The following is a 57,671-nucleotide window of genomic DNA, read 5'->3' as shown; positions in this document are numbered from 1 at the left end:
TGCCGGCCAGAAACTTCTCTTTCTCGGTGCCACGAATCTGGTGTTCGAGTTCGTAGCTGATGTCGAAGTGGTCTTCCAGTGCGCGCTTGCCCCGGCCGGTGACGATGGCCATGTGTTGCAGGCCGGCGTCCCGTGCTTCTTCAACGGCGTATTCGATCAACGGTTTGTTGACGATCGGCAGCATTTCCTTGGGCATGGCTTTGGTGGCCGGCAAGAAACGCGTGCCATAACCGGCAGCGGGGAACAAACATTTACGGATCATAAAAGTTTCCTGGTCATTCATGGCGCACTGCCATCGTTTATTGCAATAACGAAAGGTTGCAAGTTATTGAAGCTGTACTTTAATACCTGACTCGGGAGATGAGTGGCAAATAGCAATGAGTGTAAAACACGACAATGTTATGAGATGTCGGTTTTGCAGTTGTTGGTTATTTTTAGTCGGCATCCGTTGATAGTGATGAATGCGCGGGAGTGCTAATAAGTACCAGGCAATACAGTTTGGCTTGTAAAAATATTTATAGCCAGTGATTGAACTGTTTTTGTTTCTGGTTGTTGTCGCGCTGTTTGTGTGAATCAAGACACACATTAAACAAACAGCGCTTGACACGCGAGTTGGCACTTTTCCCACTATGGACCGCGCTATGAAGATTCTGGTAACGGGTGGCGCCGGCTATATCGGCTCGCACACCACACTTGCACTACTTGAAGCAGGTTATGAAGTTGTAGTTCTGGATAATCTTTGCAACAGCAGCGACGCCGCCTTGCACGCGGTGGAAGCCATTTGCGGCAAAAGTGCGCTGATGATTCGCGGGGATGTCTGTGACCGGGCCCTGCTGGACCGGATTTTCCAGCAGCACGCCATCGATGCCGTGCTGCATTTCGCCGGGCTCAAGGCTGTCGGTGAGAGCGTGCGCAAGCCGCTCGAATACTACGAAACCAACGTCAGCGGCAGCATCACGCTGTGCCAGGCGATGGCAGCGGCGGGGGTGTTCCGGCTGGTGTTCAGCTCGTCCGCCACGGTCTACGGCGAGCCGGCGCAGATGCCAATCCGCGAGGACTTCCCGACCGGCACTCCGACCAATCCCTACGGCCAGTCCAAGCTGATCGTCGAGAACGTGCTGCGCGACCTGTGCCAGTCCGAACCGCGCTGGAGCATCGCGCTGCTGCGCTACTTCAACCCGATCGGCGCGCATCACAGCGGCCAGATGGGCGAAGACCCCAACGGCATTCCGAACAATCTGGTGCCTTACATCAGCCAGGTGGCGGTCGGCAGCCTCAAGGAGTTGTCGATCTTCGGCGACGATTACCCGACGGTCGACGGCACCGGCGTACGTGATTACATCCACGTCGTCGACCTGGCGGACGGGCACCTGAAAGCCCTGCAAGCCATCGCCGACCGTACCGGCATTCATACCTGGAACCTCGGCACCGGCGACGGCTACAGCGTGTTGCAGGTACTGCGGGCTTTCGAACAGGCCTGTGGGCAGCCGGTGCCTTACCGGGTGATGCCACGGCGTTCCGGGGATATTGCCGAGAGCTGGGCCGACGCCTCCAAGGCGGCGAAGGAGCTCGGCTGGAAAGCCACGCGCAACTTGCAGGACATGGTCACCGACACCTGGCGCTGGCAATCGAATCATCCCCGGGGTTATCAGGGATGATGGCGTTTTAGTGCAATGTTAGTTTCAGTCAGGTTGTTAGATATCGTCGGGAAATTAGACTGGCAATGCCTTTTGCAAGTCCGTAGATATAAACCTGCCGTTCGACTTTTATCAGTTGCGTAAGACTGTGAAAGAACAACGGATCTTGCTCGCGCTTTTTGCGACTTGAACTCTACCACCTCTAACCAACACCCGATGTTCAGGTGCGATGTTAGAAAGGAGTTGATATGAAGAAAGTGATGGCGATCGCCCTGTTGACGATGTTGAGCAACTGGGCCTCCGCAGCTGAAGCGCCGCTTACAGCAGTGACCAATGTATCTGGCAGTGTCGCGGCTTCTACAGCGCCTGCTGCCAGTACTGCCATGGTCGCCAGTGCTGTCGCGGCGTCCAACAGTGGTGGAAGTGCCAACGGCGGTACAACGGGTACCACCGGTACCACGGGTACAACCGGCACGCACAACTAACTGAAGTATCTGTTGGTGCAGTACAGGGTCGCCCGACGAAAGTCGGGTGACTTTGTTTTTGGATTCGCCCTTGAATAGCGTAGTGCCATTATGACCCGTCGTTTTTCTCTTTTATTGTTGGCAAGTATCGCTTTGCAAGGTTGCATGTTCTCCCCCGGCCAGTACCTGAGCACCAGTAGCATCACGCGCCAGGGCGCCAGCGAAAGCAGCCGGGTCGAGCTCATTCCGATCACCCCCAAGCTCATCGCCATGAACCGCGCCACGTACAAGCGTGAGTCGGTGCCGGCGGAGTTGTTGGCGACCCCGGCCGAATACCGCATCGGCAGCAACGATGTGCTGTACATCACGGTCTGGGATCATCCCGAGCTGACCGCCCCTTCGGGTGCGCAGCAGCAGATCGACGCCAACGGTCGTCTGGTGCGTTCCGACGGCACCTTGTACTACCCGTACATCAAGGAAGTCCAGGCCGCCGGCAAAACCATCCAGCAACTGCGCTCGGACATCGAGCAACGCCTCTCGGCGTTCATTGCCGAGCCACAAGTGGATGTCGCGGTGCTGCGTTTCGCCAGCCAGAAAGTCGTGGTCTCGGGCGCCGTCACCAAGGCCGGCCCCCAGGCGATTTCGACCAACCCGCTGAGCGTGGTCGAAGCCCTCGGCTCGGCCGGTGTCGATACCAACAATGCCGACTTGTCCGGGCTGATGCTGACGCGCAACGGGCGGGTCTATCCGCTCAATCTCGATGCGCTCAATCAGCAGGATTCCGAATTGCAGAACGTCTACCTCAAGGGAGGCGATCAGCTGTATCTGCCGTACAACGACAACAAGCGCATCTACGTGATGGGCGAGGTCAACCAGCCCCGTGCGCTGAGCTTCAAGACTGCCACCATGAACCTGTCCGACGTACTCGGCTCGGTCGGCGGCTTGAGCCAGACCACCTCCAACGGCAACGCCGTGTACGTGATTCGCGGGGTGGAAAACCTCGATGTCGAGCCGGCGAAAATCTACCAGCTGGAAGCCGAATCGCCGACCGCCATGGCGCTCGCTTCGCACTTCGAAGTGCGGCCCCAGGACGTGGTCTACGTCGGGCCTGCCAACGTGACTCGCTGGAATCGCCTGATCAGCCAGTTGGTGCCGTCGGCATCGATTGTCGGGACGGGGGCTTCCGCTGCGAAGAACTGGAGCGAATACAGTAACAACAGCAAATAAGGCCGCCGACTGTGAAAACGTTGAAAGTGGGCGTGTGCCTGATGGCGGCCGTGTTGCTCAGTGGCTGCAATCCGCTGATGAGCGCTTCGTTGAACAACCTCAAATCCGCCGTCATCGGGCCGGATGAACTGGACGTGTCGGCGGAGCAGGTCGCGGGGGTCAAGTATCCCCAACTCAAACTGACCACGCCGTCCGGCTCCGGGGTGTTGGCGCTGGTGCGCGAGCGCGAGGACCTGCAGTTCTGGGTCGCCTCCGGCAAGCAGGTGCTGCTGATGCGCGACGGCCTGGCCATGCGCACTGTGGGCCTCGGCGTGGAGGGCGATCTGGACGGCACGCGTCTGTCCGATGACTCGCCGTTCAAACAGGGCCTGCATCGCATCACCGACGGCTACACCAGCCGCCGCTGGATCGACCTCTACAAGGGCCAGGAAGTCGGGATCATCGTCAACAGCCGCTTCTCCCGAAAGTCCCTGGAAACCCTCGACATTCTCGACAAGGAATACTCCGTGCTGCGCGTCGATGAGCAGATTGACGCGCCGGCCATCGGTCTGCGCGCGACCAACCGTTACTGGGTCGATCCGGTGGACGGTTTCATTGTGCAGAGTGAACAGCAACTGACCTCGCAGTTGCGGGTCAGGATCGTGCAACTGACCCCTGACCGCAGGCATGTCCCGTGAAGCGGCTCAGAGCGCTCTCGGCGTGCCTGATGTTGCTTGCCGGTGCCAGCGAGGCAGCGGTCATCGTCAGTGGTGATGTTGCCAACCCAGGCCCGATCGAATTGCCGGCGGGCGGGCGTTTGCGCGATGTGATCGGCGAGGCCGTGCCGAATGCCGAAGGCTACTGGCTGGCGGGTGTGCTGTTGCGTCAGTCGCTGCTGGAAGAACAGACGCGGCTCAAGGTCGGCGTGCTGTTCGATCTGGATGTGCTGCAGCGCATGGCCATGCTGTTCGACAAGCCTAGTCGGGCGGCGCTGGCCCAGCGCCTGGCCGAGCAGGTCCGGCAGATGCCGGTGACCGGGCGGCAGATCGCCGATCTCGATCCGGTGGCGGTGGAAGTCGGCTTTGCCCGCAACATCCGTCTCGACGATGGTGATCAACTGATCTACCCGAAACGGGTCGACGAAGTCGAAGTGCTGGGCGCGGTCGCCGAGCCGTGCCGCCTGCCTTATCAGCCGTTGCAGGAGGCCCGCGAATACCTGCAGGGCTGCACGTTGCTGGAGGCCGACGCCGATGCCGATTATCTGTGGCTGATCCAGCCCAACGGCGAATCGCGGCGGGTCGGCATCGCCCACTGGAACCGCGAGAGCGGGCAGATGCCCGTGGCCGGCAGCAAGATTCTGGTGCCGGTGAAAAACGATGATCTGGATCCGCCTGTCCCTGAACTGAATCAGCAGTTGGCCGAATTGATTGCCACGCAGTTGGCTGAGGTGGTTCGTTGAATTTGCGTTTTGCAGCTGTGTTGTTATTGCCGTGTGGCCTGGTGCATGCCGAGCCACGGATTACCCAGAATGACTTCGGCGGCGTCGGTCTGTTGCAGACCCCGACCGCGCGCATGTCGCCCGCCGGTGAGTTGAGCGTCAACGCCAACCGCACCGAACCGTACAGCCGATACAGCGTTTCGTTGCAGCCGCTCGACTGGCTGGAAGGTTCGTTTCGCTACACCGCCATCACCAACCGTCCGTACGGTTCCGAAGCGCTGAGCGGCAGCCAGAGCTATAAGGACAAGGCGGTCGACGCCAAGGTCCGGCTGTGGCAGGAAAGCCACTGGGCGCCGGAAGTGGCGCTGGGCTTTCGAGACATCGGCGGTACCGGTTTGTTTGCCAGTGAATTCTTCGTGGCCAACAAGCGTTATGACAACTTTGATTTCAGTGCCGGCATCGCCTGGGGTTACATCGGTAATCGCGGCGATGTCGACAACCCGTTGGGTTCGATCAGTGACCGCTTCAACACTCGCCCTGACCTGGAAGGCACCGGTGACGTCAACGCCGGGTCGTACTTTCGCGGCAAGCCGTCGTTTTTCGGCGGCGTGAGTTACCAGACGCCCTGGGACCGCCTCAGCCTGAAACTCGAATACGAAGGCAACGACTACAAGCACGAGCCCAAGGACAATATCATCAAGCAGGACTCGCCGATCAACCTCGGTGCGGTGTTCAAGGTGACCGATTCCGTCGATCTGAGCGCAGCCTGGGAGCGCGGCAACACGGCGATGTTCGGCATCACGTTCCACACCAATTTCGTCAGCCGCAAGGCCCCGGCCAAGACCTTCGACCCACCGGCCGAACCGCTGCCGGCCAAGGCGCCAACCGCGACCATGGAAGAGGTCAACTGGGCCGACGTATCGCGCCGTTTGCAGCAGAACGCCGGCTACAAGGTCGAGCGCATCACTCAGCGCGATTCCGAACTGATCGTGTACGGCGAGCAGCAGCGCTACTTCCATTCGCCCAAGGCCGTCGGCCGCGCGAGCCGGATTCTCGACAACAGCGTCAACGACGACATCGACTGGTTCACCGTGGTCAACAAGCGCTACGACCTGCCGCTGGAAGAAACCAGCGTGCCCCGGCAGACCTTCCGCGAAGTGATCAACAACGAGGAGCCGTTGGAGTCGCTGCACCGCACCACCGAGATCAACCCGGCAATGCCGCGCAACGAGGAAACCCTCTACACCGAAGCGCCGCAGCACTTCAATTACGGCGTCGGCCTGGGCTTCAAACAGAACGTCGGCGGCCCCGATGGCTTGCTCTATCAGTTCACGGCGGATCTGGACGCCGAGTACCGCTTCAACCGCAACACCTGGTGGAACGGTCTGCTGAGTCAGAACCTGATCAACAACTTCGACAAGTTCACCTACGACGCGCCCAGCGGCCTGCCGCGTGTGCGCACCGACTTGCGTCAGTACCTGACCACGTCGGACACCACCATGCCGCTGTTCCAGGTCAGTCATGCCGAGCAACTGGACAAGGATTTGTACGGCATGGTCTACGGCGGTTATCTGGAGTCGATGTTCGCCGGGGTCGGGGGCGAGGTGCTGTTTCGTCCGACCGGCAAGCGCTGGTCGATTGGTGCGGACCTGAACTACGTGCGTCAGCGTGAATTCGACCAGGGTTTCGGCCTGCAGGATTACTCGGTCTGGACCGGTCACATCACCGGCTACACCGACCTGCCGTTCGACACGCTGGCCGCGGTCAGCGTCGGCCGTTACTTGGCGGGCGACTTTGGCGGCACGGTGGATATCTCTCGCGAGTTCTTCAACGGCGTACGCTTTGGCGCCTGGGCGACCATCACCACCGCCGGCAGCGCCGAGTATGGCGAGGGTAGTTTCGACAAGGGGCTGTACCTGTCGATTCCGTTCGACGAAATGATGAGCATGTCGACCATGCGCCGCGCCAACCTGGTGTGGGCACCGCTGACCCGTGACGGTGGCGCGCGGCTCAACCGCAGCTTCCAGCTGCATTCGATGACGGACAGTCGGGAAGGGGACATGTTTTACCGCAACTTCGGGAAGATTACCGAGTAGGTTCGGGGGAAGGGCAGTTAAAGCGGGAGCCTGATGGCTCCCGTTTTGGTTTGTGGTGAAGGGTGATCTTGATGCAGCCGTGATTGCTGTGGGAGTCGGTGTGTTCCAGGTTCAAACCTGATGTTGAATGATCCGGCGCCTTCGCGGGCAAGCCCGCTCCCACAAGTTTCGAGGAGTGGCGAAGATTACGGCATCACCTAAAAACCTGTGGGAGCGGGCTTGCCCGCGAAGGCGTCCGCTCAGTCGACATCAAATCATCAGACTTTCCTCGGCCGCAGAGCCCTCCGTCAACCCCCAAATCCCGCCCACAAAAAAGGGGACTTTCGTCCCCTTGCGGTGTTGCCTTCTCAAGCGCTGCGTCTCAGTAAATATCCTTCGACAACAGGGTGAACGGCGTCTTCACCAGGATCTTCACATCCAGCCACAGCGACCAGTTGTTGATGTACTTCAGGTCGATCTCGACACGCTTTTCCATCTTGTCGAGGGTGTCTGTCTCGCCCCGGCAACCGCTGATCTGTGCCAGGCCAGTGATGCCCGGTTTGATTCGGTGACGGGCCATGTAGGCGAGGATCTTGCCCGAGTAGTAGTTGTTGTGCGCCACGGCGTGCGGACGTGGGCCGACCAGCGCCATGTGGCCTTGCAGCACGTTGAACAGTTGCGGCAGCTCGTCCAGCGAAGTGCGACGGATGAAGCGACCGACTGGCGTGATGCGCGAATCGTTGCGGCTGGCCTGTTTGACCTCACGGTCATCGTGCACGCGCATCGAGCGGAATTTCCAGACCTTGATCACCTTGCCGTTCCAGCCGTGGCGATCCTGCTTGAAGAACACCGGACCCGGCGAGGTGAGCTTCACCGCCAGCGCCACGGCCAGCAGCACCGGGCTCAACAGGATGATGGCCAACAGGGCGACGGCTTTTTCCACCAGACTCTTGCTTAGCGCGGCGGTCGGGCGGCTGGTCAGCGGGCTTTCGTTGAGGTAGATCGCCGGCAGACCGTCCACGACTTTCACCGAGTGGTTGAGCAGCGTCAGGCTGTTCAGGTCCGGCACCCAGACCACGTCAACGTTGGCATCCAGCAGATCGACGTACATGGCTTCGATCTTGGCGGCTTCCGACAGCGGCAGCGTGATGTACAGGCGGCGGATGTCGTGGGTCTGGATCAGCTCAAGCAGTTCGTCCTGAGCGCCGACAACGCGCGGAGCGTCCGCTTCCAGCGACGGGGTATCGCCGTTGCTGACCAGGCCGACCAGCGGCAGGTTTTCGTGCTGGCTCAACTTCTTCGCCAGGCCCAGTGCCAGTTCGCCGGTGCCGACGATCAGGGTCTTGTGTTCGCTTTTGCGCGAACGCTGGTAGAACTTCGAGAACGCATGCAGCGGTGCGTACAACAGCGCCTGACCGAGGAAGCCGTACACCGCCCACTCAAGGATGACCTGGCGGGAGAACAGCGCATCGGCCTTGCAGATGAAGGCGATGAACGCCAGCCCGGCCATGGTCATGAACCAGCCCACGAACAGTCGACCCAGCCCGGTCAGGTAATTGTCTCGCTTTCGGTACGCGCCGCTGAAGGTATAAGCCGGCACTGAGGCCAGTACCGCAAGGATCGTGCACATCCGATAGTAGAACTCGACGGTGCCGGTGTGCTGTTCGGCCAGTATGAACAACAGTGAAACAATGAAAGTCTGTGCCAGCGCCCATTGGCCCCAAAAGGTCAGTCCCTTGAGGCCGGTGTTTCGATTGATACGAAGAGAAAGATCCATACGATATCCCCAAAAGACGTCCATTCAGGTTTCGACAGTAGAAAACCGAGTTGTTAAGCAGACTTGTTATTGTTGTTTGAGCCAGTGTCCTGAGGTAACAACGCCGGAATGCGGAACTGTCGTCAGTCAATAGACTAAGTTATTGCCGGGGATGCTGTCTGACGAGTTCTAACAAGATGGCACAATGCCAACTTATTTGAATTTCCAATATTCAAACGTTAGAAAAGGTCGAAAGGCAGGGGGTGAATAATCAATATTGTGTTTGCTATCGTAGGTGGGGTCAGGAGGCGGGTATAACCAGGGAGGGGTGAAACCAAACAGAGTGCTTTTTTATTTTTGTAATCGCACTTGTATCTGTTTGTCTTGTAGTGGGGGATGCTGTTTAGGCAACAACTTCCTGGATCAGGCAATAACCGCGATTGCGCACGGCACGAAACAATCGTTCACCGTTGCTGGCGTTCTTGAATTTGTCTTGAAGACGGCTCAGGCACATTTCCAGTCCCCGGTATTGCTCCGGCTCGCGGCCGATGCTGAGGATCAGATCGTCCCGACTGACAACACGCTCTTCATGGTGAAGCATTTTGCGCACCAGGGCGGTTTCGAGCCCGGTGAGACTGATCTCGACACCCTCTTTCGTCAATGCACCCTGATCATTGTCCAGATGCCAGGCTTCAGTGCAGGGCGCGTCGGACTCGATCGTTCGGGAAGTGTCAGTGGGGTCTTCGGACATGGCCGTGGAGTTGTGGAATGAATGCGCCGATTGTGCTGCCAGCCATTCCGATTCGAGGGTGGCCAATATGCGCTGGGTATCATGTTCAATGCTGGGTGCGACATGCTTCCTTGTGCCGCGTGGGTAAGTGAACTCCATCAGCATCGGAGTGGAAGAGGGCGAAGCAACACCTTCAATAAACATTTGTGCCTGAGACGTGCCAAACGAATTGAAACGCTCACTGGAGAGAATGCTCTCGAGTTCGCGCTGCGACGCTGAGCTGTTAGTCACGACAACAAAGTATTTTCTTGGGAGGGTCGTGCTGGTTTCCATGTCTCTCTCCTAAAGTACACACCAAATTTGGCGAAAAAATAATGGCAGGCGAGCAATGTTTTCCTCGGAATTAATCGATCAGGCAGGGTCTGGGCCCAAAGATGGCCTCGATAAGTTCCACTCGGTCTGCGTTAGAGTAATGGTTTATTGTTATGTTTAAGTGTTGCAGCGCTCATGCAATTGACAGCTTTTTATTAGATATGTGACGCGGTTAAAACTATGAGAAAGCGGATGTTTGAAGCGTTGCATCAGACGTTCCCTCGTATGCTGCAAAAGAGTGTTTTCCCTGAATCAAGGAGTTGAGATCAACCCCCTCATCAGACGATAGCCATACCCGCGAATGCTCTGTATGGCGTTCGTACCGTACACGTCCTTGATTTTCCCACGCAAGCGGCTGATGGATTTTTCCAGCGCCCGAGGGTCGTAGAATTGGGTGTTCAGCCCCATGATGCTGGCGATTTCATCGTGGCTGAGAATGTGATTGCCGGTCTGCGCAAAGGCTTGCAGGATCTTCATTTCGGCAAAGGAGATATCGAGTTTCTTGCTGGTGTCCGAGAGGCAGATGCGGGTGGAGTCCAGCACCAGGCTGATATCCCGCTGCCATTCTTCGCTGTCGAAGAACTCACCCAGCAGTTCCGCGCTTTCATCGGACAAGGTATTGAGTTTGATACAGAAGTCGGCACCGGCCAGAAAGTACTTGATCTTGTTGTGGGCGCCGCGACCTGTGATCACTGCACAAATAATCGGCTTCAAGTTGTCGTTGCGCAGGTTTTCCACCAGCGCAAGGTTATCTTCGAGTGCCTGAGGGCTGTCGATGATAATGAAGATCGCCCGATACAGGCCGTGATATTCGTTGTGCTGATATGAACTAATGTAGGCGTCGGCTTCAACAGCCACACCGCTCTGCACATGCTTCGTGATTAGCGCGCTAAAGTGTTCAGCCACGCCACGGGTACGACCCAGGGTGAGAACACCTGGTTCGTCGCTTGTGCGGCGCGGGCTTCTAGTCGCTAAGTTACCTGTGAGCATCATGCATTGACTCGAAAAGGTGCTGACATCGGGATGTTAAAGCACCGGTTCTCATCTGTGACTGACAATTGGTAACATTTGGACGAATTTTAGACGTGGCTCCCGAGTTTTCTAACAATAATTAAGCGATTCAAGCTTTTAGTTGATTTTTTCGGGGCTGTGAACTAACGGAATTGAGGTCGTTAGATGGTGGCAATATGGAATGGTGCCACTATTTTGTAATTATCGCGAGCTGTTTTTATGTCCCTTGGCCATCACTCAATTGCATACGTATCAGAACAGTGTGAGGTGGGTCACATTTTATGGGGAGGCCTGTCTTTTGGCTATAACGTCGACAAGTTCACATACGGACGTTTATTAACATGCCTTGAGTGTGGCTTTTGATAAGACATATTCTCCGTCCCCGAGTCGGGCAATGGGTGCGCATCTGCCAATTGTTTTACTTCAGATACTCAATGCCTGAATGCATTTAACAGGGCGCCCGCAAAGAGCGCTCTGACGGAGGATTAATGGATTTACTGACCTTGTTCAAGGTGCTGATTCTTGGGGCGGTAGAAGGCCTGACCGAGTTCCTGCCCATTTCCAGTACGGGCCACCAGATTATTGTTGCCGACTTGCTGGAGTTCGGCGGTGAACGCGCCATGGCGTTCAATATCATCATTCAACTGGGCGCCATTCTGGCGGTGGTCTGGGAGTTTCGCCCGAAAATCTTCGAGATCGTCAAAGGCCTGCCGACCCAGAGCAATGCACAGCGTTTTACCCGTAATCTACTGATCGCTTTTTTCCCGGCGGTGATTCTCGGCGTGTTATTCGCCGACACGATTCATGAATACCTGTTCAACCCGATCACCGTTGCCGTTGCATTGGTCGTGGGCGGCATCGTGATGTTGTGGGCCGAGCAGCGCGATCATGTAGTGAGTGTCGACCATGTGGACGACATGAAGTGGGCCGACGCGCTGAAGATCGGTTGCGTACAGTGCCTGGCGATGATTCCGGGCACGTCGCGCTCCGGTTCCACCATTATCGGCGGTCTGCTGTTCGGCCTGTCACGCAAGGCCGCCACGGAGTTCTCGTTCTTCCTGGCAATGCCGACCATGGTCGGTGCTGCGGTGTATTCCGGCTACAAGTACCGCGAACTGTTCCAGAGCAGCGACCTGCCGGTCTTCGCCCTGGGCTTCGTCGTAGCGTTCATCTTCGCGATGATCGCCGTGCGCGGCCTTCTGAAGTTCATTGCAAACCACAGCTACGCCACTTTCGCCTGGTACCGGATCGCCTTCGGCCTGCTGATCCTTGCCACCTGGCAATTTGGCTGGGTGAACTGGACGGCGGCGGCAGCCGCTTGATCATTGACTGCTGATCAGTGCAGCGACGGCGAGGTCATTCAATTCAGAGTCGGGCGAATCCTGACGAAACCGCTGCAACGCCGAGGTGAAATATGCGGCTTGCAGCATGCCGTCACTGGCGAGGAAATAACGTGCCGCTTCTATTTCCTCTACCGAATACACACGTTTTTTCAGTCCGGAAATGTCCGACATCCCGTCGACTGTGACCATCGTCGTCGTGAAAACCAGAAAACCAGACATCTGGGTAGATTGAAAAGGGCCATCTCCCCCCTCACCGCAGCCCTTCAAAAAATCACAGGATGCATAGGCGCTTGCAGAGAGAGTCGAGAGTAAAGCGAGGAGGGTGAAACGCTTGAATAAAACACAGCTGAACGCGGGCATAACCAAAAGACATCCTGTCAGTACAACAAAACTCCGGGCAACGCTCATTCGTTGCCCACACGCTCAACGCGTCGATCAACGCCCGGCCAGCAACTCCGCTGCCTGATCCAGCAACGCCAGCGGATCCTTGGCCTTGTGGATATCCACCGACAACAACTGACGAAACTTGCGCGCCCCCGGGAACCCGGTGCCCAGGCCCAGCACATGCCGGGTGATGTGATGCATCGCACCGCCGGCAAGCAAATGCTCGGCTATATAAGGCCGCAACTGCGCCAGCGCCTCGGCCCGGCTGATCACCGGCGCGGCACTGCCGAACAACTGCTGATCCACCTCGGCCAGCAGATACGGATTGTGATACGCCTCGCGCCCCAGCATCACCCCGTCAAAGGTCTGCAAATGCTCGTGGCAGGCCTCCATCGTCTTGATCCCGCCGTTCAGAATGAACTCCAGCTCCGGAAAATCCGCCTTCAACCGCGCCGCCACGTCATAACGCAACGGCGGAATGTCACGGTTCTCCTTCGGCGAAAGCCCCTCCAGAATCGCAATCCGCGCATGCACCGTAAAACTGGTGCACCCGGCATCCCGCACCGTGCCGACGAAATCGCACAGCTCCTCATAACTGTCCCGCCCATTGATCCCGATCCGATGCTTCACCGTCACCGGAATCGACACCGCATCCCGCATCGCCTTCACACAATCCGCCACCAACTGCGGATGCCCCATCAGGCACGCACCGATCATATTGTTCTGCACCCGATCACTCGGGCAGCCAACGTTCAGATTCACCTCGTCGTAACCGTGCTCCTGCGCCATACGCGCACAAGCGGCCAGGTCCAGCGGAACACTACCGCCCAACTGCAACGCCAACGGGTGCTCGGCTTCGTTGTGACGGAGGAAACGCTCGTGATCGCCGTTGAGCAGAGCGCCGGTGGTGACCATTTCGGTGTAGAGCAGGGCGTTTTTCGACAGGATGCGTAGGAAGTACCGGCAGTGACGGTCAGTCCAATCCATCATGGGCGCGACGGAGAAACGGCGGGAGAGTGGGGCGGGTGTGGCGGTGATTGGGGGCATTGGGGGTACGGAATCGGTGTGGCTGGGAGGTGGGGGAGTTTATCAGGAATGAGGAGGAGGGGCTTGGGGGAGGACCTGAATGCTGTGCTGAGGGGGCTTGGAGCTTGTAGAGGGGGACTGATAAATAAATTGATAAATAAATCAGTCCCCTTTTTTAATCGTCCCCTTTTTTCCTTTTTCGAAGCGGAGCTTAATAAATCGCGGTAGATGTTTATGTCCGGAAAAAGTTGAATAAGATGCAGGCCTGCGAGCAAAAAAGGGGGAGGATGTTTAGTTAGTAAATAAAGTCGTCCAATTTACCATCGGTTGATTTGATTCAACCGATGGTTGATTTACGCTTCGAATTAGGGTTTGGACTGTGGGAGGGCAGGCCGATCATCTAAAAATATTGAATATTGTCCTCCTGAGTAGTCGAGTCTCCGCCAGTCATTTAGTGATCTTCCAGAGCAAATTTCAACTGCCAATAGCGATGCCTGCTCAAGAGCTGGTTTTGCCTCGCTGTCTACGGAAAGATAATAAGTTATCCATTTCAGATAACCGCTAATCCAAAAGCTCGCTTTGAGGTGATTGTCCCAATCAGTCCAGTTGGTGGTGGATGCTAATGGCCGTTGTATTTTTGCTCTCAAGTTACGAAGCTTTTTCTCAAGAAGGATGTAAACTTCTTTCTGGTAATCTGCGTTACTATTCGCCATTAGAAATGCAGCGATATCGGTCGTCTTTGCTTGATGATCTAATTGAAATAAAGGGTTTTGATTTTTTGTCAGTTTGTTGATCAGTGAAAGAAGCTCGTTTAGCCAAACATCAGCTACGAACTCTATCTTGGTTTTCTCTTGCTCAAGCAAGGGGTTGAGGACTTCGGTTATTAACCATGGGTAGCAATAGCTAAGCTCCTTCATATGGTTTCGCAAATGTTCAAATAAATCTTTAACCTCCTCTCTGCTTGGAGTGGAAGGAAATGAGGATAAATACATTTTGATTAGCTTTTTATGTGTTCTATTATCGCTATCCGTACGAAAGGTTTTGTTAATTAGCCATCCTAAGACAAGGTTTTTTTCTCTGTCTATGACGGTCTTTATAATAGAAGAATTTCGGATGTTTCTATCTATTAGTGTTCCTATTCCTGAGTAGCCAAACCATCTCATCAAAGCGTTTGGCTGAGATATCAAAAACTGTATGTTTTCTTTTGTAATTCCGCAAGCTGAACTTAGCGAGATTTCACAAATTATCTGTGCTGCCACAGAACAAGCAATAGTTTTAGTCGGGTTTTTTGAGTCAATATTTTTATCTATGGTGTATAGGGTTTTTAGTAATTCGTTCTGGTCTTTTGTCCATAGGAATTTCACTGCGTAGTAGTCGCCCCATGTCAAGGGTTTTAGTTTTGTTGGGTTTACAAAATCTGACACTCTATAATGCAGTAGTAGATCTGACATGGAGCTCTTTAAAGTTGAAGTAATATAGGCGTCGTGCGATAGAGTAGGGTGTTCTGTAGACAGAGTTGTTGATTTTTTTATGAGTAATGTGCTGAGTTTTTTTGCTATTGATGGTGTAAGTGTTAAGTTGTTTAATGTTCTTATCGGTGTGTGAGATAGTATGTTGGCCCCTATTTCCCAATAGTCGCTGAATTCTTCGTCTTTAACACTGTGTAGAGAGTTAAGGAAAGAGGTAGGGGGGCCGAGCTTTTTGCTGTTTAGAGTGTTGTTTTCTGTGTATCCGAGTTCTTCAAGTTTGAGTTTCAGGTCTGCTGGGTTTAGGGTGGTCAGTAAAGGTATGTTCACCCAGCTTGAAATAGCTATAGGCGCAACTGGAGAATCAAGGAAAGATAAAGGTTCATAGGCTGAAATCGGTTGTGTTTGTTTCGAGTGGTCCTTTGAGTCAATGAGTAGGTCTAGCGAATTTCCTAAGGTTTTAGACTTTGATAAAAGTTGATGTGTGTATTCTTCGACCTTTGGAAGAGTGTCATTAGGTATTGGTGTTATAAGTAAAGGGTGGCTGTCTGTTGCATTTTGAAGCGAGTTTGAAAGGTGATAACCTTTGATGGGCTTTCCGCTTTTATCGGAAATAATAATGTAGCGATCGTGTAAAAAATCTTTTGGAACTCCGTATAGCTTAAAATCAATGTTGTCAGTTAAAGACGCAATCTGTTGGTATGTCTGAATAGCGTTGGCGATTCTTTGACTAGGTTGGCTAGGTTCCCAAGTGGTAATTACAATGTACTCGCTGCCAGTGCTTGCTTTAGGGAGAAGTAGGGATATGCCAACATCTTCAAAATATGGGTCAAAGATAACAATCTGGTGTTCTTGGTATGAAGCCAAGACTTTGTGTATCCATTCGACTAGCTCAATTCGCCCAATGCCCCCACTGTCTCTAAAACGCTGAAAAAATCCTGCTTCGGATTTCTCGGGAAATGCTTCTTTGACAAGTGACTTCATTTGATGATTGGAAGAAACCCATGGGTCACCCATGTCGAGTTTGAACTTTGAATAGGAAGCTTTAGAGCCGTGGTTGATGGTTTGAAGTGACTTGATTCGATCTAGTTTTGGTGAAATGTTTATAACGTCGGTTAGCCAGCTAAATTTTATTGATTTTCCGGAAATGGTTCCGATACGAGTGGAAATGGTATTTGCACGTATGTAACTTACATTGTAAGAGCAGTATAGTCTTCCGGAACTGCTTTCGTCGGAGAAAGTAAATATTTCAAATTTCAGGCTGTCGATTATTTCTGTTTTATTTTCAGGTACATCAATTGAGAATCTCAAAATTCCTTCTGTTGGGTTTTGGTTTATAGCTGTTGAATGTATAGTTTGGTTGTTGTTGATAAAATGTATGTGTAATGATGCGCTTGTTGTTTTTGGATTGCTGATTCTCGTATTTAAGTTTAATTCAACCTGGAATCTGTTTTTTTCTCTGTCCCATGATGTATGTAGGTTGTCTTGCTCTTTGTTGTTGAGTGTGGGGAATAGTAATAACTCAATTGTTCCGAGTCGGGTGCTATCTTCGAGATTGAAGAGCATCCCGGTTTCTTTATTTATTTGGGTGATGGCAAATGTTGCTATTTCTGCACTAAATATATTGTCGATGTCGAATATTTTTCCTCTGTTTGTAATTATTATTGATGCGCTAAAAGCTGAGGCAGTTCCATGAGGGCTTCTAATGTTGCCTTCTCGGGGGGCATTTCTCATGGGTAACAGAGTTGTTGGTTTGAAAATTAGTTCTTGCGTTATGGAGAAGTCTTCAGTTCTTTTTTCTATTGAGTCGCTTATTTTTATGTCTAATTCTTTGCTTATGTCCGGCAGTGATTTTCCAGATGTTAGATTATTAATCAGCTCTTTTGCTTTAGAGGGAGTGCAGTATAGACTTAAAGGTAAAAGCTGGGCTTTTATGTTTTTAATTGTTTTGAAGTGGTCCTCCTTTGGTGCGCTCCATTCATTGTTTTGATGGCTGGAAGGAAGTATCCTGGCGTAAAGTAGAGTGCTTTTCTTAAATCCATTTTGGATTGTTTGTAGAAGCCAGATTTGAACTGCGCAATTATCTCCTGTGTTGTCGTCTAATAGAAGTCGGAGATTGGTGTCTTCAATTAATGCCTCGATTTTTTCCATGCTAATCCTTGTTGATGGAGCGGTTATTTAAATTTTGAGTGAGTTGGTGTAAAGGGAAAAGGGATGGATATATTTATTTTCGATCTTCCGTATTAAGTTCGTCCCTGCTCTCATTTTCTCAGCTTCAGTTTGGCATTGTTTGCTTTTTGCCATTGGTGAAAATATAAGTGTCAGGCACCCATTCAAATTTCATTTTTTCTGTATCGGAAGCAGCCAACTTCTTGTCGGCGGCCTGAAACTGGTTGTAATCCATTGTCCCGCTATAGATGTACGTTTGACCTGGGTCAATTTGGATGTCGTTAGTGAGGCCAATTCTTTTTATAGGGTCGCCGAACATGTCGCTGAGTACTACTGTTCCCTTTACGCCAGATAGGGCCTCAGTTGTATTGTTGTGTAGAGCAATTTCAATTGAAAAATATTCACTGTATTGCTTGTTTTTATAGTCGGCGGGATTCAGTTTAAGTTTGAGAAGGGACGCTGTAAGCGTTCCGTTCATTTCTTTCAGTGCCACAAGCTGTTGCTGTTTTACTTGCTCGGCCAGGGCTTTTTGTTTTTCCGCTTCGGCAGCTTTGGCTTCGATCCAGGCCTGTTGTGTTTTCAGAGCATCACCCAGTGTTGAGTCTGCAACAACTTTGCTACCGCCAAATGTGCTGGCCACCACTTGCCGGGCAGCATAGCCACCAAACAGTTTTCTATCGTTTTCATCGAGTTTGCCGACAGCTTCCATTAGCCCTTTGTCCTCTGACCATTTACTGATATCGGCAGGCAGTTTGGTTTGCTTTGGGTCAGAACAACCGGCGAGCAGCAAGCATGCAAGAAAAGTTGCGATGGTTTTTCCCTTCATGTATCAGTCCTTAAGATAATTATGTTTTTACTTGGTTGTGTGTTTGTTTACGAGTATAGCTCAAGAAAAAAAGGGTGATGCAATCGTTCCAGTTGCGACGCTTTGTTATTAGCTTATGTTTTGATACTGCTTTTCTATTTCTGTCCAGATGTATTCGTATCTGCTCTTCAGCCATGTCACCAATAAGGCGTTGGCTTTTCTTTTGAACCAGCTGTTCTCTTTTGCTCCCAGCATTTTTTCAATGTCATCTTCCAATTCCTGCCTGTTGAAACAAAGCCATATAGTCGGAAGCGTGCTTTCAAGATTGGAATGGCAAATCGGAGCAACCTCCTCAAAGAGTATGCGCTTCACTTCATCTCGATCGAATTCTCTTGTCCTTCGTGCAATCGCAGCATAGTCGACTTCGTTATCAACAAAGGCATCCGACAACGCCCAGCGCACATCCGCTCTTTGTTGCTTTGTCATAGAACTTCCCATTTGGAAAATTCCTCCAGTTCTTCATCAAAGGTGTCGGCTACTGCGCTGCCAGCAATTCCTCCCACAATACTTCCCGCCAGAACGATTGCCACAGCGCAAGCTAGGGCGCCAGGGCCGCAAAATGCAGAGACGCCCAAGCCAGCCAACCCCCCGCCCGCAGCACCCCCGCCGATAATAATGCCTTGCCGGGCCGTTTCCTTGACTTTGTTGTCTGCGTTCATGATTTCATATACGGCGAAAGTCGCAGTGACCAATAGGCCGACCTTTCCCATTATTCTTAATTTTTGAGTTCCTTTGCTTACCGGTGCGTTGTCACGGCCCGCTGATTCCAGAATCTCGTAATAGACTTTGCTCTTTTGTTCTGGGGTCAGTTTGTTGTATTCGACGTTTGCCGTTTTCAGTGCGTACTTGTCCAGTGTGTCCTGTAACGTCGGAGGCAATCGTTTCTTCCGTTCAGCGAAGGCCACGCCTTGTGCCGAGGTGAATTTTCGATGCTCGACCAAGATTCTATTTCGCATTTCCTGGCAAAATGCTGCTCCTTCCTGCGCACTCAGCCTTCCTGCGGCGACTTCGGCTTTAGTTTCCACTGACATGCGCTTGATGTTGCTCATGTAGTTACTGCGTACTTTTGCATCTGATATGGCATCTAAAGAGAATCTTGTGGCAGCCCCCTCCATACCCGCAATCGCCATGTCCAATGGCGAATTCTCAAGCTCGTGTGCTTTTTGAACAACGTAGCTTCCCGTTACGAGCAATGGCTCAGTCATGAAACAATCCTTATTTCAATGATGCATTGAATAGCGTGTCGAAAATTGAGCCGGTCGGTGGTTCTTCTTGAGAGCCGAACTCTAGCTTTTGGCAGACTTTTCCACGGATGTTGAGAAATTTCACAGTGTTGGTGATATCGAAATTTCCGGATTGGGTAGAACCATCTTCGAAGTGAGCAACGCAGCTCATGCCTAGGTAAGACTCAGAACCGGGGATGGTGAAGCTGATCCATCCAGGATGAATGATCATCGGCGTCGGCGGCGTAAACGGCGCAGGCGTATGTGAGTCGCCGATGATCACCGTTCCCGATCCTCCGATCACAACGTCTCCATGTGAACCCACTGTGCCGACCAGCGCGGCATTTTTGCCGTTGATGAATACGGTGCTGGACACGGCGGAGGCCAGTGCGCTGCCGCAGGTGCAGGTGTCGTCTTTTCGGGCGGCGGCGAGTCCGTCGAAAAATACGTCGGGGGATCCGGAGGCAATGGCTTTGGGGCCGTGTCCGGGGATGGGGCAACTGGTGGGATCGGTGATGCGTGCAGCGGGCTTTGCCATGTTTGACTCCCTGTCAACGGATTAGCTGGCACCGACTGTATCAGAGTTGCTTTGGCAGTTGCCTGACGGCGACGTGCGCGGTGTTGGTTATCCATCTAAACAGCAAAATTTGAGTGTGTTTAAACGAAGCTCTATGACACTACTTCGGCCCTACACATCCTTGCGCCACCCCCTACACCTAAGACAGAATCCGCCGGCTTGTGCGTCTACCCCGTGGCTTTTATCGTTCTCGGGTCACTGAAAACCAGTGATCGGGTTTGGTAGCCCGTGTGTTAGATGTACAGCGTCATCGTCACCGGTCGTGCTTTCGATCGGGGTCTATGGTGGTCATGTACAGGGCGTCTCCGGGCGCGCCGGCTCCTAACACCCGGTCTACCAACCTGTTCATGGCCGCCACCCTAATGAGATGGTCAGCCCAGTACGGGAACCCCGCTAAATCTAAACTTATCGGGGTTCTCACTGACTTGCGGAGACCTCTCATGGACACCTTGAACTTGCTCGGCCTGGATATTGGGAAAAGCACCTTTCATCTTGTAGGGCACGACGTTAAAGGCAAGGAAGTGTTGCGCAAGAAATTCAATCGCAACCGCTTGCTCGAGTTCGCAGCAAGGCTGAAGCCCTGCACCATAGCGATGGAGTCTTGTGGCGGTTCACACTGGCTTGCCAGAAAGCTCTTGTCTTTCGGTCATCAAGTGAAATTGATTGCGCCGCAGCATGTAAAACCTTACGTCACCGGCAACAAGAACGACTACATCGACGCTGAGGCAATTTGCGAAGCCGCATCTCGCCCTAAAACACGTTACGTCGCCATCAAAACCGTTGAACAGCAGGTGCTATCAACCCAGCACCGCCTTCGTGAGGCGTTGGTAGGACACCGTACTCAAACGATCAATCGCATTCACGGGTTCTTGCTTGAGTTCGGGATCGAACTGCCTGCAACAAAAGCGGCTATGAATCAAGTTCATCAAATTCTGGATGACCCTGCCGCCGAGTTACCGCAACAGCTGAAGTCTTTTATTGAACATCTACTGGAAGAGATGAAGCGGCTCAACGACGAGATTAAGGCGATTGACCGGAGTATCAAGGAGCAAGTGGACACTGATGACGCGGGAACACGCCTGATGAGCATCCCCGGCATCGGCCCGATCATCGCTAGCGCGCTGCTGGCCGACGTCGGCGACGCTTCCAATTTTCACTCATCGCGAGACTTCGCCGCTTCGCTGGGACTGGTGCCAAGGCAATATTCAACAGGCGACCAAACCGTCCTTTTGAACATCAGCAAGCGTGGTGATAAATACCTTCGAAAGCTTATGATTCAAGGCTCGCGTGCAGTTCTGGTGCACATAGATAAACGTACCGATGCTTTGGGAACCTGGTGCAGAGACCTGCTGATACGAAAGCACCCGAATAAAGTCGCCTGCGCTTTGGCCAATAAATTGGCAAGGATCGTATGGGCTGTTTTAGCTCGCGGAGGTAGCTACAACGCACAATCCATGGCTTGACCGAAATTCACTACCGGCTTTTGCGACGACAAGATGATGACGATAAACAGCTCAACTCCTGCTTGAAAACCTGGCAAACGAATCAGCTTTCGAGGCTGGCACCCTTTTCAAGGACAGGCAGGAGCGACTACTCATCAAGGGCCAGGTGGCAACACTGCCGACCATGAGCCCGGATACATTAGCGCAAGCATGCTTTACCGTTCATCGCTCGTGATTGCAGGAGATGGGCTGACCATACATTCGTTTGGTAGCGAAAGGGTGAAGCCTTCACTAAAAGTGTTAGGAGTTTCATCCATGTTCAAACCAACACCCAACCCACCAGAAACCGATCCAGTCTCCCCCTACAAATTCCCCGATTCACGAACCCTGAACGAAGCCGCCGAACGCGCCCTCGATCACTACCTCACCCCACAGCAACGGATCATGGGCAGCCACACCCAACATGACCCGATGTACTTCGCCAACCCGGCCTACGACACCGAATCCCTGCTCGCCAACGCCAGCGAGTCCCTGGGATCAGCCTCCGAAATGCTCAACAACTTCGCCGCCACCCTGGAACCCGCTCACCGCAAAACTGCCATCGGCATTGCGCAGTTGGTGATGTTGGGGTCTTTGGCGGTGAATCAGGCGTTGGATAACGTCGAGCCGAAGTAGGTTCGGGCAACCCTCTGCGTTGGAGGGTTGATCGTCAGGCGTGGGTTCAACCTGAACCCCCGCTGAAAACCCCGCAAGTTTCATCTTCCCGCCCCCCACACAGGCCTACGTTCCCTCCACAAGATCCCGACCCCACCCGAGCGCCTCACACCATGAACAACCCACTCAAAGCGCTGTTGATCGTCGCCACCATCTCGGTTTTAACCGCCTGTTCCGGCTCCGGTGGCCTGACCACCACCAGTTGTTTCTCCAGCGACTGTCAGTCGCCGGAGGCGCGGAACGTGAATACGTTGAAGTTTGGCGGGAGCAATATCGGTAACAGTTTCAACCAGTACAGCTCCGGCCTGATGCATGACGATTGAGGGTTACTGAGCTGCTGGTACGGCGATCCATTCGCTCAGGACTTTCTGGTATTTGCCGGTGACTTTGCTCAGGTGCAGCCACTGGTCGACGTAGAGTTTCCAGCTGATGTCGTCGCGCGGCAGCAGGTAGGCTTTTTCGCCGTATTGCATGTACTGGCTCGGGTTGACGGCGCACAGGCCGGGTTTGAGTTTTTGTTGGTAGAGGGCTTCGGAGGCGTCGGTGATCATCACGTCGGCCTTGTTGTCGAGCAGTTGTTCGAAGATGGTCACGTTGTCGTGCAACGCCAGTTGCGCCTTGGGCAGGAAGGCGTGGACGAAGGCTTCGTTGGTGCCGCCGGCGGGTTCGACCAGGCGCACGTTTGGCTGGTTGATCTGGTCGATGGTCTGGTATTTGGACTGGTCGGCGCAACGCACCAGCGGGATCTTGCCGTCGACGTCGAGGGTGTTGCTGAAGAAGGCTTTTTTCTGGCGTTCGAGGGTCACCGAAATGCCGCCGACGCCGATGTCGCATTTGCCGGCCTGCATGTCCGGCATCAGGGTTTTCCAGGTGGTCTGCACCCATTCGACCTTGACGCCGAGGCTGTCGGCCAGGGTTTGCGCCATGGCGATGTCGATGCCTTCGAATCCGCCGTCCGGGCGTTTGAAGGTGTAGGGCTTGTAGTCGCCGGTGGTGCAGACGCGCAATTGGCCCTGTTGCTGGATGGTGTCGAGGTGCGAGGCCGGTTCTTGTGCCTGGGCGGCGCCGGCCATGGCCAGCAGGCCGCAGAAGATCATCGTGCTTTTTGGAATTGTCATTGTGATCGGGCTTGTGCAGTGGGAGTGCGGGCCAGTGTAGTGAATGGGTTTGCCGGGTGTCATCCCGGTTCCGGGCTCAACGTACCCAGCCACGCCACCAGTCCCAAGATCAACAGCGCAATCACCAGCTCCAGTGCCACGCTGCGGCGCAAGGCGTTGGCCGCCACTTGATGCTGCCCCGCGCGCAACGATTGCTCGAGCGACGGCCCAAGGTGGAAGCGGTTCAACGCGGCCAGCACCAGCATGCCCCCGAACAACACAACCTTGATCGCCAGCAGAATCCCGTAGGTGCCGAGCAGGATTTCGCCCAGTGTCGGGCCGATGATGAACAGGTAATTCGCCACGCCGGTGACCGAGAGGATGAGCACAATCGCCGCGCCGACGCCTTCGAAGCGTTTAACGGAATCCGCCAGCGAACGAATGCGCGCTTCGCTGCACAGTGCGTCGAGCCGCGACATCAAGATCAACGCGAGCATCGCGCCCAGCCACGCACCCGCCGCGAGCAGGTGCAGGATGTCGCTGAGCAGATGCCACGCGTTATCCATCGCCCCGTGTCCGCTCCAGGCCAGGGAGGCGAGGGCGACGGCGCCGGCCATCGATGCCAGCCACAATCCGGGCCAGATCATCACGGCGATCAGCGCAATCATCCGCAGCGTCCACGCCAGCCCGACGTCGGTTTCCAGCACCATCATTTGCAGGTGCGGCCACAGCGCCGCGAACTCCGTTTCGCCACTCATGGCGCGGGTCATCAGCACCAGTGCCGCCACTGACAGCAGCGCCCCGATCAACGCCATCCCGCGCAGCATCGGCCGAAACCGCAGCACCGCGTCAACGCTGTACAGCCCGAACAACGCGAGCCCGAACAACAGCAGCAAATCCACATACAGCGCCAGACGCAGGAGGATGTTGATCAGTTCAGCCATCGCTCACTTCACTTTGAACGTGACGTTGCCGGTGATCGGGTGCGTGTCCGATGACACCGCGCGCCATTCGACCTTGTACGTGCCGGCCGGCAAGGGCGTGAGCGGGGTGACGAGCATGGTTTTCGGGTCGCTGCCGGCGCTGACTTTGGCCTTCATCGGCATCGGCGAGTGGGCCATGCCGGGCATTTCGGTCATCACCAGTTTGGCGCCGGAGAATTGGGTCAGCAGATCCTCCGAAAAACGCAGTTCGATCTTGCCGGGCGCCGCGCCGTCGGCACCTTCGGCCGGGGTCGACGACAGCAGTTTCGGGTGGGCTTGGGCGAACGTGCTCAGGAGCAAACCGCTGGCGAGGACGAGGGAGATTTTCAATGTGCGCATGCAAGACCTCGGTGTTGTTTTTTGATGGGATTCAGAACCACAGCCGCACGCCGAGGACGAGTCGCGCTTCGCTGCGATCCTCGCCTTCTTCCCGTGCGTAATCGGCGGTTTGGCCGTAGGTGCGATTCCAGGTCACGCCGATGTAGGGCGCGAATTCGCGGCGGATTTCATAGCGCAGGCGCAGCCCGACTTCGGTGTTCGAAAGGCCCGAGCCGATCCCGCGTTGCGGGTCGTTTTTGCCGTAGACGTTGAGTTCGGCGGTGGGCCGCAGGATCAGGCGATTGGTCAGCAGGATGTCGTAGTCGCCCTCCAGCCGCACCGCGCTCTGGCCGTTTTCACCGAGGAACGCCGTGGCTTCGGCTTCGAAGTTGTACAGCGCCATGCCCTGCAAACCGAACGCGGCCCAGGTTTGTGGAGCGCCGGGTTTGAAGTCCTGGCGCACGCCGCTGACCACGTCCCACCACGGCGAAATCGCGTGGCCCCACAGCGCCTGGATTTCCGCGTCTTCGGTCTTGCCGTTGCTGCGTTCGCCCTCGGAGCGCAGCCACAGTCGATCGATGTCGCCGCCGATCCAGCCGGACAAATCCCAGGCCAGGGTGCTGGCGTCGTCGGCGTCCTGCCATTCGAGTTTGTCGGCGAGGAAGTAAGTGTTGATGGCGCTGTCGTGGACCTGATGCCCGGCGTGGCTGGTGAACACGGCGGCGCGGTCGGCGTCGGTCAGTGCCGGGATCGGTGTGCGGCTTTCGGTCGGCGCGGCGGGCTGCATCATGCCGTCGTCTATGCTCTGCAGATCGCCCATCTGGCTGTGATCCATGCCTTGCATATCAGCCATCCGGCTGTGATCCATGTCCTGCATGTCGCTGGCGGCGAACGCCGGGGCCATCGACAGGAGTGACAACGAAAACGCGGCAAATCGAGTCATGGTCGGCGTCCTCATTCTTCCACCCGCACTTCGCGGAACATGCCCATTTCCATGTGGTACAGGAGATGGCAGTGATAAGCCCAACGACCCAGCGCATCGGCGGTCACGCGGTAGCTGCGGCGGGTGCCGGGCGGCATGTCGATGGTGTGTTTGCGCACCTGGAAATTGCCGTTTTCGTCTTCCAGATCGCTCCACATGCCGTGCAGGTGGATGGGGTGGGTCATCATCGTGTCGTTGACCAGCACCAGGCGAATCCGCTCGCCGTACTTCAACAGCAGAGGCTCGGCGTCGGAGAACTTGATGCCGTTGAACGACCAGGCGAATTTCTCCATGTGGCCGGTGAGGTGCAGTTCGATGGTGCGGCTCGGATCGCGGCCATCCGGGTCTTCGAACGTGCTGCGCAGGTCGGCGTAGGTCAGCACGCGGCGACCGTTGTTGCGCAGGCCGAGGCCGGGGTCGTCGAGTTTCGCGGCGGTGGTCATGGCTTGCATGTCCACCAGCGGGTTGTCCTTTTCGCTGTCGGGGTGCGACTGCATCGGGCCCATGTTCATGCTCGAGTGATCCATGCTGCTCATGTCCATCGAACCATGATCCATGCCGCCCATACCCATGTCGTCCATGGTCACCAGCGGGCGCGGATCCAGCGTCGGCACCGGGGCCGACAAACCGGCGCGGGCGGCGAGGGTGCCTCGGGCGTAACCGGTGCGGTCCATGGCCTGGGCGAACAGGGTGTAGGCGTCGGCGGCGGGTTCGACGATCACGTCATAGGTTTCCGCCACGGCGATGCGCAACTCGTCGACGCTGACCGGTTTGACGTGCAGGCCGTCTGCGGCGACCACGGTCATTTTCAATCCGGGAATGCGCACGTCGAAGTAGCTCATGGCCGAACCGTTGATCAGCCGCAGCCGCAGCTTTTCGCCGGGGCGGAACAGGCCGGTCCAGTTGTCATCCGGGGCGTGGCCGTTCATCAGGAAGGTGTACGTGGCGCCGCTTACATCGGCGATGTCGGTGGGATTCATCTTCATCTGCGCCCACATCGTGCGATCGGCAACGGTGGCGCCCCAGCCTTTTTCGCCGACATCGTGGATGAAATCAGCGACGGTGCGCTTGTGAAAGTTGTAGTAGTCGGACTGTTTTTTCAGGGTCTTCATCAGGCTGGCCGGGTCTTCGTCGGTCCAGTCGCTGAGCATCACCACGTAGTCGCGGTCGTACTGGAACGGCTCTGGTTCCCGCGCATCGATCACCAGCGGCCCGTAGACCCCGGCCTGTTCCTGCAAGCCGGAATGGCTGTGATACCAGTAGGTGCCGTGCTGGCGAACCTTGAACTGGTAAACGTACACGCCACCCGGCTCGATGCCCTTGAAACTCAGGCCGGGCACGCCGTCCATGTTGGCCGGCAGCAGAATGCCGTGCCAGTGGATCGACGTGCTGTCCTTGAGCCGGTTGCGCACCCGCAGCGTCACGGTGTCGCCTTCGCGCCAACGCAACAGCGGGCCGGGCAGGCTGCCGTTGATGGTCATGGCGGTGCGGGGCCGGCCGGTGAAGTTGACTGGAGTTTCGCCGATGAACAGCTCGAAGTCTGTGCCGCTTAACTCGTTCACCTGGCCGGGGCTGTTCAAGGCCCAGACCGGTGTGCGCCACAGGCCGAGGCCGCCGAGCAGACTGCCGGCGGCGAGGCCTTTGACGAAGGTGCGTCTTGAGGTGGTGGAAGGCATGCGCTGGAAGTCCCCGTTTGACCAATGACGGGGAGGCTAACCAGCGGCAGCTTTCAGCTGGCTGAGGCGCGGATTACAGTTGTGTCAGGTTCAACCTACAGACCGAGCCCTTCCTGGACTACCAACAGCAGGTTGTTTTCCGTCAACGCAATCGCATCCAGCTGTTGCCCGGTTTCGAGCGTCTGCAACCACCAATGGCTTTCGCCGTGCTCATCGACCGTGCGCAGCAGCGATGCTTCGCGCCCCGGCAGGACGATTTGCACGCGCCCTGCGCCGTCTTCGGTGAAACGGGCGATGGGATCGAACGTCAGGCTGTGGTGGTTGGCTTCGATGATCAACTGGTCGATGGCGTAGTCGTGGGTCTCGCCATCCGGCGAAGTTTCGCAAACATGGGTAGGATTTCGCCGAATCTTCAGGCCTACCTCGGTCACCGGTTGCAACCAGCCCTCGATGCGGTGATACAAGGCGTAGACCTGAGCCGGCCAGCAATCGATCTCCAGTTCAGCGCAGGTGATTTCGTCAGCATGGGTGTGCCGGGTTTGTTTGAGTTTCGCGGCGAGTTCGTCTGCTTTACTCATGTCGGTTCCCTGTGTTGAGTTCAACAACATCGTAGTCCTTTCAAAGTAATGCAGGTTTTGCCCTGCGTCATGCGTCTGCAACACAAGCGTGACTCAATCAGCCCCTGACCACGTGACGGTCAGACCACAGAAACCACGGACGCACGCGTCCCAAGGAACGGGAACATGAAAAAGCTTTTTACAATTATGGCGCTGATTGCGCTGACGGTCGGTAGCATCGGCCTGAGTTCGGCACGCCAGTCGTCTGCCAGCAAGGCGGAATCGGTGGCGGGGGTGTTCGATTACTACCTGCTGACGTTGTCCTGGTCGCCGACCTTTTGCCTGACCCACAAGGACGACCCGCAATGCACCGGCAAGGGTTACGGTTTTGTCCTGCATGGCCTCTGGCCGCAATACGCCAAGGGCGGCTGGCCGGAGTCCTGCCCGCCGCTGACCAACCTGTCGGCCGCCGAAACGGCCAAAGGCCTGACGCTGTTCCCGACCAAAAAACTCCTCGACCACGAATGGAGCAAACACGGCACCTGCAGCGGCCTCGGCGCGATGGGCTATCTGGACGAAGCGGACAAAGCGGTGGCTGCGGTGAACATCCCGCAAGAGTTGCAACCGTTCAGTAGCTCTTATTACTTCGAAGCGCAGGAAATTGCCGACCTGTTCCGCAGGAGCAATCCGGGCATCCCGTCAGACGGCATCGCCGTGATCTGCAACGGCCCGGAACTCTCGGAAGTGCGCGTGTGCATGGGCAAGGACCTGCAATTCGGCGCCTGCGGCAAGGGCGTGAAAACCCAGTGCCGGGCGGGGGATATTCGAGTGCCGCCTTCGCGTTGACCGGAGCAGTTACCGTCCATGGAAAACAGGCGCCTCTTCAGGCGCCTGTTTTTTTGCGTGCGGGTTTGAACAACGGAAGGACTTTGTTCAAGCTGCGCGCCCCACGGATGATGACGTGATACTGCAAGGAGCCTGCTTACGCACGTATCGCGGAAAACTGCTGTTTGACTCGATCATGGAGGAATTTTCCTGATGTATAGACTGTTCGCTTGCCTGCTTTTCGTGATTTGTTCTGGTTGTGCAAAAGACCATGTATGGCCTCCGGCGAATTTGAGCTACGTGTCTGTTGAGAGAGACAGGTCTCTATATGTAATCAGGTATCAGTCGAATGTTGATGTGTTGGATCTTTTTGGTCGGGGAGAGAGGGTAGGAATGGCTTCAGGCATGCTTCATTGTGCCTTGGCTGAAGATCAGGATTTCTCGGTTGGTAAAGCCATTCGGTTTTCAGCGTTTGGATTGATATCGCCGGATAAAAGAGACGGAGCCCCGGCGGGATACTCTTATCTGACCCATGCTTTCATTTCCGAGACCTCCAGCAACCGAAGCTCGGAAAGATATTTGTCAGTGGCAGAAATCAACCAACTCCTCTCAGGCAAACAACAAATCCCCTGCAAAGTCGTCGTCACCGCTTACGGCTACAAACCCTACTACTCAAACACCATGAACCTCCCGGTCGCAGACCTGCTGCGCGAAGTCAACAAGCCCTGAGCTCAGCGCCCATCGGGGGGATCAAGCAAATCCCCCCGCATCCACCCCCAATTCACCCCGCAAAAACTCCACCAACCCCCGCTGCAATCCACTCAACACCCCCTCGCGGCTGACCAGCGCCAGCTCCGTCGGCGGCAGCGGCGGCAAGTCCGTGTACACCCGATGCTCCGGCAACACTGCCGAAGCCGGCAGCACTGAAACCCCGAGCCCTGAAGCCACCGCCGCCTGAATGCCGGTCAGGCTGTGGCTGCCGAAGGCCACGCGCCAGGGGCGTTGCGCCACGTCGAGCAGGCGGATCGCCCGTTGTCGGTACAGGCAACCCTGGGGAAACAGCGCCAGCGGCAGCACGCCTGTGGAGGCATCGAATTCCACGCCTTTGACCCACACCAGTCGCTCCGGCCAGGTCGCCCAGGCGGGGCCGCTGTCGGGTTCGCGTTTGATCAGGGCGATGTCGATTTCGCCGCTGTCGAGGCGTTGACGCAGGTCGAGGCTCATGCCGCTGACGGTTTCCAGTCGCGCTTGCGGGTGGCTGCGGGTGAAGCCGGCGAGGATCAGCGCCATGCGTCGGGCGTCGAAGTCTTCCGGCATGCCGATGCGCAGGATTTCCAGATCCAGATCGCTGGCCAGGGCTTCGCTGGCCTCGGCGGACAAGGCCAGCAGGCGGCGGGCGTAGTGGATCAGCAGTTCGCCGTGCTCGGTGACGCTGACGTTCAGCCCGGTGCGGTCGCGCAACAGCAGCGCGTGGCCGACCAGGTCTTCGAGTTTGCGTACCTGTTGGCTGACCGTGGATTGGGTGCGGTGGACCCGTTCGGCGGCGCGGGTGAAGCTGCCTTCATCAACCACGCAGACGAAGGTTTTCAGCAGTTCCAGATCCAGCATGGCGGCGGTCTCGATATTTGTTTGGCAACTGACGGTAGGCTATTTATTTAATTTCACACTATCACCCCGAGTTCATAAACTGAAGCCCTCACTTGCAGAGGAATGCCCCCATGACGTTGATCAACACACCGCGCCCGCAATGGCTGACCTTCGATTGTTACGGCACCTTGATTCAATGGGACGAAGGCCTGCGCGCCGTGGCTGAGCGGATCCTGAGCGAGAAGGGCGAACACCGGGTCGACGCCGGGCGCCTGATCGAGGTTTACGACCGCCACGAACATCGCCTGGAACAGACGCCACCGCATCGCTCGTTTCGCGAACTCAGCACACTCGGCCTGCAACTGGCCCTGGAAGAACTGGGGCTGGCGAGTGCCAGCCAGGACAGCCAGCGCCTGGCCGCCGCGATCCCGCAGATGCCGCCGTTCCCCGAAGTCGTCGAGACCCTCGCGCAGCTCAAGGCCAAGGGTTTCAAGCTGTGCATCGTCTCCAACACCGATGACGACATCATCGCCGGCAACGTCGCTCAATTGGGTGGCCACATAGACCGGGTGATCACCGCGCAGCAGGCCGGCGCCTACAAACCGGCGCCGAGGCTGTTCGACTACGCTCATGAGCAATTGGGCGTCAGCCGCGATCAGGTGGTGCACATCTGCGCCAGCCCGATGCTCGACCACACGGCGGCCCGCGACATGCATTTTCGCTGCGTATGGATTGATCGAGGGACCGGTCGTCAGTTGCTGCCGGACTATCGGCCCGACGCGATCCTCAACACGCTGGACGAAGTGCTGCCGCTGTTCGCATCCCTTGGCTGGTCATAAAGGAGGTTCGCCATGGCCCATACCCTGACCGGCAGCGCCCGACCCGCGCGTTACGCCTCGGTGAACCTCGACAGCGAAGCCATCATCACCGCTCGCCAAGAGCTGGCGGCGTGCTTTCAACTGGCGGCGCTGCACGGCTTGGAGGAGGGAATCTGCAATCACTTTTCGGCGATGTTGCCGGGGCACGATGAGCTGTTTCTGGTCAATCCGTACGGCTATGCGTTTTCCGAAGTCACGGCGCATAACTTGCTGGTCTGCGACTTCGACGGCAACGTGGTGGACGGCGAGGGTCAGCCGGAAGCGACTGCTTTCTATATTCATGCGCGCCTGCACCAGCGACTGCCCCGAGTAAAAGTCGCGTTCCACACCCATATGCCGAACGCGACGGCGTTGTGCCTGCTGGAGGGGCCGCCGCTGTTGTGGCTGAGCCAGACCGCGCTGAAGTTCTACGGGCGCACGGCGGTGGACGAGCATTACAACGGGCTGGCGCTGGATGAGCGTGAAGGCGACCGGATTGCCGAGGTGATGGGCGAGGCCGACATTCTGTTCCTGAAAAATCACGGGGTGATAGTCGCGGCGCCGACCATCGCCGAAGCCTGGGACGATCTGTATTACCTGGAGCGTGCCGCGCAAGTGCAACTGCTGGCGATGGCCACGCAACGGGTGTTGAAACCGGTGCCGCACGCGGTGGCGCAGCGGGCGTACGAGCAGATGCGCGAGGGCGATCCGGAAAGTGCGCGGGCGCATTTGCACAGTGCAATGCGGCGGTTGGCCCGTCAGGGCTGATGCGGGTAAAAACGGGCAGGCAAAAATAATTTGCGTCGCAGGTCATCCAATTGCCCTGCGCGCCGATAGCAACTGGGTCGGGATCGTAGCGAGGGCACTTGGTTGCCCCACACAACCCGGTGGGCTACGCTCACAAGAACAAGGGTTTCGGGCTTTTGCCCCTGTCGTACCTGCCCAGGACACGCTTTTGCCTATCCCCATTCACGATCCGCATCAGGCCCCCGGCGGCACCCTCAAGCGTTTGCCCCTGCGCAAGGCGGCGGTGTTGTTCATCGTTGCCGTGTGTCTGTGCCTGTCCGGTCTGCTGTATTTGCAGATCGAACAGTCGCGGCGCCAGGATCTGGCCAACGCGCAGGTGTCGTCGGCCAACCTGACCCGGGCGATGGCGCAGCAGGCTGAAGACACGTTTCTGGCGGCGGATCTGGTGATGACCAGCCTGGTCGACTGGGTTCAGGAAGATGGCTACGGTGCGGCGCAGAAGCCGCGATTGCAGCGAACCTTCGCGCGGCGAGTGCAACAACTCGAGCAGTTGCACGGCATGTTCCTGTTCGACCGCGAAGGGCAGTGGGTGATTACCTCGTTCCCGGATCTGCCGCGCGGCAATGGCGTGGCCGATCGCGAGTACTTCAAGTTTCACCAGCAGAACGTGTCGGGTGTGGCGCACATCGGCCCGGCGATCCGCAGCCGTGAGAACGGCGAGTGGATCATCCCGATCTCGAAACGGGTCAACGACCGCGCCGGCAATTTCCAGGGCGTGTTGCTGGCCGGGATCAAGATGTCGTACTTCGACAAGTTCTTCAAAAGCTTCAGCCTGGACGACAACGGCACGATGTTTCTCGGCATGACTGACGGCACGTTGCTCGCCCGTCGGCCGTTCGACGAGTCTCTGATCGGCACCTCGCTGGCCAAGGGCGAGATCTATCAGAAGCTGCTGCCCAACGCCTCCGCCGGCACCGCGATGATCGATTCGGTGGTCGACGGTGTGGCGCGTCTTTATGGTTACCGGCAGCTGGAAAGCTACCCGTTGGTGGTCGCGGCGTCTTCGTCCCGGGACACTATCCTCCAGGGCTGGTATGACCGGGCGTTTCAGTCCAGCGTGATCGTGGCGCTGGTGATGCTCGGCGTGGGGCTGTTCGGCTGGGTGTTCATTCATCAGGTACGCGATGGCGAGCGGATCGAAAAAAACCTGCGCAAGGCCCAGCAGGCGCTGGAACAGATCGCCACCCACGACAGCCTGACCGGGCTGGCCAACCGGCGTCTGTTCGAGCGCTCGCTGGAGGTGGAATTTGCCCGCGGTGCGCGGCAGTCGAGCCCGGTCAGCCTGATCATGCTCGATATCGATTTTTTCAAACGCTACAACGATGCCTACGGCCACGTGGCTGGCGACCATTGCCTGACGCAGGTCGCGCAGGTGGTGAAAAACTGCTGCCAGCGCAAGTCCGATCTGGCGGTGCGCTATGGCGGTGAAGAGTTCGCGGTGCTGCTGCCGGACACCGACATCAACGGCGCACTGGCAATTGCCGGGCAGATCCGCCGCAGCGTGATGGACAAACACATCACCCACAGCGGTTCGCCCACCGGGTATCTCACGGTGAGCCTGGGTTGCTATGCGTTTATTCCGACCGGCAACGACAGCCCGGAACTGTTCATTCAACGTGCGGATGCGGCGCTGTATCAGGCCAAGAACGCCGGCCGCAACCGCGCGGCCGTGCTGTCAATGGACGTTGGCGTTGGTGAACTGATGCGTTCGGATCGCTGACAAAATCGAATCGGTTCAGACACAGGCCATGGCCTTCACCATGACCTGCTCTTGTTCGTTCAGCCGCCCGTGCCACCGCCGGCACCGCCCGTGCCGCCACCGGCCGAACCGGTGCCACCTCCCGCTCCCGAACCGGAACCGCTGGCGCCGCCATTGGTGCCGGTGCCATTGCCTGCGCCGCTACCGCCGGACGGCGAGCCCGGCGTGTTGTCCGGTGGCATGGGCGAGCTGTTGGTGGAGCCGGATTTGGTGCCCGTGGCATCGGCGCCGTCATTGGCGGCGAACGTGACGGCCGAGCCGCTGGCCAGCAGGCCGATCAGCAACAGCGAAGTGAGTTTGCGCGTCATCATGGTCTGTCTCCGGAAAGGGGATTTACCTGATATTGGTCAGACGCGCCGAACCCTTGGTGCCGGCCGGATGACGAGCGGTCAGAAGTCCACGGTCGCCGACACCTTCAGCGTACGCGGCGTGCCCTGGGTCAGGTAACCGCCGTTGGCCGAGGCCCAATAGGCTTCGTTGGCGACGTTCTCCAGATTGGCCCGCAGGGTGATCTGCTTTTCATCCAGTTTGAAGGCATAGCGCGAGCCGAGGTCGAAGCGGTTCCACGCTGGAATGCTTTGAGTATTCGCCGCATTCAGGTACTGGCCGCCGGTACGCAACATCCGCGCGCTGAGGGCCGCGCCTTCGAGGCCCGGAATGTCCCAGTCGGCGCCGAGGTTGAACTGGAAGCGCGGCACCCCGACGGCGCGGTTGCCGTCATTCACGCCGTTGCTGCTGCCTTCCAGTTCAGTCTTCATCACGGTTGCGCCGCTGAGCAGGCGCAGGCCGTCGAGCGGTTCGCCGTACACGTTGAGTTCCACGCCTTTGTTGGTCTGCTGACCGTCGACCCGGAAGATTCCGTCCTGGGTGTAGCTCGACGGTTGCTCGATGCGATAGACGCCGAGGTTGGCGCCGTAGCTGCCCATGTCCAGGCGCACGCCGGCCTCGATCTGCTTGCTGCGCACCGGGGCGAAGGTTTCGTCGCGGTTGATCGCGGTGGTCGGCGGCGTCGGGCCCTTGGCCAGGCCTTCGATGCGGTTGGCGTAGAACGACACGTGTTCCCACGGCTTGATCACCAGGCCGTAGACGGGGGTAGTAATCGACTCTTCATAACTTGAGGTGCGGGCGCCGGTGGCGGTGCTCCAGCCGTCGACTTTCAATTCCTGGCGACGCACGCCGAGGGTCAGCAGGATGCGGTCATCGACGAAGCCGAGGGTGTCGGAAATCGCCTCGCTGCGCAGGGTGTTCTTGCCGGTGATGCGCGGGTCGCTGATGTCGCTGGCGAACGAGGTGGGCGCCGGGCGCGGCTTGTCGGTGACGTTGTACAGGTTGGTGCTGTAGCGCCCGGCGGTGCCGATGGTTTCGAACGCCGAGCGCTGCTCGCCCCAGATGCCCGCCCAGCCGAGGTTCAACTGGTGCGTGACGGGGCCGGTGTCGAAGCGGCCGTTGAGCCCGGCCATGGCACTCTGGTTGTCTTCGTCGTGGGGTGAATAGAGCATGCCGCCACGGGCGTTGCCGTTGAGGTCGGTGACGGTCAGCGACGAGTAAACCCCGTTCTCGCGGGTGTGCTTGGCGCCGCCGGACAAGTAGGCGGTCCAGTTGTCGTTGAGGTCGTACTCGGCGCGGGCCATGCCGAAGGTGTCTTCGAGTTGCGAGTAGCTCCAGCTCTGGGCGTAGCTGGCGTTGGCGTGCGGCACCTTGGGCGCTTTTGCCAAGCTCGAATCGACATAGACCACCGAGCGGCCCTGGTTGATGACCTGCTTCTGATAGCCGAAATCGGTCGAGACTCGCAGGCGATCGCCACGATAGTCCAGGCCGAGGCTGAACAGCGACGAGCGCTGGTCTTCGTCATCGACGGCAGTATCGCCTTCGCGCTGCATCAGGTTGACCCGCGCGCCGAAGCGGTTGTCCTCGCCAAAGCGCTGGCCCAGATCCAGATGGCCGCCGACCCGACCGTCGGCGCTGTAGTCGAGGGTGACGCTGCGGGTCGGCGTGTCCATGGCGCGTTTGGGTTGCAGGTTGATCCCGCCGCCGATGCCGCTGCCGCTCGGGGTCACGCCGTTGACGAATGCATTCGGGCCCTTGAACAGTTCGACCCGGTCCAGCGCTTCGACGGCAATGATCTGCCGGGGCAGCACGCCATAGAGGCCGTTATAGGAAATGTCATCGGAGGCCAGCGGCAGGCCGCGGATCATGAACATCTGCGAGAAGTTGCCGAAGCCGTTGGACTGGCGCACCGAGGCGTCGTTGAGCAACACATCGCCGACGGTCTGGGCCTGTTGGTCGGCCATGGTCTTGGCGGTGTAACTGGTGACGCTGAAGGGCAGGTCGTTGACCTCCTGGTTGCCGAGCATGCCGATCTGCGCGCGGCGCGCGACCTGTTCGCCGCCGTAGGTATCGCCGCTGTCGTCACGCAGGGCGCTGACGTTGGTGGCGCCCAGTTCCAGCGCGCCGTCCGCCGCAACTTTCGGCGCCACGGTGTAACCGTTGTGCCCGGTTCTGATCAGCTCGAAACCGCTGCCTTCCAGCAACCGGGCAAAACCGCTCTGCGTGGTGTAGCTGCCTTGCAGGCCCGGGCTCTGGCGATTGCCCAGTTGCGCCGGATCGAACGACAGCGGCACGCCGACGCTGACCGCAAATTGCGCCAGCACATGGCTGAGCAGGCCGGGGCCGATGTTGACGCTGCGGCTGGCGCTTTCACTGACGCTGTCGGCGGCTTGGGCGGCGCTCGGCAGCAGTGCGCTGAAGGCCAGGGCCAGGCTCAGGTTCAGGGCCTTGAGCGCAAACGTGGCGGGGCGGGGCGATGGCATTGCGGTCATTCGGTGTTCCTGTCGGGGGCGTGGAATCGGAAGGTCTATCCACTCACCGGACGAGTCGCGAAAAGGTATCAGCGAATATTGAAAATATTTTCCGAGGGCTCAGACACGGGGCTCCACCGACAGCCAATAGCGGGTCAGGCTGTTGATGTTCAGCGGCAACGTATCGCTGAGCAACCGCAGGCTGGCGTCGGTGTCGCGCAGGGAAAACGCCCCGGACACGCGCATCGCCGCCACGTCCGGATGGCAACGCAGGACGCCGTGACGGTAGCGGCTCAATTCGCCGAGCAATTCGTCCAGACGCATGTTGCTGGCCAGCAGCATGCCTTTGTCCCAGGCCAGGGACGCGGTGTCGAAGGTTTCGCTGCTGTCGAAGCTGTTGAGCTTGAAGCGCTGCCGTTCGCCGGCCTTTAGAATCGCGCTCTGCTTGAGCAGTTGCGGGGTGATCTGGACCTGGCCTTCGAGCACCGACACCAGGCTGCGCGAACCCTCGGTGCGCACGCAGAATCGTGTGCCCAGTGCGCGAGCCACGCCCTGCGGGGTTTCGACAATGAACGGGCGGGCGCTGGCGTCTGCGGCGGTGTTGATCAGCACTTCACCGTTGAGCAGCAGGACGCGGCGCTCTATCGGACTGAAAGTGATGTCCACGGCGCTGTCGGTGTTGAGCACCAGTTGAGTGCCGTCCGGCAGTTGCAGGTTCTTTTGTTCGCCGACGGCGGTGCGCTGGTCGGCGGTCCATTGCTGCCACGGCACATGCTGCGAAGCGATGCCCAGCGGCCCGGCCATCAACAGCAAGCCGAGGCGGGTGAGGGTCTGGCGACGGCTGAGGCCTTCTTTGCGCGAGGCGCGTTTCAAGGTCTGGATCGCGACGTTGGCCGGCACGCTGCGCAAATCCCCCAGCAGCGCTTCGGCCCGTTGCCAGGCCATGGCGTGCTCGGCGCTGCGGCTGCGCCATTGGGCGATGGCCTGATGGTCGGACGGGGTCGCGGTGCCGGAATGCAGTTGCACCAGCCAGTCGGCGGCTTCGCCGAGAATCTGCGGATTGATCATCGACGAATGCATCAGGCGACACTCAGGCAGGCAATGAACGCGGCACGCATGTGGCGTTTGACGGTGATCAGCGAAACTTTCAGGCGCGTGGCGATCTGCGCGTAGGTCAGGCCTTCGATCTGTGACAGCAGGAAGGTCTCGCGGGTCTGCTCGGGCAGTTCGCGCAGCAGCGCTTCGATGCGCCACAGGGTTTCGAGAATCAGGTAGCGGGTTTCCGGCGACGGCACCTCGGCGGCGGGCAGGTGCGCAATGGTTTCCAGATACGCGCGCTCCAGGTCCTGTCGCCGCCAGCGGTCGATCACCAGACCTTTGGCAATGTGCGTCAGCAGCGCCCGGGGCTCGTTGCCCAAGGGCTTGATCACCTGCCGGGTGAGCAGGCGCAAAAAGGTATCGTGCGCCAGATCGGCCGCATCGCAGCGATTGCCCAACTTGCGTTGAAGCCAGCCCTGCAGCCACCCGTGGTGTTCGCTGTAGAGCGTCTGGACTTGCTGATTCAACGGCTGATCGAGGGACGACATGGAGGGCAGATACTCGTTTCGGGCGTCCGTTGCCAGAGATGCAATCGAGAGTGCGATTAGGGTGCAATTAAGAATTGATCGCATTCTAGTGGCGCGCAACGAGTGATGGCAATTGTCCTTTCACACTTTCTTTTCTGACACCGACGCAGTGGCCTACCCATCTTCCGGGAGATTGGCTATTTGCCGGTCCGGGCGCCGGGACTAACGTAGCCCCACATTCACTTGCCCCGGAGATCCCCGATGAAACCTCGTATCGATTTCTACACCGCGTCCCCCGATGCCCTGAAAGCGATGATTGCCCTGGAAACCGCCGTCTCGAAACTGCCGCTGGAAAAGACCCTGATCGAACTGGTCAAGCTGCGCGCCTCGCAGATCAACGGCTGCGCGTTCTGCATCGACATGCACACCGCCGACGCGATCAAGGGCGGCGAAACCCCGCGCCGTTTGTTCGCCGTGACCGCGTGGCGTGAAGCGCCGTTTTTCACCGAACGTGAACGCGCCGCGCTGCTGTGGACCGAATCCCTGACCCAACTGAGCCTGACCCACGCCCCGGACGAAGACTACGAAGTGGTCGCTGCGCAGTTCTCGCCTCAGGAAATGGTCGACCTGACGGTCGCAATCAGCACCATCAACAGCTGGAACCGCCTGGCCGTGGGCTTCCGTAAAACTCCGCAAGCCTGATCGATCAATGTGCATCGGCACTCGGCGCGGCCGGTGGTTGCACCTTGCGCATCAAGGGCACCATCGCCGTGGCGATGCCGAAGCACACCATTATCATCAGGAACGTGTCGCCGTAGGTTTGCGTCTGCGCTTCACGGTAGGTCAGCAGCCATAGCTGACGCAGGCTGGCGGTGAGGCCGACGTCGCCGCTCTGACCCAGCGCGGCAAAGTTGCCGCCGACCTGGGCCAGCCACTGATTCACCGCTTCGTTGCTGCTGTTCAGATGCTCCGCCAACCGGGTGAAATGCAGGTTGGTGCGGTCATTGAGGATGGTCGCGCAGGCGGCAATCCCGATAGCACCGCCCAGATTGCGCATCAGGTTGAACAGGCCCGACGCATGCCTGAGCCGCGCCGGTGCCAAGCCCCCTAAAGTCAATGTCACCGCCGGCGGCACCGCCAGTTGCTGGGCAATCCCGCGCAGGGCTTGCGGCAGCAGCAATTCTCCGGCGCCCCAATCGTGGGTGATCGGACTGAATTCCCACATCGACAAGGCAAACAACGCCAGGCCCGCCATCATGATCCAGCGCAGATCGATGCGATTGGCGAGAAAGGCGTACAGCGGAATCGCCATGATCTGGAACACCCCGGTGGAGAAAACTGCCAGACCAATATCCAGCGCGCCGTAGCCGCGTACCCGGCCGAGAAACAGCGGCGTCAGGTAAATCGTCGCGAACAGGCCGATGCCGGTGACGAAGGAAAAGAAGCAGCCAAGGGCGAAGTTGCGATCCTTGAGCGCGCGCAGGTCGACGATCGGATTGGCGACGTGCAGCGTGCGGCCGACGAAGGCCAGCCCGGCCAGGCCACTGATCCACGCGGTGGTCAGGATCGTCTGGTCGCTGAACCAGTTCCAGCGCGGGCCTTCTTCGAGGGTGTATTCCAGGCAGCCGAGAAACAGCGCCAGAAACACCATGCTCAAATAGTCCGCGCCTTTGAGCAGCGACAGTTCCGGCTGGTCGATCTTCACCAGCATCGGCACCGCCACGGCGACGAAAATCCCCGGCACCAGATTGATGTAGAATAGCCAGTGCCAGGACGAAATATCGGTGATCCAGCCGCCGATCACCGGGCCCAACGTCGGTGCCAGCGAAGCCACGGCGCCGATGGTCGCGGCAGCAATCACTCGCTGCTTGCCGGTGAAGAAAAAGAACGCCGTGGTGAACACCAGCGGAATCATCGACCCACCGAGAAACCCTTGCAGCGCGCGAAAGGCGATCATGCTCTGGATGTTCCAGGCGATGCCGCAGAGCAGGCTGGCGAGGGTGAAGCCGACCGCCGAGGCGCAGAACAGCCAGCGCGTGGAAAAAACCCGCGACAGCCAACCCGACAGTGGAATCACGATGATCTCGGCGATCAGATAACTGGTCTGCACCCACGCCGTTTCATCGGTGCCGGCGGACAACCCGCCGCCGATATCGCGCAGCGAGGCCGAGACGATCTGGATGTCCAGCAACGCGATGAACATGCCGATGCACATTGTGGCGAAGGCGAACACCTTGGTCGCCGTCGCCATCTCGGCGGCATTGAATGGCTGCGCGGCGGCGGTGAGGGCGGTGCTCATGGCGCGCTGGCCACGGCAGTGGTTTCAGGTTGGGCGCGGGTGTCGACTTCAGCGGTCACCGACAGGCCGGGACGCAGATGGCCGAGCACGCCGTCCGCCGGGTCGAGCAGGATCCGCACCGGCACCCGCTGAACGATCTTGGTGAAGTTGCCGGTGGCGTTTTCCGGCGGCAGTACGCTGAATTGCGAGCCGCTGGCCGGGGCGAGACTGTCGAGGCGGCCGTGGAATTCCTGGCCGGACAACACGTCGGCACGGATGCTCACGCGCTGGCCGGGTTTCATTCGCGCCAGTTGATCTTCCTTGAAATTGGCATCGACCCACAGACCGCTGGCCGGCACTACCGATAACTGTTGCGAACCGGCCTGTGCATAGGCGCCGACCCGCGCGCGGCGGTTGCCGATCACGCCGTCGACCGGGGCGCGCAGCTCGGTATAGCCGAGGTTGAGTTGCGCCAGATCCCGTTCGGCCCGGGCTTGCTGGAGGGCGGCGCGGGCCTGTTGTTTCTGGGTTTCGATCACGGTGAGCTGGCGCTGCGCGGCCAGCAGTTCAGCCTGGGCCTTGGCGCTCAAGGCTTGTGCGGTCTTGAAGGTGGCGTCGGCCCGTTGCGCGCTTTCTACCGAGACCGCGTTGGTGGTCACCAGACGTTTATAGCGCGCGTTGTCATCTCGCGAACGTGCGGTTTCGGCGCTGGCAGCATCGATCCCGGCGCGGGCCTGACCGATCACCGCTTGCTGCAATTGTTCGGTGGCGTCGAGGTTGGCCAGCAGCGCTTCCTCGGCGGCAACCGCGCCTTCGGCCTTGGCCAGATTGGCGCGGTAGTCGCGGGCGTCGAGGCGGATCAGCACGTCGCCGGCCTTCACCTTCTGGTTGTCGCTGACCAGCACTTCTTCGATGTAACCGGCGACTTTCGGCCCGATCACCGTGACGTCGCCGCCGATGTAGGCATCGTCGGTTTCCTCGAGAAACCGCCCCGTGCCCCACCAATGCACGGCATATAGCCCGGCGAATACCAGCGCAGCCAGTCCCGCAGTCGGCAACAGCAGGCGTTTGAGCAGGGGAGGTTTGGGGGCGCTGACCGGAACGGCGAGATCGGGTTCTACGGTGGGCATGCTGGTCATGGCGTAATACCTGAAGAAGCGGAATGGCTATTACGACCGTAATATGACGTGAGTAATATTTTGTGGCAATTGATTTTTATCGCCGGTCGTCAGATGAATCTTGTTGAAAGCAAAAGCTGATCATTTGTTTAAGAAATGTAAGCGCTGTAGGAAGCGTCTTGCATTTGTGTAGGAAGGCTCTGACTATCACCGCAATTGATGGGGTGGCATTACGCCAGTTGATTGCAAGGATGTTGAGTGCCGTATTCGCTTTGCGTTGTTTCTCGTTGTCGTTCCCTGCCGCGCCCGCTGTTGTCGGCCTTGTTGTTGAGTGTGTGCGCGCCCAGCGTTCTCGCCGCCGAAACTCCAGCCCCTGGCCAGGAAGTGCTGCGTCAGCAGCAACTGCAACAGCGTGACCTGCAACAACTGCAACTCGAACAGCGCAAACGCCAACTGGAGCGCGGCGCGTTTGGCCCGACGCCGGTCAATCCGGACATTCCTGAGTCGATCAAACCTGATGAGCGCTGCTGGCCCTTGAGTGGTACGCGCATCGGCGGTGTGACGCTGATCGATAAAGACAAACTCAACGCCCGGATCAAACCGCTGTTGGCGCCGTGCATGGGCGTCGGCCAGATCAACCATTTGCTGGCGACCATCACCGCGCTGTACGTGGAGAAGGGCTATATCGCCAGCCGGCCATACCTGAGCAGCGCTCCAGCGGCGGGGCAATCGCTGGATATCCTGATCGACGAAGGCTACATCGAGTCCATCGAGCTGGCCGACCAGAGCCTGCCAGTGTCGCTCGGCGGGGCGTTCCCCGGAATGCTCGGCAAACCGCTGAACCTGCGGGATCTGGAGCAGGGGCTGGATCAGTTGAACCGTCTGCGTTCGCTCGATCTGACCGCCGACATCGCCCCCGGCGGCCAGCCCGGCGCGTCGAAAATCATCCTGCGTTCGCGGACCTCCTGGCAGTCGCGCTGGGCCCTCGGTGCCGGTTTCGACAACCTCGGCAGTGCCAGCACCGGTCGTGACCGTGACACCCTGAGCCTGACCCTCGACAGTCCGCTCGAACTCAACGACCTGCTGAGCCTCAGCGCCAGCGACACCCTCAATCAGGGGGATCGCTACAGCCGCAACGCCAGCCTCTATTACGCGATTCCCTACGGTTACTGGACGTTCAGCGCTTTCGCCAGCCACGCCGAATACCGTGCGCCGTTCAAACTCAGCGCGGCGACCCTGCACAGCACCGGCATCACCGATCAGCTCAGCCTGCGCGCCGACCGGGTGTTGTGGCGCGACCAGAGCCATCAGCTCAGCGCCAACCTGCAACTGGCGCACAAGGACGTCGACAGTTATCTGGAAAACGTCCGCCTCGGCATTCAGAGCCCGACCCTGACCGTGGCCGAAGCCGGGCTCAATCTGTTCTGGCTCGACCGCGCGGTGTGGAACCTCGACGTCAATTACGCCCAGGGTTTAAGCGGGTTCGGTGCCGACGACGATGCCGATCGCCAGGTCAAAAACCTGCCCAAGGCACAGTTTCGCAAGTACCGCGCCGGCCTCAGCCAGTGGCGCAACGGCCAGCTCGGCGCGCAAGCCTGGCAATGGCAGAGCCAACTCAATTTGCAGTACAGCCCGGATCCGTTGCCGGCCATCGAACAACTGCTCGGCACCGACGATTCCGCCGTGCGCGGTTACCGGGTCAGCAGCGCGTCCGGCGCCAGCGGCGCGATCTGGCGCAACACCTTGCGCCTGCCGCTGCGCAGCGATTTGCCGGTGCAGCTCACCCCGCGCGTCGGCCTCGACCACGGCTGGATCAAGGCCGATCACGGCGCTCCGGTTCAACGCCTGAGCGGCGCCAGCATCGGCCTCAACCTGGGCTGGAAAAACCTGCAGGTGGACGTCGATTACCAACGCAGCCTGAACACCCCGACCGGCCTGCACCGCGAACCTGAAACCTGGTTGATGCGGGTCGGATTACAGATATGAACGTCAGTGAACAACAGCCATCGGACCTGAGCGCGACAGCCGTGGCCTTCAACTTAACGCGCAACGTGATGCCGCACTACATGGAGAGTTTTTTATGCCAATGAATACCTTTGCGTTTCATCTTTCCCCACGGGGCAAACTGCGCTGGGCGATTGCCAGCCTGTTTCTGGTCGCTCACCTGCCGGGCGCCATGGCCGGCGGTGTGGTGGTCGCGCCCGGCCCCGGCGGCACCGCGCAATTGCAGACCCAGGGCGGCGTCCCGATCGTCAACATCGTCGCGCCCAACGGCTCGGGCCTGTCGCATAACCAGTTCCTCGACTACAACGTCGACCGTCAGGGCCTGGTGTTGAACAACGCCTTGCAGGCCGGCCAATCGCAGCTCGCCGGGCAACTGGCGGCCAACCCGCAATTGCAGGGCCAGGCCGCGAGCGTAATCCTCAACGAAGTGATCAGCCGCAACCCGTCGGCCATCAACGGCGCCCAGGAAATCTTCGGTCGCGCCGCCGACTACGTACTCGCCAACCCGAACGGCATTTCGGTGAACGGCGGCAGCTTCATCAACACGCCGAACGCCAATCTGCTGGTCGGCCGTCCCGAGCTGAACGACGGCAAACTGCAAGCCCTGAGCACCCGCGACGCCACCGGCCAGTTGCAGATTCAGGGCGGCGGTCTGCGTAGCGGCGAAGGTTCGATCAACCTGATCGCCCCGCGCATCGACAGCCAGGGCGCGATCACTGCACGCGATCAACTGAACCTCACCGTCGGACGCAATCAGATCGACTACGCCAGCGGCCAGGTGAAAGCCGTGGACCCGGCGGGCAACACCACCGATCAACGGATCGACGCCAGCCTGTTCGGCGCGATGCAGGCCGGGCGCATCAACATCGTCAGCACCGCAGAAGGCGCGGGCGTGAAGGTCGGCGCTGTGCAAGTCGCCGGACGCGACGGCGTACAGATTCGTTCGGCTGGCGACTTGAGCGTCAGCGGTCAGGCGATCCCGGACAGCCTCGACGTAACCCGCGCCGGCATTCGCAGCAGCCAGGGCGACGTCGGCCTGCACAGCGGCAAGGACCTGACGCTGGCCGCCACCGATGTCAGCGGTCGGGACGTGAAGGTCGAGGCCAAACGCAACCTGACCCTGACCACCGTCGAAAGCCGCAAGCTCCAGGAGCAGCGCGAGAACTGGAACAACAGCACCATCGGCATCACTTGGGAAACCTACGAACGCACCAAGACCGACAGCGATTCGCGCCAGCACGGCAGCCAGATCGTCGCCAGCCGCGACGCGCAACTGTCGTCCGGCAAAGACAGCGAACTGAAAGCCGCCAAGGTCGAGGCGAAGAATAACCTCAGCGTGCAAAGCGGCGGCGACCTGCGCCTGACCGCTGCCACTGAAAGCCACACCCAGACCGACCAGGGCAAACACCGCAAACACCTGTGGAAAGCCGATTGGGACAGCAGCAGCGAAGAGCAGCGCAGTATCACCAGCGAGCTGAAGGCCGGCAACATTGCCCTGCAAACCGCGGCACTGTTGCGCTCCGAAGGCGCTGAACTGAACAGCGCCGGCGATCTGCAACTGGCCGGCAAACAAGTGGAAATCACCACCGCGACCCGCACCAACCGCAGCAGCGACAACCGCTATTCCGGTGATCTGGTCGGCGGCGGTTTCTTCGGCAAGACCGGCGACGCCGACAAGGGCCAGACCCAGCATCAGGGCAGCAAGATCAACGCGGCCGGCAAACTGCTGGTCAAGGCTGACGACGTGCGCATCAGCGGCAGCCAGGTGCGCGGCGCCAAGGACGCGAGCGTGATCAGCGACAACGGCTCGCTGACCATCGACGGCGTGCAGGACACCTCGCACAGCAACAACCACGACAAGGACAGCAAGTTCTTCGGCATCACCAAGGACGAGTCCCGGCAGAACAGCAAGGACAGCACCACGGTGCGCAGCGAGCTGGCTTCCGACAGCAACCTCAAGCTCAAGAGCGCCAAGGACATCGAAGTCGCCGGTTCCACGGTCAAGGCCGGCGGTTCGCTGACGGCAGATGCGGCGGGTGATGTGGAGGTGCATTCGACGCAGAACACCCACGACAGCAGCAACAGCACGCAGACCCGTGGCTTCGACGCCTACGCCAAGGAGCAAACGGCGGAGCAGTATCGCGCCGGCGTGCATTACCAAGACAAGGCGCAAACCGTCACCGCCAACGACGTCACGCAGCAGGGTTCCAGCCTCAGCGGCGGCAGCGTGCAAGTGAAGGCGGGCGGCGACGTGACGCTCAAGGGCGCCGAGGTGAAATCCACCACCGGCGACACCACCCTGAGCGGCAAGAACGTCTCGCTGCTGGCCGAGCAGGACAGCCACAGCACCTCGACCGAAACCCGCAGCACCGGCGGCGGTTTCTACTACACCGGCGGCCTTGACCGCGCGGGCAGCGGTGTGGACTTCTCGCACAGCACTTCTCAAGACACCACCGCTAAAACTACTGCGCAAACCACCGGCGTGCAGAGCAGCGGCAGCCTGAACATCGACGCTGACAAACTCGCCACCGAAGGCGCGCAACTCAAGGCCGGCAACGGTCTGAACGTCGCCGCCAACGAAGTGGACAACCGTGCCGCCAGCAACACCGAAAGCAGCACTCACAAGGAAAGCAACTGGTCGGCGGACATCGGCGCCAACGTCGAGTACAAAGACATCGCCCGGCCGATTGCCGGCGCGGTGAAAGAAGTACTCGACGGCAAAGTGCCGGACAAGGACGCACTGGCCAATCTCGGTCAGCCGAACGTCGGTATTGACGTGGCAATCGGTCATGCCAGCGCCGATAAAACCGAGCAGGGCAGCAACGCGGTGGTCAGCCGGTTCGACGGCCAGACCGTGGACGTGAAGGTCGGCGGCGCGCTGCGCGACCAGGGCACCCAGTACAACGCCAGCGCCGGCAAAGTGAATATCAGCGCCGACAAACTGGTGGCCGATGCGGCGAACAACACCCACAGCAGCACCGAAAAATCGGTGGATGCCAAGGTCGATGTGCGCGTCTACACCAAGACCGGTGAAGACGTGAACGTGGCCGGCAGCGGCGCGGGTGGCAGCAGCCAGTCGAGCAAGGACAGCTCCACCGCGGTGGTCGGCGGTTACGCTGGCAACCAGGGCGTGAACATCCATGTCGGCGGCGATGCACAGTTCGAAGGCAGCCGTTTCGACGGCGGGCAGGGCGGTGTCAGCGTCAAGACCGGCGGTGATCTGGCCCTGAATCAGGCCAACGACCGGCAGAGCAGCGACAGCTCCAGCCTGCGTGGCAACGGCTCGTTGACCGTCGGCACCTTGCCGGGCACTGACGGCACCAACATCGATCTCGGCGCCGGGTTCCAGCTCGATCACAAAGGCCACCAGACCACCGACAGCCAGGCCCACGTCGCCAGCCTCAGCGGCAACGGTCCGGTGCGATTGAGCAGCGGCGGCAATCAGGTTCAGCAGGGCACGAAGATCGACAGTGCTGGCGCAATCGATCTGAAGGCTGGCGGCAAACTCGACCTGCAAGCAGCTACCGATTCGCACGTCGCCACCGGCAGCAATCTTGGCGGCGGCCTGAACGCCGGCGGCAGCAAAACCAGCAGCGAGAAGAGCCGCGATCAGGGCGGCAACCTTAGCGGCAACTTCAAGATCGGTCGGGTCAACGAAAACACCCAGACCCTCAGCGGTGGCCAGCTCAACAGCCAGAACGGCATCGCCTTGAGCGGCGATTCGGTGCACCTGCAAGGCACTCAGGTCAGCGCGCCAAACGTCAGCATCGACGCGCAGAAGGGTGGTTTCGTTCAGGAGTCCGCGCAGTCCACCGACAACCGCAACAACTGGAACGTCGCGTTGAATGCCGGTGGCAATCTGAGCAAAAGCACACCGACCGCCGCCGATGAAAAAGTCAGCAGCGATCACGGCTTCAGTGCCGGGGCCAAGGTGGGCGTGGATTACCTGCAAGGCACCACTCAGCAGAACAGCCAGATCAAGGCCGACACGGTGGTGTTGAACAGTGGCGGTGATGCGAGCCTGAACGGTGCGCGGATTGATGCGCGCAATGTCAGCGGCAAAGTGGCCGGTGATCTGTCGGTTGAGAGCCTTCAGGACTCCAGCTCTCACGCCAAGGTCGATGTGGATCTGGGCCTGACCGCCAAGAAGACCCCGGCCGACGACAAGGGCAAACTGGCTGGCACCGACTACAAGCCAACGCTGAAAGTCGATGGCGAATACGCGCACAAGGACAGTGTGAAACAGGCTTCCGGTATCAGCGGTAGCCAGGGTGTGAATCTCACGGTCGGCGGCGCTACCCAACTGACCGGCGCGCGGATTTCCGCCACCGAAGGCAAGGTCGATCTGGGTGGTTCGAAGGTCAGCAGCAGCGATCTGAGCAACCTCGACTACGGCGTAGAAGCCGGCCTCGACCTGCCACACAAAACCGAAGAAAACGCACCGAAGGTGTCCCTTGAAAACGGCAACCTGAAAGTTGGTCCGGTGACCCTGAGCGGTCATCTGGACAGTCAGCCGCTGCAAGCGGGGATCGACGAAAAAGGCTGATTCACCGTCAGTGAAACCGGCGGGAGCGAGCCTGCTCGCTCCCGTTTCTGGATGGATGCCCCGCTCAAAACGGCAGCCACTGTCGTTTCCCGTCAAGTCGATGAAAACACGCGCTCTACACTCGGGTGAAACCGGGAGGCCGCGCCATGCACGACAACGTCGAACACCTGAGAATCCAGCTGGCCTGCCTGAAGGACTCGCGGCTGCCACCGATCGAGCAGAACAGCATGCGGTTTTTCGAGCGGATGGCGATTGATGACGGCTTTGACGGCATGGGCCTTGGGGAAGAAGCGGAGCGGGGGAGCAGGCTGCTCGGTGACAAGCCGATCCTGCTGATGGGCAATCACGGCTTGTTGGTCGCGGCACCGAGCGTGGCCCAGGCGTTTGATGATCTGTATTACTTCGAGCGGGCTTGCGAGGTGTACATCACCGCACTGGCGACCGGGCGCGAGTTGCACGTGGCCAGCGATGAAGTGGCGCGCAAGACGTGTCGGCAATGGCTGGAGTATCCGGGGGTTACGGATAAGCATTTCAACGCATTGATGGAAATCCTCGACGAAGAGGAACCGGTCTACCGCCAGCTGAATTAGCGCTGAGTTCTCGGATAGCCGATCTAAAATCCGCGCGGATTCGTGCCACAGTGAAACTGAGTTTGGCTGGAAAGAACAAATTGTTATAGCGAATGGGTCTTGAATGACTGTCAGTTCTGACAGTGTGCAAAAAGCTGATAAGGGACGACGATTGGCTTGAGGCGCGTGGTTCCGATTGAACCTGCGCTGACATTGAGCCAATCAATTCAGGGAACTGAAAATGAGCAACATTACTTTTCCAGGCGCATTTAACGGTGCGATCATTTGCCGTTCTGACCCAATGAACGGCATCAAGGTAAAAATTGGACCACTTACCGGTGCGCAAATCGGTGGTGTGCTGACAATCACATTGCAGGGATACAGTGATCCAGGTGGCTCAGTACCCATCCCCGGCACTCAGACATCGCTGAATCATTTTATTACCCAGAATGACGTCGACAACGGGTTGGAAAAAACCATCGGTGACTGGCTCGCAAATATCAAACCCATTCAAAACGGCTCGGCTCGCGTTGACTACACGATCAATGGCGGTGGTGGGAACAATGCGTTGGTAGCGGTCCGGTTATTGAACTCAATTGGTCAATCGTGCGACGAAGTCTGAACGCACAGCTGAACGTTCGAGTTTCAACAGTGCCTGCCTGTGGTAGGCATTTTTTTGCCAAAAGCTTGCGCAACGTCTCGGGTGAACGGCCGCTCTTCGTTTCAAGGTGCCTTGCCCAGCGGCTGGCGCATCACCGGCGCGCTCCACGCCTGACGCCGATCCTCACTCGGCGGGCAACCAAACCGCGCGCGGTAAGTGCGGGAGAAATGCTCCAGTGAGCCAAACCCTGAACACGCCGCCACCTGGGCCACGCTCATCTGTGTCTGTTGCAACAGGTTGTGTGCCCGAATCAGGCGCATGTCGGCCAGATCCGGAAACACGCGGCGTATTTCCTCATCGACCCCAGGGTACAGATCCCGCGGCGACAGTGCATTCGGGTCGAGGTTGAAGTAGATGAAGCCGCCGAGTTCTTCGGTGCGCACTTGGGAAATGTTGAACTGTGCCAGCTCGAAATTCTTTATCCACTTGCAACGCGGCGTACCGTGCGGAACGGGTGTGGGGTTGATGGATTGCGACCAGTCGATGGGCGGAATGATCAATCGCCTGCTTCACGCGAGAGCCTTGACAGCCCTGCGATAATGAAACTTCGCCGCGATCTGCGCGGAGCATTCGATCATGATGCAGAGGAAGGTTTTCCATGGACAATCAAGCACTCAAGGCCTTGTTCGACCAGCAGTCCGCCGTCTATGACAAACAGTGGAGCGGCATGGCGCCGCTTCGTGATGCCCTGTATTTGCTGCTGGATTCGGTGTTTGCGGGCCTGCCGGAGAATGCCCGGATACTCTGCGTTGGCGTGGGCACCGGTGTGGAAATGGCCCATCTGGCGCAGCAGTTTCCCGGCTGGCGATTCACTGCAGTCGACCCTTCGGGCGCCATGCTCGACGTGTGCCGTAAGCGAGCGAAAGAGGGTGGTTTCATTGACCGCTGCCGGTTTCACGAAGGCTACCTCGATACGCTGACGGATGAATCCGGTTACGACGGCGCGACCTGTTTTCTGGTGTCGCAGTTTTTGCTCGACCCTCAGGTGCGTATCGGCTTTTTCCATGAGATTGCCCGTCGTCTGGTGCCGGGTGGAATTCTGGCTAACGCTGATCTCGCCTCGGATACCGAATCACCGGCCTATGAAGCATTGCTGCGTCACTGGATGACGCTGATGGCATCGGCCCAGGTGCCAGTGGAGATGCTCGAGCGAGCGCGTTCGGCCTATGCCCGGGATGTGGCGATTCTGCCGGCGCCGCAGGTCGCCGGTCTGATCGAGTCGGCCGGGTTCGAGACACCGATCCAGTTCTTTCAGGCGGGTTTGATGCATGGGTGGTTCTGCCCACGCAAGGCAGGGATTGCCGCGAATTAGAGCGCCGAAGGGATAGAGGAAAACAGCTTCGTCGGCACACCCGAGGAATCCATTGCTTCGCCTTAATAGGAAGCATTACTATTCACGCCCCTTTCCTCAGCACGCCGCAATGATCCCCATGCTGCCCCGCAGACCCGGCTTTCTCGAGCATTACGAAGAGTTGATCGGCACCTGGACCCGTCGCCTGCGCAATCGCTCGCAGGCCGAGGATCTGGCGCACGACACCTTTGTGCGGGTGCTCGAATCCGATTCGTCGGCGGTGCAGCAACCTCGGGCGTATTTGCACCAGACCGCGCGCAACATTGCGGTGGACGGCTATCGGCGTGAGGACCGGCGGGGCGCCATGGAGTCGGAGGCGATCGATCTCAGTGAGTCGCCGACCGGCGACCCGGAGCATTACATGCATGCGATCCAGCTGGCCGATTCCATCGAACGTGCGCTCACGGAGCTGCCGGTCAACTGCCGACGAATCTTCGTCTGGCAGAAGATCGAAGGCCTGACCCAGGCGGAAATCGCCGAACGCCTGGGCCTGTCCAGGAACATGGTGGAAAAGTATATGATCCGCACCCTGCGGCATCTGCGTGATCGCCTGGACGGGGCGCAATCATGAGCCGTGGCGTCTTTTCATCCCCAGCCAAACAGGACATTCCATGATGGATACTCGTGATTGCGCGTGCGGGCAAACAACGGTGCGCGATGACGCGGCACGCTGGTTTGTGCGTTTGCAGGAGCCGGCCGTCAGTGCCGACGAACAGCAGCGCTTCGATGCGTGGCTGAACGAACATCCCCAGCACCGTGACGAATTCCAGTTACTGCAAGGCTTGTGGTCAGCGGCGGATCTGCTGCCGGCGCCACGGCTTAAAGCTTTGTGCGAAACCCCGCCGGCGCGGCGCGAACGCCGTCCGCTGTTGCGTTATGCCGTGGCGGCCAGCGTGGTCACGGTGGCGCTCGGGCTCGGGCTGTTCAGCGGCTTGAATCATCCGCAAGGTTACAGCGCCGAATTCGCCACCGCGTTGGGCGAGCGCAAGCATGTGGCGCTGCCGGACGGCTCGATGATCGACCTCAACAGCCGCAGCCGTTTGCAGGTGCGTTTCGAAAAGGATCGGCGGCTTATCGAGCTGACCGAAGGCGAAGCGATGTTCAGCGTCGAGCACGATACGTCCCGCCCGTTCGTGGTCGAGGCCGGCAGCGGCAAGGTCACGGTCACCGGCACCCGTTTCGATGTGCGGCGCGACGTGACCCAGACCCGGGTCGCGGTGGAGCAGGGCACGGTCAAGGTGCAGGGCCGTGATGCGGCCGATGCCGATTTCATCAGCCTCACTGCCGGCCTCGGCACGCGGATCGATGCCCAAGGCAAAGTGGCGCCAGCCTACGCGGTCAACCCGGCGGAACTGACGGCCTGGCGCAGCGGCAAACTGGTGTTCAACAACGCCAGCCTCAGCGAAGTGGCCGAGGAAGTGTCGCGTTATCGCGACAAGCCGCTGAAAGTCGCCAACCCGGCCGTGGCCAATTTGCGCCTGACCAGCGTGTTCAAATCCGACAACACTGAGGCCTTGCTCAAGGCGTTGCCGAGCATCCTTCCGGTGGCCGTGCGCACCCTTGCCGACGGCAGCCAGGAAATAATTTCAAAATAAAATTCAGGTTTTTTTCGAGTTCGTCGTCTTCCTGTTCAACTGCAACTGGTTTGCATTAACAGCCGCATACTCTTGCGATCCACAGGACTCCGTTCGACGTGAAAAACTCCACCGCCAAAAACAAAAAATCCCCTTGGTTGCCGCTGGCGCTTGCGCTGGCGGTCAACGCCGCCGTGCCGATGGCCTTCGCCGCCGAAGCCATTCACATCCGCGCACAGCCGTTGGGCCAGGCCCTGAGCGAACTGGGCCAGCAAACGTCGTTGCAGGTGTTTTTCAGCCCGGACCTGGTTGCCGGCAAACAGGCCCCGGCGGTGGACGGCAATCTTTCTCCGGAGCAGGCCCTGCGCCAATTGCTGCAAGGCAGCGGTCTGGATTATCAGATCAATGAAGGCTCGGTGACCTTGTCCCCGGCCCCGACTTCCGCCGCCAACGGCCCGCTGGAGTTGGGCGTGACCGACATCAAGGTTGTCGGCGACTGGCTCGGCGACGCCGACGCCGCCGTGGTGCAGAACCACCCCGGCGCGCGCACGGTGATCCGTCGCGAAGCGATGGTCGAGCAGGGCGCGATGAACGTCGGCGACGTGCTGCGCCGCGTGCCGGGCGTGCAGGTGCAGGAAGCCAACGGCACCGGCGGCAGCGATATTTCGCTGAACGTCGGCGTGCGGGGTTTGACGTCGCGTCTGTCGCCACGCTCCACCGTATTGATCGACGGCGTGCCGGCCGCGTTCGCCCCGTACGGTCAGCCACAACTGTCGATGGCGCCGATTTCTTCCGGCAACCTCGACAGCATCGACGTGGTCCGTGGTGCCGGCTCCGTGCGTTACGGGCCGCAAAACGTCGGCGGCGTGATCAACTTCGTGACCCGCGCGATTCCGGAAAAAACCACCGGTGAAATCGGCACCACCCTGGAAACCTCGCAGCACGGTGGCTGGAAACACATCGACACCGCGTTCCTCGGCGGCACCGCCGACAATGGCATCGGCATGGCGCTGTTGTATTCGGGCGTCAACGGCAACGGTTACCGCGAGCGCAACAACGGCAACGACATCGACGACGTGATCCTCAAGACCCACTGGGCACCGACCGATCAGGACGATTTCAGCCTCAACTTTCACTACTACGACGCCAGTGCCGACATGCCCGGCGGCCTGACGCAGAAGCAGTACGACGACAAACCGTTCCAGTCCGACCGCGACTACGACGGCTTCAGCGGCCGCCGCAAGGACGTGTCGTTCAAGTGGATCCGGCAGATCGACGAGCGTACTCAGGCAGAAGTGCTGACCTATTACTCCGACAGCTTTCGCGGCAGCACCATCGCCGCCCGCGATCAGAAAACCCTCAGCTCGTTCCCGCGTTCCTACTACACGCTGGGCATCGAGCCGCGTGTCTCGCGTGTGTTCGACGTCGGCCCGACCACCCAAGAAGTCAGCGTCGGTTACCGTTATCTGAAAGAGGCGATGCACGAGCAATCGAGCCGTCTGGCGCTGGTCAACAATGTGCCAGTGGTCACCAAGACCTCCGATGGTCATGTGTTCCAGGACCGCACCGGTGGCACCGAGGCCAACTCGGTGTACATCGACAACAAGATCGACGTCGGCAACTGGACCGTGACTCCGGGCATTCGCTTCGAACACATCAGCACCGACTGGCATGATCGCGCCGTGCTCGACACCGCCGGCAAACGCGTGCCGGAAAAAAACCGCAGCATCGAAAGCAACGAGCCGCTGCCGGCCCTGAGCGTCATGTATCACCTGTCCGATGCGTGGAAGCTGTTCGCCAACTACGAGACATCGTTCGGCAGCCTGCAGTACTTCCAGCTCGGTCAGGGCGGCTCGGGTGACCAGACCGCCAATGGTCTGGAGCCGGAGAAAGCCAAGACCTACGAAATCGGCACGCGCTACAACGATGACGTGTGGGGCGGGGAAGTGACGCTGTTCTACATCGACTTCGATGACGAACTGCAATACATCAGCAACGACGTGGGCTGGACCAACCTCGGCGCGACCAAGCACCAGGGTATCGAAGCGTCGGTGCACTACGACATGGCGGCGCTTGACCCGCGCCTTGATGGCCTGACCGCCAACGCCGGTTTCACTTACACCCGCGCGACCTACGAAGGCGAGATCCCGGGCTTCAAGGGCCGCGACCTGCCGTTCTACTCGCGTCAGGTGGCGACCGTCGGCCTGCGTTACGACATCAACCGCTGGACCTACAACATCGACGGCTTCGCCCAGTCCAAACAGCGCTCGCCTGGCACCGGCGTGAATGCTGATGGCAGCTTCAATGGCAATTACATCACCGAAGGCACGGCGGACGGGCAGTACGGCGACATTCCGGGCTACGTGACCTGGAACTTGCGCGGCGGCTATGACTTCGGTTCGCAGCTGTCGAACCTGAAGCTCGGCGCCGGGGTGAAAAACATCTTCGACAAGCAGTACTTCACCCGCTCCAGCGACAACAACTCGGGGATCTACGTGGGCACGCCACGGACTTTCTTCGTGCAGGCCAGCGTCGGTTTCTGATTGGCAGGGCAGGCGGCTGGTGACAACCGCCTGTTTTTCATTAGGTTTGAACGAGCCAGTTGCCGGTCATCACTGACTGGGCAACGCAAAATCACTAATTGGAGAGGGATTGCCTGCCATGTCTGTGGTCTTGAGGCAGACTTTTTTCGGGCCGTCCCCCACCGAAACCTTAAAGTCCAGCAGCGGCGGCCTGACCGACTTGTAACCCTCACTGCTTTGGCAGTCGACCATTTCTGGTTCACCACTTTTGTATTGGTAGCGACTGACGTCCAGATCCGGCGTTATCCCGAGCGGTTGTACGGTGAACTCATCCTTTGCACTTTCAAATGCGCTGTAGGCAGGCGGCGTTTTGACGGGTTCTGCCAGAGCCCAGCGGTAATAGATTCTTGCATTGCGGCCGGCCCATCTTTCCCCGGGCCCTGCATTATGTTGTTGCCCGACCACACACAGGAAATACAGACCCGGTCCATCGCGCAGCGTCTGAGTCGAACTGTCTGAATCGTCTCCATGGCTCGGTTGTACCGGATCGTAACCGACGTCCGACGCACAGTCGGCCAATGTCTTTACAAGCCTTACCCGATAGAACGGTTGATCGCTGGTGAACGATTGCTTCCATTGCAAAGGGATGAATTCCCCATTCGCGCCACGGACCAACCTCATATAGACGTCACCAAATATGGGATCGAAATTTGTCGCGCGGCCCAATGGGCACTCCGGGTTTTTCGGGTTGAAATGAGTGGCTGTAAAACACTGGTTCAGCTGCGCTGCTCCGGTGGCGTAGTTGGTCTCCGGTATTTTTATCGATTCCCCTTTGTTGACTTCGCACGGGGCGTTGCGAGTGCAACGTGAGAGCCCGCTGCCTTGCGTTGTGGTGCCGACGATCGCCACGATTTCATTGCTGTACCGATTCAAGACAGGTGAACCCGAAATGCCGGGCCGTACCTCCCGGCAACGGTTGCTGAATTGTCCGGGCCATGCCCAACCCGCTTCGAAAACATCCGCGCGGTGCTCCTGAGGGCAGGCGGCGCGTTGCACATGGCCATCCATCGGTGCGCCAACCACCAGCACATCACTGTCGACAGTCAGCGGTTGCGACGCCACTTTGAGCGGCGTGATGCCATCGGTCATCAATTGGTTGAGTGTGCGATCGAGCCTGAGAATTGCAATGTCGAGACCTCGCAGGGTGCTCCACTCGATTCCAACGATCGGGTAGCGCTTTTGTTGGGACTGGGTGTCCTGGAAAAAGTTGAAGGTAACGAGACCGGACGCCGGGGCGTTTTCGACGTACCGGTTAGCGTCACCTTTTGCGCAATGTCCTGACGTCAGGACGTAGGCCGGGCCACTGCGGTCATCGTTTGAGCCTCGGGTATCGATCAGGCTGCCCGAGCAGACAGAACTGCCTTCAACCTTGACGCGAGCAATGGCTTGCCAGTGATCGTAGCGCCCGGCTGCGTTGTTCAGAATTTCGGCAGGGGAGAGGTTGACTGCGCCTTCTCCCCAATCCTGAGTGGCCGCACCGTCGAGCGTGGTGCAACCGCTCAGGGCGATGAGGAACGTCAAGGCAATGGACTGATGCGCGATAGGAGGTTTCATGGTTTCAACACCAGTAAGGGTTCCTCTCATGCTGGAATCCCAGGCTACCGGTGTCTACTGTCAGATCTGACAGTCAGTTCAGCCAACATCGGCCGCTTGATGTTTGTCGGCTCAGACCTTGAGCGCTTTGCCGCCAATCGCCACCGCCACCAGCAACGTCGCCATCAACCCGAAGGCGAAACTCAGACTGCTGGCATGGGCGACAAACCCGATCACCGCCGGCCCCGCCAGAATCCCCGCATAACCCAGCGTAGTGATTGCCGGCACGGCGATGCTTTCCGGCATCACCGTCTGCTTGCCCACCGCCGTGTACAGCACCGGCACGATGTTCGAACACCCGGCACCGACCAGTGCATAACCGACCAGTGCGGCTTCCCAGCTCGGGGCGAATGTCGCCAGAAACAAACCCGCCGCCGCCAGCAGGCCACCGAACAGAATGATCCGGGTTGCGCCCAATGCGCGAACGATCCGGTCACCGGTCAAGCGGCCCGCAGTCATCGTCAGCGCGAACGCGGCATAACCCAGCCCTGCATACGCCGTATCGATCCCGCGTTCCTGCGCCAGAAACACCGCGCTCCAGTCCAGCGCCGCGCCTTCGGTGAGGAACACGATGAAGCACATGCCGCCGATGAACAGCACGATCCCGTGGGGCACCGCGAACGCCGGCCCCGAGCTTTCACTGCCGTAAGGCAACATGTGCGGCACCGCCTTGAACAGCGCCGCGATCAACACCACGACCACCACCAGCATCGCCGCCAATGGCGACAGCCCGAGACCGAGCAGGGCGCTCACGCCCGCTGCACCGACGATCCCGCCGAGGCTGAACAGGCCGTGGAACCCCGACATCATGTTCTTGCCGCTGGCCCGCTCGACGATCACCGCTTGCAGGTTCACCGTCGAATCCACCGTACCGAGCCCGGCGCCGAACATGAACAACGTGGCAATCAACGCCGGAATCGACGACACCGTCGCCAGCAACGGCAACGCCGCGCAGATCAGCAGCGTGCCGCCGGTGGCCACCTTCCGACAGCCGAACCGGGTGGCCAGAATCCCCGCCAGCGGCATTGCCAGAATCGAACCGACGCCCAGGCACAGCAACAGCAACCCCAGCGTCCCTTCATCGAGCCCGGCGCGCGCCTTGGCGTACGGCACCAGCGGCGCCCACGCGGCGATGCCGAGCCCGGCGATGAAGAAGGCGATGCGCGTGGACATCTGTTCGAGGCGTCCGGGAACGAACGTGTCTTGAGGGGTGAGGCTGGTCATAACGATCCTTGGCAAAAAACGTTTCAGCAGCGGACATCCTTGCACAGCTCTTTCGATGGAGCGAGCCCGCTCGCGTCGGCAGGGCGTTGCGATTTACAGTGGCGTCCCTGTCGACGGGAAAAACAAGGGCGGGTTCATGACGCAGTTCTACGATGCACGGGGCAATATCTACGGGGTCGTTTCGCCGCGAGTGCTACGCGATGCCGGTATCGATTTACCGACCAGCGCGGCGCAGTGCGCGTCGTCGCGCCAGACGTGGAGTACCGCAGCCATCGCGCAGTGTTGCGATTGGCCCGACGGTCAACGTCCCGTCGGCAGCAAATCCCATCGCAGCGATGGCCTGTTGATCGGCCCGTTTCAATCCGCGCCCCCCTTCGACCTGCTGATCGTCAACACCGACGGCACGCTGGCCGAGCGCAGCGGCAACGGCCTGACGATTTTCTCCCGGGCGCTGCTTGAACA

Annotated in this window: 50 protein-coding genes and 2 pseudogenes (2 of these 52 cut by a window edge); 25 read left to right on the top strand and 27 right to left on the bottom strand. The window is 58.8% G+C overall.

All coding sequences use genetic code 11. The annotated features are described in order from the left end of the window. Positions 1 to 262 carry the beginning of a UTP--glucose-1-phosphate uridylyltransferase GalU gene (galU, locus tag QRN46_RS07260; RefSeq protein ID WP_007951629.1) on the bottom strand. It extends 572 nt beyond the left edge of the window, so the window shows 262 of its 834 coding nt (coding positions 1-262); its start codon is at positions 260 to 262; its stop codon lies off the left edge, out of view. A 379-nt stretch (positions 263 to 641) separates the two neighbouring features. Between galU and galE the strand changes: the two genes are divergently transcribed. From galE to QRN46_RS07230, 6 genes are all read left to right on the top strand, one after another. Then, positions 642 to 1,658, top strand: coding sequence for a UDP-glucose 4-epimerase GalE (galE, locus tag QRN46_RS07255; protein WP_041475373.1), 1,017 nt, complete (start codon positions 642 to 644; stop codon positions 1,656 to 1,658). A gap of 227 nt (positions 1,659 to 1,885) precedes the next feature. Continuing rightward, complete coding sequence (locus QRN46_RS07250; protein ID WP_003226528.1) at positions 1,886 to 2,122, top strand: hypothetical protein; 237 nt, start codon at positions 1,886 to 1,888, stop codon at positions 2,120 to 2,122. Between the two features lie 90 nt (positions 2,123 to 2,212). Further along, entirely contained in the window at positions 2,213 to 3,328 is a 1,116-nt protein-coding gene (locus QRN46_RS07245; RefSeq protein ID WP_172829496.1) for a polysaccharide biosynthesis/export family protein, read from the top strand. Between the two features lie 11 nt (positions 3,329 to 3,339). Beyond that, on the top strand, positions 3,340 to 4,005 hold the full coding sequence (locus tag QRN46_RS07240) for a YjbF family lipoprotein (RefSeq protein ID WP_080770671.1): 666 nt from the start codon (positions 3,340 to 3,342) through the stop codon (positions 4,003 to 4,005). Next, the gene (locus QRN46_RS07235; protein WP_041475371.1) at positions 4,002 to 4,766 is read left to right on the top strand and encodes a capsule biosynthesis GfcC family protein; all 765 of its coding nucleotides are present in this window, start codon (positions 4,002 to 4,004) and stop codon (positions 4,764 to 4,766) included. Before QRN46_RS07240 ends, QRN46_RS07235 begins: the two co-directional genes overlap by 4 nt. After that, positions 4,763 to 6,841 (top strand): YjbH domain-containing protein, encoded by a 2,079-nt coding sequence (locus QRN46_RS07230; protein ID WP_201820429.1) that lies wholly within the window; start codon positions 4,763 to 4,765, stop codon positions 6,839 to 6,841. Before QRN46_RS07235 ends, QRN46_RS07230 begins: the two co-directional genes overlap by 4 nt. 361 nt (positions 6,842 to 7,202) lie before the next feature. Here QRN46_RS07230 and QRN46_RS07225 read toward each other — a convergent pair whose 3' ends face one another. The 3 genes from QRN46_RS07225 to QRN46_RS07215 all read right to left on the bottom strand — a co-directional run bounded on the left by QRN46_RS07225 (position 7,203) and on the right by QRN46_RS07215 (position 10,671). Further along, positions 7,203 to 8,597: an undecaprenyl-phosphate glucose phosphotransferase gene (locus QRN46_RS07225; RefSeq protein ID WP_201819900.1), complete on the bottom strand. Its 1,395-nt coding sequence runs from the start codon at positions 8,595 to 8,597 to the stop codon at positions 7,203 to 7,205. Between the two features lie 382 nt (positions 8,598 to 8,979). Beyond that, positions 8,980 to 9,639, bottom strand: a complete 660-nt coding sequence (locus tag QRN46_RS07220; protein ID WP_201819903.1) for a winged helix-turn-helix domain-containing protein — start codon at positions 9,637 to 9,639, stop codon at positions 8,980 to 8,982. A gap of 291 nt (positions 9,640 to 9,930) precedes the next feature. Further along, positions 9,931 to 10,671 (bottom strand): winged helix-turn-helix domain-containing protein, encoded by a 741-nt coding sequence (locus QRN46_RS07215; protein WP_285354454.1) that lies wholly within the window; start codon positions 10,669 to 10,671, stop codon positions 9,931 to 9,933. A 506-nt stretch (positions 10,672 to 11,177) separates the two neighbouring features. Between QRN46_RS07215 and QRN46_RS07210 the strand changes: the two genes are divergently transcribed. After that, the gene (locus QRN46_RS07210; protein ID WP_007951638.1) at positions 11,178 to 12,011 is read left to right on the top strand and encodes an undecaprenyl-diphosphate phosphatase; all 834 of its coding nucleotides are present in this window, start codon (positions 11,178 to 11,180) and stop codon (positions 12,009 to 12,011) included. Here QRN46_RS07210 and QRN46_RS07205 read toward each other — a convergent pair whose 3' ends face one another. From QRN46_RS07205 to QRN46_RS07175, 7 genes are all read right to left on the bottom strand, one after another. Further along, a complete protein-coding gene (locus tag QRN46_RS07205) occupies positions 12,012 to 12,392 on the bottom strand; it encodes a DUF2388 domain-containing protein (protein ID WP_285354453.1) in 381 nt (126 codons plus the stop codon). Positions 12,393 to 12,467: 75 nt separating this feature from the next. Further along, on the bottom strand, positions 12,468 to 13,463 hold the full coding sequence (dusA, locus tag QRN46_RS07200; protein WP_285354452.1) for a tRNA dihydrouridine(20/20a) synthase DusA: 996 nt from the start codon (positions 13,461 to 13,463) through the stop codon (positions 12,468 to 12,470). 344 nt (positions 13,464 to 13,807) lie between these two features. After that, the gene (locus QRN46_RS07195) at positions 13,808 to 17,059 is read right to left on the bottom strand and encodes a VPA1262 family protein (protein ID WP_285354451.1); all 3,252 of its coding nucleotides are present in this window, start codon (positions 17,057 to 17,059) and stop codon (positions 13,808 to 13,810) included. A gap of 124 nt (positions 17,060 to 17,183) precedes the next feature. Continuing rightward, positions 17,184 to 17,903, bottom strand: coding sequence for a putative periplasmic lipoprotein (locus QRN46_RS07190; RefSeq protein ID WP_011335150.1), 720 nt, complete (start codon positions 17,901 to 17,903; stop codon positions 17,184 to 17,186). Between the two features lie 108 nt (positions 17,904 to 18,011). Continuing rightward, entirely contained in the window at positions 18,012 to 18,368 is a 357-nt protein-coding gene (locus QRN46_RS07185) for a DUF7079 family protein (protein ID WP_011335149.1), read from the bottom strand. Next, positions 18,365 to 19,147 (bottom strand): hypothetical protein, encoded by a 783-nt coding sequence (locus QRN46_RS07180; protein WP_011335148.1) that lies wholly within the window; start codon positions 19,145 to 19,147, stop codon positions 18,365 to 18,367. The genes QRN46_RS07185 and QRN46_RS07180 overlap by 4 nt, the downstream gene beginning before the upstream one ends. 10 nt (positions 19,148 to 19,157) lie before the next feature. Further along, the gene (locus tag QRN46_RS07175; protein ID WP_011335147.1) at positions 19,158 to 19,703 is read right to left on the bottom strand and encodes a PAAR domain-containing protein; all 546 of its coding nucleotides are present in this window, start codon (positions 19,701 to 19,703) and stop codon (positions 19,158 to 19,160) included. A 479-nt stretch (positions 19,704 to 20,182) separates the two neighbouring features. Here QRN46_RS07175 and QRN46_RS07170 point away from each other — a divergent pair, with 479 nt between their 5' ends. From QRN46_RS07170 to QRN46_RS07160, 3 genes are all read left to right on the top strand, one after another. Continuing rightward, positions 20,183 to 21,205, top strand: coding sequence for an IS110-like element ISPfl1 family transposase (locus QRN46_RS07170; protein ID WP_011335146.1), 1,023 nt, complete (start codon positions 20,183 to 20,185; stop codon positions 21,203 to 21,205). Between the two features lie 294 nt (positions 21,206 to 21,499). Further along, positions 21,500 to 21,859, top strand: a complete 360-nt coding sequence (locus QRN46_RS07165) for a DUF6124 family protein (RefSeq protein ID WP_007955862.1) — start codon at positions 21,500 to 21,502, stop codon at positions 21,857 to 21,859. 152 nt (positions 21,860 to 22,011) lie between these two features. Next, complete coding sequence (locus tag QRN46_RS07160; protein WP_041475365.1) at positions 22,012 to 22,221, top strand: hypothetical protein; 210 nt, start codon at positions 22,012 to 22,014, stop codon at positions 22,219 to 22,221. Positions 22,222 to 22,224: 3 nt separating this feature from the next. Here the strand turns inward: QRN46_RS07160 and QRN46_RS07155 are convergent, their stop codons facing one another. From QRN46_RS07155 to QRN46_RS07130, 6 genes are all read right to left on the bottom strand, one after another. Next, positions 22,225 to 23,016, bottom strand: a complete 792-nt coding sequence (locus tag QRN46_RS07155; protein ID WP_285354450.1) for a transporter substrate-binding domain-containing protein — start codon at positions 23,014 to 23,016, stop codon at positions 22,225 to 22,227. A gap of 59 nt (positions 23,017 to 23,075) precedes the next feature. Continuing rightward, entirely contained in the window at positions 23,076 to 23,939 is an 864-nt protein-coding gene (gene copD, locus QRN46_RS07150; protein WP_285354449.1) for a copper homeostasis membrane protein CopD, read from the bottom strand. Between the two features lie 3 nt (positions 23,940 to 23,942). After that, positions 23,943 to 24,317, bottom strand: a complete 375-nt coding sequence (gene copC, locus QRN46_RS07145) for a copper homeostasis periplasmic binding protein CopC (RefSeq protein WP_285354448.1) — start codon at positions 24,315 to 24,317, stop codon at positions 23,943 to 23,945. Positions 24,318 to 24,348: 31 nt separating this feature from the next. Then, on the bottom strand, positions 24,349 to 25,239 hold the full coding sequence (locus QRN46_RS07140; protein WP_285354447.1) for a copper resistance protein B: 891 nt from the start codon (positions 25,237 to 25,239) through the stop codon (positions 24,349 to 24,351). An 11-nt stretch (positions 25,240 to 25,250) separates the two neighbouring features. Further along, complete coding sequence (locus QRN46_RS07135; protein WP_285354446.1) at positions 25,251 to 26,954, bottom strand: copper resistance system multicopper oxidase; 1,704 nt, start codon at positions 26,952 to 26,954, stop codon at positions 25,251 to 25,253. Between the two features lie 95 nt (positions 26,955 to 27,049). Then, the gene (locus QRN46_RS07130) at positions 27,050 to 27,532 is read right to left on the bottom strand and encodes a hypothetical protein (protein ID WP_201819933.1); all 483 of its coding nucleotides are present in this window, start codon (positions 27,530 to 27,532) and stop codon (positions 27,050 to 27,052) included. A gap of 165 nt (positions 27,533 to 27,697) precedes the next feature. Between QRN46_RS07130 and QRN46_RS07125 the strand changes: the two genes are divergently transcribed. After that, positions 27,698 to 28,357, top strand: a complete 660-nt coding sequence (locus QRN46_RS07125; RefSeq protein WP_221614329.1) for a ribonuclease T2 — start codon at positions 27,698 to 27,700, stop codon at positions 28,355 to 28,357. A 372-nt stretch (positions 28,358 to 28,729) separates the two neighbouring features. Then, entirely contained in the window at positions 28,730 to 29,065 is a 336-nt protein-coding gene (locus QRN46_RS07120) for a hypothetical protein (RefSeq protein WP_007955877.1), read from the top strand. Between the two features lie 21 nt (positions 29,066 to 29,086). Here QRN46_RS07120 and QRN46_RS07115 read toward each other — a convergent pair whose 3' ends face one another. Beyond that, positions 29,087 to 29,944 (bottom strand): LysR substrate-binding domain-containing protein, encoded by an 858-nt coding sequence (locus QRN46_RS07115; RefSeq protein WP_285354445.1) that lies wholly within the window; start codon positions 29,942 to 29,944, stop codon positions 29,087 to 29,089. A gap of 110 nt (positions 29,945 to 30,054) precedes the next feature. Between QRN46_RS07115 and QRN46_RS07110 the strand changes: the two genes are divergently transcribed. The 3 genes from QRN46_RS07110 (at position 30,055) to QRN46_RS07100 (ending at position 33,307) form a co-directional block, all read left to right on the top strand. After that, positions 30,055 to 30,762 carry a haloacid dehalogenase type II gene (locus QRN46_RS07110; protein WP_011335133.1) on the top strand — a complete coding sequence of 236 codons (708 nt, stop codon included), beginning with the start codon at positions 30,055 to 30,057 and terminating at the stop codon, positions 30,760 to 30,762. Between the two features lie 12 nt (positions 30,763 to 30,774). Continuing rightward, a complete protein-coding gene (locus QRN46_RS07105) occupies positions 30,775 to 31,548 on the top strand; it encodes an aldolase (protein WP_285354444.1) in 774 nt (257 codons plus the stop codon). A gap of 187 nt (positions 31,549 to 31,735) precedes the next feature. Continuing rightward, complete coding sequence (locus QRN46_RS07100) at positions 31,736 to 33,307, top strand: sensor domain-containing diguanylate cyclase (protein ID WP_064380942.1); 1,572 nt, start codon at positions 31,736 to 31,738, stop codon at positions 33,305 to 33,307. A gap of 59 nt (positions 33,308 to 33,366) precedes the next feature. Here the strand turns inward: QRN46_RS07100 and QRN46_RS07095 are convergent, their stop codons facing one another. The 4 genes from QRN46_RS07095 to QRN46_RS07080 all read right to left on the bottom strand — a co-directional run bounded on the left by QRN46_RS07095 (position 33,367) and on the right by QRN46_RS07080 (position 37,730). Continuing rightward, a complete protein-coding gene (locus tag QRN46_RS07095; protein WP_201819938.1) occupies positions 33,367 to 33,657 on the bottom strand; it encodes a hypothetical protein in 291 nt (96 codons plus the stop codon). 78 nt (positions 33,658 to 33,735) lie between these two features. Next, complete coding sequence (locus tag QRN46_RS07090; RefSeq protein WP_285354443.1) at positions 33,736 to 36,165, bottom strand: TonB-dependent receptor; 2,430 nt, start codon at positions 36,163 to 36,165, stop codon at positions 33,736 to 33,738. 99 nt (positions 36,166 to 36,264) lie between these two features. After that, complete coding sequence (locus QRN46_RS07085) at positions 36,265 to 37,224, bottom strand: FecR domain-containing protein (RefSeq protein ID WP_285354442.1); 960 nt, start codon at positions 37,222 to 37,224, stop codon at positions 36,265 to 36,267. Then, positions 37,224 to 37,730, bottom strand: coding sequence for a sigma-70 family RNA polymerase sigma factor (locus tag QRN46_RS07080; RefSeq protein WP_285354441.1), 507 nt, complete (start codon positions 37,728 to 37,730; stop codon positions 37,224 to 37,226). Before QRN46_RS07080 ends, QRN46_RS07085 begins: the two co-directional genes overlap by 1 nt. 240 nt (positions 37,731 to 37,970) lie before the next feature. On the opposite strand from QRN46_RS07080, the gene QRN46_RS07075 reads away from it, so the two are divergent. Beyond that, positions 37,971 to 38,411: a carboxymuconolactone decarboxylase family protein gene (locus tag QRN46_RS07075; RefSeq protein ID WP_011335126.1), complete on the top strand. Its 441-nt coding sequence runs from the start codon at positions 37,971 to 37,973 to the stop codon at positions 38,409 to 38,411. 4 nt (positions 38,412 to 38,415) lie between these two features. On the opposite strand, the gene QRN46_RS07070 is transcribed toward QRN46_RS07075, so the two are convergent. Next, positions 38,416 to 40,008, bottom strand: coding sequence for a DHA2 family efflux MFS transporter permease subunit (locus QRN46_RS07070; RefSeq protein WP_285354440.1), 1,593 nt, complete (start codon positions 40,006 to 40,008; stop codon positions 38,416 to 38,418). Beyond that, the gene (locus tag QRN46_RS07065; protein WP_285354439.1) at positions 40,005 to 41,126 is read right to left on the bottom strand and encodes an HlyD family secretion protein; all 1,122 of its coding nucleotides are present in this window, start codon (positions 41,124 to 41,126) and stop codon (positions 40,005 to 40,007) included. The genes QRN46_RS07070 and QRN46_RS07065 overlap by 4 nt, the downstream gene beginning before the upstream one ends. 237 nt (positions 41,127 to 41,363) lie before the next feature. Here QRN46_RS07065 and QRN46_RS07060 point away from each other — a divergent pair, with 237 nt between their 5' ends. The 4 genes and pseudogenes from QRN46_RS07060 (at position 41,364) to QRN46_RS07045 (ending at position 48,846) form a co-directional block, all read left to right on the top strand. Beyond that, positions 41,364 to 43,091 carry a ShlB/FhaC/HecB family hemolysin secretion/activation protein gene (locus QRN46_RS07060; RefSeq protein ID WP_201819948.1) on the top strand — a complete coding sequence of 576 codons (1,728 nt, stop codon included), beginning with the start codon at positions 41,364 to 41,366 and terminating at the stop codon, positions 43,089 to 43,091. Positions 43,092 to 43,185: 94 nt separating this feature from the next. Next, positions 43,186 to 47,655, top strand: a complete 4,470-nt coding sequence (locus QRN46_RS07055; protein ID WP_285354438.1) for a hemagglutinin repeat-containing protein — start codon at positions 43,186 to 43,188, stop codon at positions 47,653 to 47,655. A gap of 176 nt (positions 47,656 to 47,831) precedes the next feature. Further along, positions 47,832 to 48,245 (top strand): annotated as a pseudogene (locus QRN46_RS07050) (class II aldolase/adducin family protein); the annotation flags it as partial. 220 nt (positions 48,246 to 48,465) lie between these two features. Continuing rightward, a complete protein-coding gene (locus QRN46_RS07045) occupies positions 48,466 to 48,846 on the top strand; it encodes a hypothetical protein (RefSeq protein ID WP_011335120.1) in 381 nt (126 codons plus the stop codon). Between the two features lie 101 nt (positions 48,847 to 48,947). Here QRN46_RS07045 and QRN46_RS07040 read toward each other — a convergent pair. Continuing rightward, positions 48,948 to 49,145: pseudogene (locus QRN46_RS07040) on the bottom strand (helix-turn-helix domain-containing protein); the annotation flags it as partial. A gap of 338 nt (positions 49,146 to 49,483) precedes the next feature. On the opposite strand from QRN46_RS07040, the gene QRN46_RS07035 reads away from it, so the two are divergent. The 4 genes from QRN46_RS07035 to QRN46_RS07020 all read left to right on the top strand — a co-directional run bounded on the left by QRN46_RS07035 (position 49,484) and on the right by QRN46_RS07020 (position 54,353). Beyond that, the gene (locus tag QRN46_RS07035) at positions 49,484 to 50,197 is read left to right on the top strand and encodes a class I SAM-dependent methyltransferase (RefSeq protein ID WP_201819954.1); all 714 of its coding nucleotides are present in this window, start codon (positions 49,484 to 49,486) and stop codon (positions 50,195 to 50,197) included. 109 nt (positions 50,198 to 50,306) lie between these two features. Beyond that, positions 50,307 to 50,807: a sigma-70 family RNA polymerase sigma factor gene (locus tag QRN46_RS07030; RefSeq protein WP_011335117.1), complete on the top strand. Its 501-nt coding sequence runs from the start codon at positions 50,307 to 50,309 to the stop codon at positions 50,805 to 50,807. 40 nt (positions 50,808 to 50,847) lie between these two features. Continuing rightward, positions 50,848 to 51,831, top strand: coding sequence for a FecR family protein (locus QRN46_RS07025; protein ID WP_201819958.1), 984 nt, complete (start codon positions 50,848 to 50,850; stop codon positions 51,829 to 51,831). A 98-nt stretch (positions 51,832 to 51,929) separates the two neighbouring features. After that, entirely contained in the window at positions 51,930 to 54,353 is a 2,424-nt protein-coding gene (locus tag QRN46_RS07020; RefSeq protein ID WP_201819961.1) for a TonB-dependent siderophore receptor, read from the top strand. Positions 54,354 to 54,422: 69 nt separating this feature from the next. Here the strand turns inward: QRN46_RS07020 and QRN46_RS07015 are convergent, their stop codons facing one another. Further along, positions 54,423 to 55,946: a trypsin-like serine peptidase gene (locus QRN46_RS07015; protein ID WP_285354437.1), complete on the bottom strand. Its 1,524-nt coding sequence runs from the start codon at positions 55,944 to 55,946 to the stop codon at positions 54,423 to 54,425. Positions 55,947 to 56,057: 111 nt separating this feature from the next. Then, positions 56,058 to 57,209 carry an MFS transporter gene (locus tag QRN46_RS07010; RefSeq protein WP_011335113.1) on the bottom strand — a complete coding sequence of 384 codons (1,152 nt, stop codon included), beginning with the start codon at positions 57,207 to 57,209 and terminating at the stop codon, positions 56,058 to 56,060. Between the two features lie 136 nt (positions 57,210 to 57,345). Here QRN46_RS07010 and QRN46_RS07005 point away from each other — a divergent pair, with 136 nt between their 5' ends. Next, positions 57,346 to 57,671 carry the 5' portion of a diaminopimelate epimerase gene (locus QRN46_RS07005; protein WP_285354436.1) on the top strand. 667 nt of this gene lie beyond the right edge of the window, so the window shows 326 of its 993 coding nt (coding positions 1-326); its start codon is at positions 57,346 to 57,348; its stop codon lies beyond the right edge, outside the window.

It is taken from the genome of Pseudomonas sp. lyk4-R2A-10 (genome assembly GCF_030209075.1).
Lineage (GTDB): Bacteria > Pseudomonadota > Gammaproteobacteria > Pseudomonadales > Pseudomonadaceae > Aquipseudomonas > Aquipseudomonas glycinae.
Note: the sequence above shows the minus strand (reverse complement) of the source record. Positions and strands in the feature narration are given on the sequence as shown.

Bases quoted from the DNA above. Each gene is read 5' to 3' on its own strand.
- galE (WP_041475373.1), top strand. From the start codon at position 642: ATGAAGATTCTGGTAACGGGTGGCGCCGGCTATATCGGCTCGCACACC.
- QRN46_RS07250 (WP_003226528.1), top strand. From the start codon at position 1,886: ATGAAGAAAGTGATGGCGATCGCCCTGTTGACGATGTTGAGCAACTGG.
- QRN46_RS07245 (WP_172829496.1), top strand. From the start codon at position 2,213: ATGACCCGTCGTTTTTCTCTTTTATTGTTGGCAAGTATCGCTTTGCAA.
- QRN46_RS07225 (WP_201819900.1), bottom strand. From the start codon at position 8,597: ATGGATCTTTCTCTTCGTATCAATCGAAACACCGGCCTCAAGGGACTG.
- QRN46_RS07220 (WP_201819903.1), bottom strand. From the start codon at position 9,639: ATGGAAACCAGCACGACCCTCCCAAGAAAATACTTTGTTGTCGTGACT.
- QRN46_RS07215 (WP_285354454.1), bottom strand. From the start codon at position 10,671: ATGATGCTCACAGGTAACTTAGCGACTAGAAGCCCGCGCCGCACAAGC.
- QRN46_RS07210 (WP_007951638.1), top strand. From the start codon at position 11,178: ATGGATTTACTGACCTTGTTCAAGGTGCTGATTCTTGGGGCGGTAGAA.
- QRN46_RS07205 (WP_285354453.1), bottom strand. From the start codon at position 12,392: ATGCCCGCGTTCAGCTGTGTTTTATTCAAGCGTTTCACCCTCCTCGCT.
- dusA (WP_285354452.1), bottom strand. From the start codon at position 13,463: ATGCCCCCAATCACCGCCACACCCGCCCCACTCTCCCGCCGTTTCTCC.
- QRN46_RS07195 (WP_285354451.1), bottom strand. From the start codon at position 17,059: ATGGAAAAAATCGAGGCATTAATTGAAGACACCAATCTCCGACTTCTA.
- QRN46_RS07190 (WP_011335150.1), bottom strand. From the start codon at position 17,903: ATGAAGGGAAAAACCATCGCAACTTTTCTTGCATGCTTGCTGCTCGCC.
- QRN46_RS07185 (WP_011335149.1), bottom strand. From the start codon at position 18,368: ATGACAAAGCAACAAAGAGCGGATGTGCGCTGGGCGTTGTCGGATGCC.
- QRN46_RS07180 (WP_011335148.1), bottom strand. From the start codon at position 19,147: ATGACTGAGCCATTGCTCGTAACGGGAAGCTACGTTGTTCAAAAAGCA.
- QRN46_RS07175 (WP_011335147.1), bottom strand. From the start codon at position 19,703: ATGGCAAAGCCCGCTGCACGCATCACCGATCCCACCAGTTGCCCCATC.
- QRN46_RS07170 (WP_011335146.1), top strand. From the start codon at position 20,183: ATGGACACCTTGAACTTGCTCGGCCTGGATATTGGGAAAAGCACCTTT.
- QRN46_RS07165 (WP_007955862.1), top strand. From the start codon at position 21,500: ATGTTCAAACCAACACCCAACCCACCAGAAACCGATCCAGTCTCCCCC.
- QRN46_RS07160 (WP_041475365.1), top strand. From the start codon at position 22,012: ATGAACAACCCACTCAAAGCGCTGTTGATCGTCGCCACCATCTCGGTT.
- QRN46_RS07155 (WP_285354450.1), bottom strand. From the start codon at position 23,016: ATGACAATTCCAAAAAGCACGATGATCTTCTGCGGCCTGCTGGCCATG.
- copD (WP_285354449.1), bottom strand. From the start codon at position 23,939: ATGGCTGAACTGATCAACATCCTCCTGCGTCTGGCGCTGTATGTGGAT.
- copC (WP_285354448.1), bottom strand. From the start codon at position 24,317: ATGCGCACATTGAAAATCTCCCTCGTCCTCGCCAGCGGTTTGCTCCTG.
- QRN46_RS07140 (WP_285354447.1), bottom strand. From the start codon at position 25,239: ATGACTCGATTTGCCGCGTTTTCGTTGTCACTCCTGTCGATGGCCCCG.
- QRN46_RS07135 (WP_285354446.1), bottom strand. From the start codon at position 26,954: ATGCCTTCCACCACCTCAAGACGCACCTTCGTCAAAGGCCTCGCCGCC.
- QRN46_RS07130 (WP_201819933.1), bottom strand. From the start codon at position 27,532: ATGAGTAAAGCAGACGAACTCGCCGCGAAACTCAAACAAACCCGGCAC.
- QRN46_RS07125 (WP_221614329.1), top strand. From the start codon at position 27,698: ATGAAAAAGCTTTTTACAATTATGGCGCTGATTGCGCTGACGGTCGGT.
- QRN46_RS07120 (WP_007955877.1), top strand. From the start codon at position 28,730: ATGGCTTCAGGCATGCTTCATTGTGCCTTGGCTGAAGATCAGGATTTC.
- QRN46_RS07115 (WP_285354445.1), bottom strand. From the start codon at position 29,944: ATGCTGGATCTGGAACTGCTGAAAACCTTCGTCTGCGTGGTTGATGAA.
- QRN46_RS07110 (WP_011335133.1), top strand. From the start codon at position 30,055: ATGACGTTGATCAACACACCGCGCCCGCAATGGCTGACCTTCGATTGT.
- QRN46_RS07105 (WP_285354444.1), top strand. From the start codon at position 30,775: ATGGCCCATACCCTGACCGGCAGCGCCCGACCCGCGCGTTACGCCTCG.
- QRN46_RS07095 (WP_201819938.1), bottom strand. From the start codon at position 33,657: ATGATGACGCGCAAACTCACTTCGCTGTTGCTGATCGGCCTGCTGGCC.
- QRN46_RS07090 (WP_285354443.1), bottom strand. From the start codon at position 36,165: ATGACCGCAATGCCATCGCCCCGCCCCGCCACGTTTGCGCTCAAGGCC.
- QRN46_RS07085 (WP_285354442.1), bottom strand. From the start codon at position 37,224: ATGCATTCGTCGATGATCAATCCGCAGATTCTCGGCGAAGCCGCCGAC.
- QRN46_RS07080 (WP_285354441.1), bottom strand. From the start codon at position 37,730: ATGTCGTCCCTCGATCAGCCGTTGAATCAGCAAGTCCAGACGCTCTAC.
- QRN46_RS07075 (WP_011335126.1), top strand. From the start codon at position 37,971: ATGAAACCTCGTATCGATTTCTACACCGCGTCCCCCGATGCCCTGAAA.
- QRN46_RS07070 (WP_285354440.1), bottom strand. From the start codon at position 40,008: ATGAGCACCGCCCTCACCGCCGCCGCGCAGCCATTCAATGCCGCCGAG.
- QRN46_RS07065 (WP_285354439.1), bottom strand. From the start codon at position 41,126: ATGACCAGCATGCCCACCGTAGAACCCGATCTCGCCGTTCCGGTCAGC.
- QRN46_RS07055 (WP_285354438.1), top strand. From the start codon at position 43,186: ATGCCAATGAATACCTTTGCGTTTCATCTTTCCCCACGGGGCAAACTG.
- QRN46_RS07045 (WP_011335120.1), top strand. From the start codon at position 48,466: ATGAGCAACATTACTTTTCCAGGCGCATTTAACGGTGCGATCATTTGC.
- QRN46_RS07035 (WP_201819954.1), top strand. From the start codon at position 49,484: ATGGACAATCAAGCACTCAAGGCCTTGTTCGACCAGCAGTCCGCCGTC.
- QRN46_RS07030 (WP_011335117.1), top strand. From the start codon at position 50,307: ATGATCCCCATGCTGCCCCGCAGACCCGGCTTTCTCGAGCATTACGAA.
- QRN46_RS07025 (WP_201819958.1), top strand. From the start codon at position 50,848: ATGATGGATACTCGTGATTGCGCGTGCGGGCAAACAACGGTGCGCGAT.
- QRN46_RS07015 (WP_285354437.1), bottom strand. From the start codon at position 55,946: ATGAAACCTCCTATCGCGCATCAGTCCATTGCCTTGACGTTCCTCATC.
- QRN46_RS07010 (WP_011335113.1), bottom strand. From the start codon at position 57,209: ATGACCAGCCTCACCCCTCAAGACACGTTCGTTCCCGGACGCCTCGAA.